58 protein-coding genes and 1 pseudogene (2 of these 59 cut by a window edge) are annotated in these 57331 nt (G+C 44.7%); 23 read left to right on the top strand and 36 right to left on the bottom strand.

From position 1 onward, the window contains the following. The 5 genes from AC0OMA_RS04870 to fabL all read right to left on the bottom strand — a co-directional run. A protein-coding gene (locus AC0OMA_RS04870) for an ABC transporter ATP-binding protein (protein WP_047182319.1) crosses the window boundary here: on the bottom strand, positions 1-1611 show its 5' portion. It extends 132 nt beyond the left edge of the window; only the first 1611 of its 1743 coding nucleotides appear in the window; its start codon is at positions 1609-1611; its stop codon lies beyond the left edge, outside the window. A gap of 86 nt (positions 1612-1697) precedes the next feature. Further along, positions 1698-2228: a nucleoside tri-diphosphate phosphatase gene (gene ntdP, locus AC0OMA_RS04865; RefSeq protein ID WP_003223272.1), complete on the bottom strand. Its 531-nt coding sequence runs from the start codon at positions 2226-2228 to the stop codon at positions 1698-1700. A 143-nt stretch (positions 2229-2371) separates the two neighbouring features. Continuing rightward, on the bottom strand, positions 2372-2632 hold the full coding sequence (locus AC0OMA_RS04860) for a YgaB family protein (RefSeq protein WP_175950717.1): 261 nt from the start codon (positions 2630-2632) through the stop codon (positions 2372-2374). Between the two features lie 172 nt (positions 2633-2804). Next, positions 2805-3059: a gamma type acid-soluble spore protein SspE gene (sspE, locus tag AC0OMA_RS04855; RefSeq protein WP_014476214.1), complete on the bottom strand. Its 255-nt coding sequence runs from the start codon at positions 3057-3059 to the stop codon at positions 2805-2807. A 68-nt stretch (positions 3060-3127) separates the two neighbouring features. Then, positions 3128-3880 (bottom strand): enoyl-[acyl-carrier-protein] reductase FabL, encoded by a 753-nt coding sequence (fabL, locus tag AC0OMA_RS04850; RefSeq protein WP_003223262.1) that lies wholly within the window; start codon positions 3878-3880, stop codon positions 3128-3130. 81 nt (positions 3881-3961) lie between these two features. Between fabL and AC0OMA_RS04845 the strand changes: the two genes are divergently transcribed. Further along, positions 3962-4186, top strand: a complete 225-nt coding sequence (locus AC0OMA_RS04845) for a hypothetical protein (RefSeq protein ID WP_003233542.1) — start codon at positions 3962-3964, stop codon at positions 4184-4186. A gap of 7 nt (positions 4187-4193) precedes the next feature. Here AC0OMA_RS04845 and mutY read toward each other — a convergent pair whose 3' ends face one another. Further along, entirely contained in the window at positions 4194-5303 is a 1110-nt protein-coding gene (gene mutY / locus AC0OMA_RS04840) for an A/G-specific adenine glycosylase (protein ID WP_015482977.1), read from the bottom strand. Between the two features lie 215 nt (positions 5304-5518). On the opposite strand from mutY, the gene AC0OMA_RS04835 reads away from it, so the two are divergent. Next, the gene (locus AC0OMA_RS04835) at positions 5519-6502 is read left to right on the top strand and encodes a metal-dependent hydrolase (RefSeq protein WP_014476212.1); all 984 of its coding nucleotides are present in this window, start codon (positions 5519-5521) and stop codon (positions 6500-6502) included. Here the strand turns inward: AC0OMA_RS04835 and AC0OMA_RS04830 are convergent. The 6 genes from AC0OMA_RS04830 to AC0OMA_RS04805 all read right to left on the bottom strand — a co-directional run bounded on the left by AC0OMA_RS04830 (position 6495) and on the right by AC0OMA_RS04805 (position 12569). Continuing rightward, positions 6495-9080, bottom strand: a complete 2586-nt coding sequence (locus AC0OMA_RS04830; protein WP_309529767.1) for a YfhO family protein — start codon at positions 9078-9080, stop codon at positions 6495-6497. The genes AC0OMA_RS04835 and AC0OMA_RS04830 overlap by 8 nt on opposite strands. Before the next feature lie 71 nt (positions 9081-9151). Then, entirely contained in the window at positions 9152-10141 is a 990-nt protein-coding gene (locus AC0OMA_RS04825) for a glycosyltransferase family 2 protein (protein ID WP_003244113.1), read from the bottom strand. Between the two features lie 231 nt (positions 10142-10372). After that, a complete protein-coding gene (gene ephM, locus AC0OMA_RS04820; RefSeq protein WP_181218624.1) occupies positions 10373-11233 on the bottom strand; it encodes an epoxide hydrolase EphM in 861 nt (286 codons plus the stop codon). Continuing rightward, the gene (spdL, locus tag AC0OMA_RS04815) at positions 11220-11552 is read right to left on the bottom strand and encodes an SdpC immunity protein SpdL (RefSeq protein WP_003242803.1); all 333 of its coding nucleotides are present in this window, start codon (positions 11550-11552) and stop codon (positions 11220-11222) included. The genes ephM and spdL overlap by 14 nt, the downstream gene beginning before the upstream one ends. 84 nt (positions 11553-11636) lie before the next feature. Further along, positions 11637-12155 (bottom strand): SH3 domain-containing protein, encoded by a 519-nt coding sequence (locus AC0OMA_RS04810; protein ID WP_100506812.1) that lies wholly within the window; start codon positions 12153-12155, stop codon positions 11637-11639. A gap of 144 nt (positions 12156-12299) precedes the next feature. Beyond that, entirely contained in the window at positions 12300-12569 is a 270-nt protein-coding gene (locus AC0OMA_RS04805) for a YfhJ family protein (protein WP_003243789.1), read from the bottom strand. Positions 12570-12693: 124 nt separating this feature from the next. Here AC0OMA_RS04805 and AC0OMA_RS04800 point away from each other — a divergent pair, with 124 nt between their 5' ends. Continuing rightward, on the top strand, positions 12694-12846 hold the full coding sequence (locus AC0OMA_RS04800) for a small, acid-soluble spore protein K (protein WP_003223241.1): 153 nt from the start codon (positions 12694-12696) through the stop codon (positions 12844-12846). A gap of 31 nt (positions 12847-12877) precedes the next feature. Here the strand turns inward: AC0OMA_RS04800 and AC0OMA_RS04795 are convergent, their stop codons facing one another. From AC0OMA_RS04795 to recX, 3 genes are all read right to left on the bottom strand, one after another. Then, on the bottom strand, positions 12878-14071 hold the full coding sequence (locus AC0OMA_RS04795; RefSeq protein WP_003243500.1) for an MFS transporter: 1194 nt from the start codon (positions 14069-14071) through the stop codon (positions 12878-12880). A gap of 143 nt (positions 14072-14214) precedes the next feature. Next, positions 14215-14529, bottom strand: coding sequence for a YfhH family protein (locus tag AC0OMA_RS04790; protein WP_047182314.1), 315 nt, complete (start codon positions 14527-14529; stop codon positions 14215-14217). 1 nt (position 14530) lies between these two features. Beyond that, the gene (recX, locus tag AC0OMA_RS04785) at positions 14531-15325 is read right to left on the bottom strand and encodes a recombination regulator RecX (RefSeq protein ID WP_047182313.1); all 795 of its coding nucleotides are present in this window, start codon (positions 15323-15325) and stop codon (positions 14531-14533) included. 88 nt (positions 15326-15413) lie between these two features. Between recX and AC0OMA_RS04780 the strand changes: the two genes are divergently transcribed. From AC0OMA_RS04780 to AC0OMA_RS04770, 3 genes are all read left to right on the top strand, one after another. Further along, on the top strand, positions 15414-16325 hold the full coding sequence (locus AC0OMA_RS04780; protein ID WP_474221948.1) for a TIGR01777 family oxidoreductase: 912 nt from the start codon (positions 15414-15416) through the stop codon (positions 16323-16325). Between the two features lie 54 nt (positions 16326-16379). Then, the gene (locus AC0OMA_RS04775) at positions 16380-16490 is read left to right on the top strand and encodes a YfhE family protein (RefSeq protein WP_003223230.1); all 111 of its coding nucleotides are present in this window, start codon (positions 16380-16382) and stop codon (positions 16488-16490) included. A gap of 66 nt (positions 16491-16556) precedes the next feature. Beyond that, positions 16557-16748: a YfhD family protein gene (locus AC0OMA_RS04770; RefSeq protein ID WP_003233561.1), complete on the top strand. Its 192-nt coding sequence runs from the start codon at positions 16557-16559 to the stop codon at positions 16746-16748. Between the two features lie 39 nt (positions 16749-16787). On the opposite strand, the gene AC0OMA_RS04765 is transcribed toward AC0OMA_RS04770, so the two are convergent. The 4 genes from AC0OMA_RS04765 to AC0OMA_RS04750 form a co-directional block, all read right to left on the bottom strand. Beyond that, on the bottom strand, positions 16788-17372 hold the full coding sequence (locus tag AC0OMA_RS04765; RefSeq protein ID WP_129092338.1) for a nitroreductase family protein: 585 nt from the start codon (positions 17370-17372) through the stop codon (positions 16788-16790). 87 nt (positions 17373-17459) lie between these two features. Next, positions 17460-18341 carry a PhzF family phenazine biosynthesis isomerase gene (locus AC0OMA_RS04760; protein ID WP_015383143.1) on the bottom strand — a complete coding sequence of 294 codons (882 nt, stop codon included), beginning with the start codon at positions 18339-18341 and terminating at the stop codon, positions 17460-17462. Between the two features lie 114 nt (positions 18342-18455). Next, the gene (locus AC0OMA_RS04755) at positions 18456-19487 is read right to left on the bottom strand and encodes a FecCD family ABC transporter permease (RefSeq protein ID WP_003243057.1); all 1032 of its coding nucleotides are present in this window, start codon (positions 19485-19487) and stop codon (positions 18456-18458) included. After that, on the bottom strand, positions 19484-20485 hold the full coding sequence (locus AC0OMA_RS04750; protein WP_003233570.1) for a FecCD family ABC transporter permease: 1002 nt from the start codon (positions 20483-20485) through the stop codon (positions 19484-19486). Before AC0OMA_RS04750 ends, AC0OMA_RS04755 begins: the two co-directional genes overlap by 4 nt. Before the next feature lie 130 nt (positions 20486-20615). On the opposite strand from AC0OMA_RS04750, the gene AC0OMA_RS04745 reads away from it, so the two are divergent. After that, entirely contained in the window at positions 20616-21593 is a 978-nt protein-coding gene (locus AC0OMA_RS04745) for an ABC transporter substrate-binding protein (protein WP_014476203.1), read from the top strand. An 18-nt stretch (positions 21594-21611) separates the two neighbouring features. Here AC0OMA_RS04745 and mprF read toward each other — a convergent pair whose 3' ends face one another. Then, positions 21612-24182, bottom strand: coding sequence for a bifunctional lysylphosphatidylglycerol flippase/synthetase MprF (gene mprF, locus AC0OMA_RS04740; RefSeq protein ID WP_015482972.1), 2571 nt, complete (start codon positions 24180-24182; stop codon positions 21612-21614). A gap of 171 nt (positions 24183-24353) precedes the next feature. Between mprF and AC0OMA_RS04735 the strand changes: the two genes are divergently transcribed. Continuing rightward, positions 24354-24836 carry a MarR family transcriptional regulator gene (locus AC0OMA_RS04735; RefSeq protein ID WP_014663255.1) on the top strand — a complete coding sequence of 161 codons (483 nt, stop codon included), beginning with the start codon at positions 24354-24356 and terminating at the stop codon, positions 24834-24836. Between the two features lie 111 nt (positions 24837-24947). Next, on the top strand, positions 24948-26504 hold the full coding sequence (locus AC0OMA_RS04730) for an MFS transporter (protein WP_015383140.1): 1557 nt from the start codon (positions 24948-24950) through the stop codon (positions 26502-26504). Here the strand turns inward: AC0OMA_RS04730 and bstA are convergent. Beyond that, on the bottom strand, positions 26501-27037 hold the full coding sequence (gene bstA / locus AC0OMA_RS04725) for a bacillithiol transferase BstA (RefSeq protein ID WP_015383139.1): 537 nt from the start codon (positions 27035-27037) through the stop codon (positions 26501-26503). The genes AC0OMA_RS04730 and bstA overlap by 4 nt on opposite strands. A gap of 122 nt (positions 27038-27159) precedes the next feature. Here bstA and AC0OMA_RS04720 point away from each other — a divergent pair, with 122 nt between their 5' ends. Next, positions 27160-28413 carry an MFS transporter gene (locus AC0OMA_RS04720; protein ID WP_474221947.1) on the top strand — a complete coding sequence of 418 codons (1254 nt, stop codon included), beginning with the start codon at positions 27160-27162 and terminating at the stop codon, positions 28411-28413. Next, positions 28379-28996, top strand: coding sequence for a TetR/AcrR family transcriptional regulator (locus tag AC0OMA_RS04715; protein ID WP_015482971.1), 618 nt, complete (start codon positions 28379-28381; stop codon positions 28994-28996). The genes AC0OMA_RS04720 and AC0OMA_RS04715 overlap by 35 nt, the downstream gene beginning before the upstream one ends. 37 nt (positions 28997-29033) lie before the next feature. Here the strand turns inward: AC0OMA_RS04715 and AC0OMA_RS04710 are convergent, their stop codons facing one another. Then, the gene (locus tag AC0OMA_RS04710; RefSeq protein WP_474221946.1) at positions 29034-30122 is read right to left on the bottom strand and encodes an acyltransferase family protein; all 1089 of its coding nucleotides are present in this window, start codon (positions 30120-30122) and stop codon (positions 29034-29036) included. Positions 30123-30725: 603 nt separating this feature from the next. Between AC0OMA_RS04710 and AC0OMA_RS04705 the strand changes: the two genes are divergently transcribed. From AC0OMA_RS04705 to AC0OMA_RS04690, 4 genes are all read left to right on the top strand, one after another. Continuing rightward, the gene (locus AC0OMA_RS04705) at positions 30726-31445 is read left to right on the top strand and encodes an ABC transporter ATP-binding protein (protein ID WP_015383136.1); all 720 of its coding nucleotides are present in this window, start codon (positions 30726-30728) and stop codon (positions 31443-31445) included. Then, positions 31442-32449: an ABC transporter permease gene (locus tag AC0OMA_RS04700; RefSeq protein WP_015383135.1), complete on the top strand. Its 1008-nt coding sequence runs from the start codon at positions 31442-31444 to the stop codon at positions 32447-32449. Before AC0OMA_RS04705 ends, AC0OMA_RS04700 begins: the two co-directional genes overlap by 4 nt. 16 nt (positions 32450-32465) lie before the next feature. Then, the gene (locus AC0OMA_RS04695) at positions 32466-33104 is read left to right on the top strand and encodes an NAD(P)H-binding protein (protein WP_181218610.1); all 639 of its coding nucleotides are present in this window, start codon (positions 32466-32468) and stop codon (positions 33102-33104) included. A 74-nt stretch (positions 33105-33178) separates the two neighbouring features. After that, positions 33179-33832: a TetR/AcrR family transcriptional regulator gene (locus AC0OMA_RS04690; RefSeq protein ID WP_015482970.1), complete on the top strand. Its 654-nt coding sequence runs from the start codon at positions 33179-33181 to the stop codon at positions 33830-33832. Between the two features lie 198 nt (positions 33833-34030). On the opposite strand, the gene estB is transcribed toward AC0OMA_RS04690, so the two are convergent. After that, a complete protein-coding gene (gene estB / locus AC0OMA_RS04685; protein WP_181218608.1) occupies positions 34031-34663 on the bottom strand; it encodes an esterase EstB in 633 nt (210 codons plus the stop codon). Between the two features lie 276 nt (positions 34664-34939). Here estB and padR point away from each other — a divergent pair, with 276 nt between their 5' ends. Together padR and AC0OMA_RS04675 are read left to right on the top strand one after the other, a co-directional pair. After that, complete coding sequence (gene padR, locus AC0OMA_RS04680; protein WP_003233588.1) at positions 34940-35488, top strand: transcriptional regulator PadR; 549 nt, start codon at positions 34940-34942, stop codon at positions 35486-35488. A 49-nt stretch (positions 35489-35537) separates the two neighbouring features. After that, complete coding sequence (locus tag AC0OMA_RS04675) at positions 35538-36140, top strand: GNAT family N-acetyltransferase (RefSeq protein ID WP_015482968.1); 603 nt, start codon at positions 35538-35540, stop codon at positions 36138-36140. A 38-nt stretch (positions 36141-36178) separates the two neighbouring features. Here AC0OMA_RS04675 and lnrN read toward each other — a convergent pair whose 3' ends face one another. The 13 genes and pseudogenes from lnrN to glvA form a co-directional block, all read right to left on the bottom strand. Next, on the bottom strand, positions 36179-37336 hold the full coding sequence (gene lnrN, locus AC0OMA_RS04670; RefSeq protein WP_181218606.1) for a linearmycin resistance permease LnrN: 1158 nt from the start codon (positions 37334-37336) through the stop codon (positions 36179-36181). A 14-nt stretch (positions 37337-37350) separates the two neighbouring features. After that, positions 37351-38541: a linearmycin resistance permease LnrM gene (lnrM, locus tag AC0OMA_RS04665; protein WP_047182304.1), complete on the bottom strand. Its 1191-nt coding sequence runs from the start codon at positions 38539-38541 to the stop codon at positions 37351-37353. A gap of 11 nt (positions 38542-38552) precedes the next feature. Then, on the bottom strand, positions 38553-39488 hold the full coding sequence (gene lnrL, locus AC0OMA_RS04660) for a linearmycin resistance ATP-binding protein LnrL (RefSeq protein WP_047182303.1): 936 nt from the start codon (positions 39486-39488) through the stop codon (positions 38553-38555). A 143-nt stretch (positions 39489-39631) separates the two neighbouring features. Further along, positions 39632-40294 carry a two-component system response regulator LnrK gene (gene lnrK / locus AC0OMA_RS04655; protein WP_015383129.1) on the bottom strand — a complete coding sequence of 221 codons (663 nt, stop codon included), beginning with the start codon at positions 40292-40294 and terminating at the stop codon, positions 39632-39634. Next, a complete protein-coding gene (locus tag AC0OMA_RS04650) occupies positions 40291-41493 on the bottom strand; it encodes a sensor histidine kinase (RefSeq protein WP_181218602.1) in 1203 nt (400 codons plus the stop codon). The genes lnrK and AC0OMA_RS04650 overlap by 4 nt, the downstream gene beginning before the upstream one ends. 117 nt (positions 41494-41610) lie before the next feature. Beyond that, entirely contained in the window at positions 41611-42468 is an 858-nt protein-coding gene (catE, locus tag AC0OMA_RS04645) for a catechol 2,3-dioxygenase (RefSeq protein ID WP_015383127.1), read from the bottom strand. Positions 42469-42485: 17 nt separating this feature from the next. Then, positions 42486-42890, bottom strand: a complete 405-nt coding sequence (catD, locus tag AC0OMA_RS04640; protein ID WP_015252533.1) for a DoxX family oxidoreductase CatD — start codon at positions 42888-42890, stop codon at positions 42486-42488. Between the two features lie 153 nt (positions 42891-43043). Then, a complete protein-coding gene (locus AC0OMA_RS04635; protein ID WP_322840055.1) occupies positions 43044-44858 on the bottom strand; it encodes an ABC transporter ATP-binding protein in 1815 nt (604 codons plus the stop codon). Further along, positions 44852-46573 carry an ABC transporter ATP-binding protein gene (locus AC0OMA_RS04630; protein WP_015383125.1) on the bottom strand — a complete coding sequence of 574 codons (1722 nt, stop codon included), beginning with the start codon at positions 46571-46573 and terminating at the stop codon, positions 44852-44854. Before AC0OMA_RS04630 ends, AC0OMA_RS04635 begins: the two co-directional genes overlap by 7 nt. Before the next feature lie 413 nt (positions 46574-46986). After that, positions 46987-49319: pseudogene (locus AC0OMA_RS04625) on the bottom strand (peptidase G2 autoproteolytic cleavage domain-containing protein). Positions 49320-49442: 123 nt separating this feature from the next. Beyond that, positions 49443-51026 (bottom strand): PTS maltose transporter subunit IIBC, encoded by a 1584-nt coding sequence (malP, locus tag AC0OMA_RS04620; RefSeq protein WP_063335701.1) that lies wholly within the window; start codon positions 51024-51026, stop codon positions 49443-49445. Between the two features lie 14 nt (positions 51027-51040). Continuing rightward, positions 51041-51805 carry a MurR/RpiR family transcriptional regulator GlvR gene (gene glvR / locus AC0OMA_RS04615; RefSeq protein ID WP_100506796.1) on the bottom strand — a complete coding sequence of 255 codons (765 nt, stop codon included), beginning with the start codon at positions 51803-51805 and terminating at the stop codon, positions 51041-51043. A gap of 64 nt (positions 51806-51869) precedes the next feature. Next, positions 51870-53219 (bottom strand): maltose-6'-phosphate glucosidase, encoded by a 1350-nt coding sequence (glvA, locus tag AC0OMA_RS04610; protein WP_181218598.1) that lies wholly within the window; start codon positions 53217-53219, stop codon positions 51870-51872. 335 nt (positions 53220-53554) lie between these two features. Here glvA and AC0OMA_RS04605 point away from each other — a divergent pair, with 335 nt between their 5' ends. The 6 genes in view from AC0OMA_RS04605 to AC0OMA_RS04580 are tightly spaced (at most 49 nt apart) and all read left to right on the top strand, a layout consistent with a single transcriptional unit that may run on beyond the window. Then, positions 53555-53869 carry a WXG100 family type VII secretion target gene (locus AC0OMA_RS04605; protein ID WP_003243177.1) on the top strand — a complete coding sequence of 105 codons (315 nt, stop codon included), beginning with the start codon at positions 53555-53557 and terminating at the stop codon, positions 53867-53869. Positions 53870-53874: 5 nt separating this feature from the next. Further along, positions 53875-55098: a hypothetical protein gene (locus tag AC0OMA_RS04600; RefSeq protein WP_181218597.1), complete on the top strand. Its 1224-nt coding sequence runs from the start codon at positions 53875-53877 to the stop codon at positions 55096-55098. Positions 55099-55109: 11 nt separating this feature from the next. Then, positions 55110-55877, top strand: coding sequence for a hypothetical protein (locus AC0OMA_RS04595; protein WP_003243767.1), 768 nt, complete (start codon positions 55110-55112; stop codon positions 55875-55877). 31 nt (positions 55878-55908) lie between these two features. Beyond that, positions 55909-56466: a YfjD family protein gene (locus AC0OMA_RS04590; RefSeq protein ID WP_003244496.1), complete on the top strand. Its 558-nt coding sequence runs from the start codon at positions 55909-55911 to the stop codon at positions 56464-56466. 9 nt (positions 56467-56475) lie between these two features. Next, positions 56476-57018, top strand: coding sequence for a YfjD family protein (locus tag AC0OMA_RS04585; protein ID WP_181218595.1), 543 nt, complete (start codon positions 56476-56478; stop codon positions 57016-57018). Between the two features lie 49 nt (positions 57019-57067). After that, positions 57068-57331, top strand: partial view of a YnfA family protein gene (locus tag AC0OMA_RS04580; RefSeq protein WP_015383120.1) — the 5' portion only. It continues 66 nt past the right edge of the window; only the first 264 of its 330 coding nucleotides appear in the window; it begins with the start codon at positions 57068-57070; its stop codon lies beyond the right edge, outside the window.

Genomic DNA, 57331 nt, shown 5'->3' with positions numbered 1-57331 from the left:
TAAACGGTGGGCGACAACAAAAGTTGTTCTATCCTTCGCCAGTTTGTCCATCGCTTCTTGAATGTAATGCTCACTTTCCAAATCCAGAGCTGATGTAGCTTCATCTAAAATGAGGAGCGGCGGATTTTTCAGGAATACCCGCGCAATTGAGATCCGCTGCTTTTGTCCGCCTGAAAGCTTAACGCCTCGTTCTCCCACCCGGGTCTCATATCCTTCTGGAAAACTCATGATAAATTCATGGGCATTTGCAGCTTTGGCGGCTTCGATTATCTCTTCAAGTGTGGCATCAGGCTTGCCGATCGCGATATTTTCCCGAATCGTTTCACTAAATAAAAAGGTATCCTGAAGCACCATACCAACCTGGTTGCGAAGGCTTCTTGCTTCATAATCGCGAATATCCGTCCCATCAATCAGCAGTCTGCCGCTTGTTACATCATAAAATCTTGGGATCAGGCTGACGAGCGTTGATTTTCCTCCTCCGCTCATGCCGACGAGAGCTACAGTTTCTCCTCTATTTACTTTTAAGGATACATCATGAAGAATATTTTCTTTGTCCTTCTCATATTGAAACGAAACGTTTTGAAACTCCACTCCTCCGCGAATCTGATCGGCCTTTATCGCATTTGGTTTGTCAGTGAGTTCATAGGGCTCGTCAATAAATTCAAACACCCTGTCCATTGATGCGATTGACTGTGTCAAAGTTGTAGAGGAATTGATCAGCCTTCTAACAGGGTTGTACATTCTGTCAATATATCCGACAAACGCGACCATTGTTCCGACTGTCAGCGGTCCATTAATGACAAAATACCCGGCGCACGCTATGACGATGAGCGGCGCCAAATCTGTAATGGTATTAACGACCGCAAAGGTTTTGGCGTTCCAATTCGTGTGGCGGATGGCTTTATCTAAGAAATGGCTGTTTTTCTCATTAAATTGAGCCTGTTCATGATCTTCTATCGCAAAGCTTCTGATGACAGGCATGCCTTGAATGCGTTCGTGCAAATGCCCCTGCACTTGAGCAAGAGCCTGTGAGCGCTCCCTTGTCAGCTTTCGTAAACGGCCGTAAAAATACTTCACTGAGATTCCGTATAATGGGAATAATACGATAGAGATCAGCGTTAATTTAACGTCCAGTGTGAGCATGATAGAGATTACAATCAAAATCGTCAGCATATCGAGCCATATATTCATCAGCCCTGTGATGACGAAATCCTTTGTTTGTTCTACATCATTAATCACTCGGGAAATGACTTCCCCTGTTCTTGTATTCGCGTAAAAACGAAGGCTCAGTTTTTGTATATGGTCAAACAGCTTAGCTCTTATATCATAAAGCACCTTGCTGGCAGTCCACTGGGCAAAATATTGCCGATAATATTCAACAGGCGGGCGCAAAATTAAAAATAAGGCGAACATGATCGCCATAATCGTGAACAATGACGTGGTTTTGTCACTGGCCGTGCCGCCTCCTTGAATAATGTCGTCAACTACGTACTTCAGAAGCAATGGGAGAGCAAGCGGAATGGAAAATTTTACGATCCCGATTAACACTGTAACGAAAATTTGCTTCTTATAAGGTTTGACGAATTGCATGTAGCGTTTCATAACCCCCACGTTGATTCCCCCTCTCTCTTTATCATGATGTGTGTGAGCCCATGTGAAAAACCTGTTGTACCCCGCAACAGGTTTTTACGTAACCATTATTTTGTATAGCGCAAATACCGTTCATACCACATATCGACAAACTCGGGCGCAAACGGTCCCTGACGCTGGTGAATCCAATGGAGCAGCGTATTTAAGTAGTCTCTTAAAATACTGTCGATTTCTTTTGGATAATTCATGGCTTTCCGATGATCATCATATTCGTCTTCATCGAGAATATTGTAGGTCATGTCAGGAAAAACCTTAACATCTAAGTCATAATCAATATATTTAATTGCTTCGCCATCATAGGCAAACGGAGAACTGATGTTGCAATAATAATGAACCCCGTCTTCCCTCAGCATCCCGATGACATTAAACCATTGTCTTGCGTGAAAATAACAGATTGCGGGCTCTCTGGTTATCCATGTCCGGCCGTCTGATTCGGTTACCATCGTCCGGTCATTGGCTCCGATGACACACATTTCTGTACTTTTTAAGATTGTTGTCTCATTCCAAATTCTATGAATCAGCCCGTTGTGCTTATAGCTGTGAATTTGAATGGTTTCTCCTTCCTTGGGATAGCCCATATTTCTCCCCTACTTTCTATAAAGCCCTACAGTTAGTATGTCCAAATTTGCTTACCGACAACGTCTTTTACCTATTATAACGTTACAAATTGAAAAATGAAAATAAAAGAGCCATTCCGGCCGGGGAATGGCACATTCCTGCACTACACAAAGGAAGACGGCTTTTCTGAGCTGCGATATGAACGAATGACCTGCTCTGTCTGCTTTTGAAACATATCCTGTATATCGGCAAGGTGTTTCCGTTTTACCGCAATTTCAGCCTGTATCCCACACAGCCTTGCATCCCTTTCCAAATGCCGGAGTTCCGCCTCAATTTGTTTGCAGCGGTCGAGCTCTGATTGGAGATCGAGAAGCTTATCCATCGTTTTCATCTGTTCACTTACCAGCTTTTCAAATTCCGTCATCGGTTCCTCCTTCAGCCTGATGAAAGTATAAACATTTCCTCCTTTAATCATTTCGATCTCCATAAAGCAAACCCTTTGACTCATTCTGTAGACCTTCCACAAGTTTTGTCGTTTTTCAAACAGAAAAAAGCACTTCCACCCGAAGATGAAGTGCTTTTTTCTGTTTCAGTGATTAGCTGTTTTGTTGTTTGTTTTGTTCAGCAGATTGGTTTTGCTGTCTTACCTGCTGTACGTCAGTTTCACTAGCGAATTCAGTGCCGAATTGACCTTGTTGTCCAGCTGATTGCTGGTTTTGTTTTCTGACTTGCTGAGCGTTTGTTTCGCTAGCAAATTCAGTGCCAAATTGACCTTGACCAGCAGCTGATTGTTGGTTTTGTTTTCTAACTTGTTGAGCGTTTGTTTTGCTGAAGTTATTTGAGTTAGCCATTGTTATCACCTCCACGGTCATTAGAATGTGCAGGTGATCGTATAGCTATTCCTCTTTTTTAAAAATTTTTAAACCAGCAGTGAGCGTCCGCCGTCAACGATAATTGTCTGTCCGCGGATCATGTCAGCCTTGGAAGACACTAGAAACTCAACAGTATCAACCATGTCTTTAATTTCGACCATGCGTCCCGCCGGCGTGTTTTGGCGCGCATCCTCAAGCAGATCTTCTCTATTCGGGAAGTGTTTCAGCGCATCTGTGTCGATCGCTCCGCCTGAAACAGCATTGACGATAATTTGTTTTGGTGAAAGCTCAACCGCAAGATAACGGGTTAAAGCCTCTAACGCTGCTTTTGATACACCGACCGTGGTGTAGTTTTCAAGATAGCGGATAGAGCCTAATGAACTGATGCTGACAATATGCCCGCCTCCGTTCTTCTCCATTAGCTTTGCAGCTTCCTGAGCGCAGAAAAGCAATGCTTTCGCATTAATGTTCATCGTCCAGTCCCAGTGTGTTTCTTCTAATTCCATGACAGGTCTTAGTACTCCTGAAGCGGCATTATTGACAAAAACATCAAGTCTGCCGAACGTTTCATCAATTTGCTGAAACATTTCTTTGATTTTTGCAGGCTGTCCTACGTTTGCTTTTACGACAAGCACTTTAACGCCAAGTTTTTCGATTTCTTCCGCTGTTTCTAATGCTGCTTTTTTGCTGCGTGCATAGTTAATGACGATGTTATAGCCGTTCTCAGCAAGTCTGATCGCGGCCGCTTTTCCGACACCGCGGCTGCTTCCTGTTACGAGTGCACATTTATTTTGTTCCATTTTTCCTCATCTCCTTGTAGCGTATAGTTCTTTTATTTCCACAAACAATAATGGCAAGAACTTTAAAGGGGGTCTTCTGTTATGTATGTCGGACGTGATATGAGCGAATTGAACATGGTTTCCAAAAAAGATTGGAAGAACAGTGAACTCGCTTATTTTCATCATGCCTTTCAGCAAATTATGCCTTATTTGAACGAAGAAGGCCAATCAAAATACCGGGAATTAACGCAAGAAATTGAAGCGCGCGGCGGAATGAAGCGCAATGAAGCGGACTACAGCCACGGCACGCGCGTCTCTTACGATTAAGAATGGTTTACGGAGCAGCCGAGATAGCGGCTGCTTCTACTGCCATCTTCCAGATTTTTTGATGTGACACCGGGAACGCAAATTGTTCGAGCTCTTCTTTCGTTACTATTTTCAGCTCGCTGGTATCCGACACTTGTTTTACTTTACCGAAAAACACTGAAATATTCCATACCAGGTGGGTGAAAACATGCTCGACTACACCTTGCAGATCACTGATATCAGCTTGTATTCCATATTCGTTTTCTAAGAAAGCAATGAGCTGTTCACGCTCAGTTTTGATCCCTTTTTGTGTTTCAAGATTAGGGAATTCCCACAGGTTGGCGAGCAAACCTTTAGACGGCCGTTTGTGGATATACACTTGTCCGTCTTCATCAGTCAGTACGATCGCAGCCATGGTTTTGATCCCGGGCTTTTTCTTTTTGCTTTTTACCGGAAGCTCCCGTTCAGTGCCTTCTTCAAATGCTGAGCAATGCTGTTGAACCGGGCAAAGCAGGCATGAGGGTGATTTTGGCGTACAGATCAAGGCTCCAAGCTCCATCAAGCCCTGATTAAATTCAGATGGTTTTTCTTTGGAAATAAAAGCCCGTATGGCGTCTTCAAAGATCGTTCTTGTTTTTGGTTTGGCAATATCATCCCAAATAGAAAGAATTCTGGACATGACACGCATCACATTTCCGTCAACCGCGGGAATGGGTTTATTGTAGGCAATGCTGAGCACCGCTCCCTTTGTATAAGGGCCGACGCCTTTTAACCCGCCAAAATCTTTCTCGTCTGGAGGGACAATGCCGCCGTATTCCTGTTTCACTTCTTTTACCGCGCTTTGCAGGTTTCTGACTCGCGAATAATAGCCGAGCCCTTCCCATGCTTTCAGCACCTTTTCTTCATCAGCATCAGCGAGCGCTTCCACTGTCGGGAATTGTTCCACAAACCGGAGAAAGTAAGGAATCACTGTCTCTACTCTCGTTTGCTGCAGCATCACTTCAGATACCCACACCTTATAAGGATCTTGGTCCTCTCTCCACGGCAAAACGCGCTGCTCTCGTTCAAACCATGAGATTAAATCATCGCGAAATTGCTGTATGTCTTTTTGTTTTAATTTGTCTTCAAGTACGTTCATATGTGTTTCTCCCCAGTCTTTCGCGCCCCGCTTTTCTTTAGACTGTTTTTTGTTGTACACTAAGGGCACAGTACGATAATATGTTACATTAAATAGTAATAAAGAAAAAGCGGAAACATATGAGAACGATTGAATCAGTTTAAAAATTGGGTATATGAAAATGGGGAATTTCTTACAAAGTGAATGTGCAGGATCATCCTGCAAGGAGGTCACCTATGGATACGGGCACACATGTCGTTATGGGCATCGCACTGGGCGGTATTGCGACGCTTGATCCTGTTGTCGGATCAGATCCGGCAATGGCTCACGCTGTTATGATCGCAACGCTTGCGGGCTCTCAGGCTCCGGATATTGATACTGTGTTAAAGCTTAAAAACAATGCTGTTTATATAAGGAATCACAGAGGATTTACCCATTCAATTCCCGCCGTTTTGTTTTGGTCTGTCATCATCCCGGCGATTCTGTATTTATTTTATCCTCAGGCCGATTTTCTGCACCTGTGGCTGTGGACACTGCTGGCAGTCGTTCTGCATGTCTTTGTTGATATATTCAACGCCTATGGAACACAAGCCATTCGTCCGTTTTCGAAAAAATGGGTTGCGCTCGGGCTGATTAATACGTTTGATCCGTTTATTTTTATCAGCCATCTGGCAGCTATTGCGATTTGGTATGCAGGCGGGAGTCCCGGCATCACGTTTCTCAGCTTATATATCATATTGGCAGGCTACTACTTGGTGCGCCTGATCATGCAGCTGAGAATTAAACGGAAGCTTCATGAGATGATTCATGATGAGATCGAAAGCATTATTATTTCTCCAACGATGAAATTCAGGCAATGGCGAATCGCAGTGACGACAGCACATGCTTTCTATGTAGGAAGAAGCATGGAAGGACATGTCGTGATTCTGGATACATTTAATCGGGTGCCTGTTCCTGAAACCGATGTAATGCATGCGGCAAAGCAGGATGATAACATCGCGGCGTTTCTGTCCTTTTCTCCGGTTTACCGGTGGGAAGTGGATACGTTTAAAGATCATTATGAGGTGAGATTTATCGACCTGCGCTATCGGAGCAAAGGCCATTATCCGTTTGTCGCAATTGTTCACATCGGCCATGATCTCACGATTCGTTCGTCCTATACGGGATGGATATTCAGCGAAGAAAAACTTCAGAAAAAATTAAAGCTCGGCTCTATATAGAGCCGGGCTTTTTACGTCTTATATAGAAAACAGCAAGCAGCAGACTGACAAGAGATATGAGCGCCGATATTTTGAAGTATGGCGGATAGTAAGTCAGCTCAATGTGATTGTCTCCCTTTTGCGCCTTGAAGCCTATAAAAGCATAATCCGCTTTTTCGATCTTCTGTGTTTTTCCGTTGATCTTCAGCTCCCAGCCTTTTTCATATGGGATCGGAAGCATGATGTACTGGTCTTTTGACAGATGATATGCAAAGGTCAGTCGATTTTTGTTCCAATTCAGTTTGTCTGCTTTCTCTGTTTTATTTTTCATTACAGCGTTTTTCAGCGTTTGGTAATTTTCTTCATAGAGCGCTATGTTTCTCAGCTCATAGGTTCCTTTCGGAAGATGGATTGAGATATGTCCTGATTTAGGCACTCTTACCGTTATATTATTTACTCCGGTTTTATATATCGATTTGTTCGATTTCCTTGTTGTGACATAATCATTTACCTTTAACGTAAATCCTTTGTCTTTTGCTTTGCTTTTCAAATAAAAGCTGACATAGTAGTCTCCCGGAGCGGATGATGGCTGTTTCGGGGTGATGATCAGCTCTCCTCCGTTTTCTCCAGTTACGGTTAGCAGCCCGTTTTGATACTGGGCTTGTTTTGCGGTAATGTCCGACTTGGTTATCAAATTGGACGGTTTTGGTGTCTGCTCCGTTTTTCCTGATGGATCTTTTAATATGATTCCTTTCAGCATCGCCTGTTCTTTCGCAAGAGCGGGCAATCGGTCCAGCTCACTTTCGCTGTATATGGCATCGGCTGTTTTGACGAATGGAAGCATGTACTGATTCTCATAAACTGCATAATGCTCTGTTTCTAAATGCTTTTTGAAGCCGTACGGGACGCAGGCTTCGTTTGTTTTTTCGGTCATATAATATTTGCCGTAAAGCAGGCTGTATAAATTCGCCCTGTCTCCCAATGACGCGTAACGGCTGACGCTTTCCCTGCCCATATCGATGCTTAAATCATTCCAATAGAAGGCCAGCAGATCTTTGTTTAAAATGCTGGAATACGCGCTGAAGCCATTAAACCCGTAAATGATTGGCGTATTATTGCGGACCCCGTTCATCCAGTCGATTCTCATGAGCGGATCATCGTCTTCCTTCTGTAAACGTCTAATGAGCTCAGATGATTCCCGCCCTCTGTATTCCTCACTTGTAAGATATTCTTTTGTCACACTGTCCAAATCGCCGCCCTCTGAGAGTGCGTATTTTTGATAGGAGTTGGCGACAAACAGTGAAGAAAGAATGATTATACCGTACACAGCCATTTTTGCCCGTTTTTTCGCAAAAGCTGCAGCAAACAAGGCTGCGATTGTCATGAGTAAGAGCAATAGAATACTTTCATTCGCAGGCTTCCATATATCGAGCTTATACCTTTGAATATGATACAAGTAAAGAAGCAGGACGACAGCTGCGGCCGGGAGCAGTTCTTTCCGTTTCAAATCAGACAGCTGTGACAAACCAGCCGCAGCTGCTCCCGCAATGGTAAAGGCCAGAACATATTCAAACCGGTTTTGCGGGGCGGAAAAGCCGTTAAAGACGCTTGCCGCATACGGACTGAAATGAAAAAGAATAAACAGCAGGCTCAATCCGGCAAAGAGACGAAACACACGGTTTTTGTAAAAAGAAATAATAAACAAAAACAGCAGAAAAGCGGCCGGCACAATGATAATCCGGCTGGAAAATAAGATATTATCATCGAAATTGAGCCACTCTATTTTCTGGCTGTATGGAGGGCGCAGGTTGTTTAAAAAACCGTATACCACCGGCACAAACGCCGCCGCACTGATGCCAAAAGAAATGAAGCCTGAAACCAGAAATAATCTGCTTTGAATCCATTTTTTCTCTTCATGTGGTTCCAGTCGGATCAGCCATCTGAACAGCACATAGATTCCGATGAATATAAGGTTTATGTATGCAAAGTAAAAATTGTTGATTAACGTCAGCGAACACGCAACGATAAACCACGCCGGGCGCCGCTCTCTAATAATTTTTTCTGCGCCAAGCACAAGCAGCGGAAGCCAAACCATTGTATCGGTAAAAAATTCCCAATATGCTTCGTGACGGAAATAAATAATTGAGACGCCGTATAACACAGCTCCCGTGAACGATGCCGCCCTGTGCTTGAGAAGATAATGAAAAACAGAAGCGGACGTAAAGATGATCAAACTCAATTTGAAAATACTGATAAAAACAGCTGACTCAGCCCAAAAAAGCGTATCCGCTTCTCCGATCAGCTGGACGGCTTGAAGCATCCAAACAGCGGCGGATACAGCAAGAAAAAGAAAAGACGCAGAAAAATAATAGCCGAGCTGACTGAATGTGCCGCCGCCAAGTCCGAATGAATAATTGTAGAAAAGATTCCCGTTTGTATATTGGTCAAATAATAATTTTTTAAATACGATCATTTGCGCAAGCCCGTCACCCGGACCTGTCATATACCTGCCTTCCGCCCATTCTTTCACAAAAAAAGCGTGTGCCAGAACGGACACCAGCAGACTGGCCGCGTAGATCATGATATGTTTTCTTTTCATATAAATTCTCCAGTCTTGCTTTTAAGATAATAGACACGCAAAAAAAGCACTGCCAATGGCGCTTGGTATTTTCAGTGCATTTTTGTCAGACGCCGCATGCTTTTTAATTCGTTCGTTTCAGGCAGGTCTTTGTTCGGGATATTCGCTTCTTTGATCAAATAATGCGGGCGTTTTTTTGTTTCATAATAGATTCGGCCGATATATTCGCCTATAATTCCGAGGCTTAACAGCTGTACTCCGCCAAGAAATAACACTGCTGAGATAATGGTAAAATACCCAGGCACAGAAATACCGTTAGTCAGAATTTTAACGAATGTGGCAATGATATAAATGATGGAAAGCAGCAAGATGAAAATGCCTGTATAAAAACATAATCTCAGCGGCTTATGATTAAATGAAACGACGCCGTCCATTCCGTAGTTAAACAGACTGCTGAACGACCATTTGGAGGTGCCGTTTTTTCGTTCGACATTTTCATAAAATACAATTTTCTGATCAAAGCCAATCCAGCAAAAAAGCCCTTTTGAAAAGCGGTTTCCTTCGCTCAGCTTCAAAAGTGCATTCACAGCTTGGCGGCTTAACAATCTGAAGTCACCGACACCGTCACGCAAATCGACTTCCACCGCTTTATTAATGAACTTGTAATACATAGATGATAAGAGTGAGCGGACAAAGCTGTCCCCTTTTCTGTTCCTTTGGGCAATGACTTGGTCATACCCTTCTTCGTAGCCTTTGATAAATTCCTTCAGCAAATATGTCGGATGCTGCAGATCGGCATCCATGACAATAACCGCCTCGCCCTGAACATGCTCAAAGCCCGCCAAAATTGCGGCTTCTTTTCCAAAGTTTCGAGAAAAAGATATATATTTTACCCGGCTGCACGTCGCTGCCAAGTCTTTGATCTGCTGAAGCGTGTCATCAACACTTCCGTCGTTTATGAAGAATATTTCATAGTCATAATGAATGTTTTTAAATTCCTTTTTTAAAGATTCATGAATGAGTTTGACATTATACCCTTCATTGTAAGACGGGATAATAATCGAGATTAATCCTTGCTTCATTAAGGCACCTTCTTTTTATTATTCTTTTTAAGTATTGCCTTAGGGGAGTTTTACACAAATCTTCAGTAAGGCTATTCCTTTTTTTAAAGTCGTTTAAACCTGTTTTTTGTTACAATTTTATGGTGACATTCATGATTTTTAATGTTATTTTGTCATGTTTAAAACAGACTATGAAAAAAACGCACAGAAAAAGTCTGCCATTATGACAGACGGATGGAGAGAAATTTTGGCTTATTGGTTCTTAAGATATTCCAAAATCAGCTGATTGACGATGGCTGGCTTTTCGTGGTTAATCCAATGGGAAGCTTCATCAACAAAGATGAGATGTCCATTCGGGCAATGCCTTTCCGTCTCTTTCGCAAGCTTTCTGCTCAAAAAGCGGTCTTCCATTCCCCAGATCATTCGGTAAGGTACTGTTTCGTAAGAGGGTTTCTCTGCCAAGCTTCCTTTTCTGATGGCTCTGTACCAGTTCAGCATAGCTGTCAGCGCGCCCGGCTGTTTCCACGCTTCTTTGTACCTGCTGACATCCTCGGATGTAAAAAGCGCGGGACGGTCGGATAATCCAATCGCTTTATCTAATGTTTCATAATCATTTTCCCTTAGTGATGCCTCCGGTATATCGGGGAGCTGGAAGTATGCGATATACGAGCTTTTCAGCCATTGCGGCGGATAAAGCGGCGTTACGGTTTTCATGACGTGCGGGTGCGGAATATTGATCGCGATCAGTTTTTCAAGATATTCCGGGCGTGTGGAAGCCAAATGCCATGCAACAGCCCCTCCCCAGTCATGCCCGATGACAATTGCTTTTTCATCAGTGAATTGCGTAATAAGCCCGATGATATCATCACTTAATGTATCAATCCGATACGAATCAATTCCTTCCGGTTTGTCACTGAGATTGTAGCCCCGCTGATCAGGAGCAATGACCCGGTAACCCGCATCAACAAGCGGTTTGATTTGATTTTTCCAGCCGTACCAAAACTCAGGAAATCCATGGAGCAGGACAATTAACGGGCCGTTTTCCGGTCCTGCGGCTGCAACGTGGAGCGTTATTCCGTTCGTATTGACAAACTGGCATTTAACTCCGTCCACTTCTATCTCCTCCTTGACTGTGCGTCATGATTTTCAGCCTTTTCTCCGTCAGCATAAATGTTATGACACAGGCGGCAATCAGCAGGATAAGCTGAAGAATAAACAAGTTTGATCCCAGCAGCAAACCCATTCCCGCAATCACCAAGCCTGACAGGATCATTAATGATGCACTGTAACGGTTCGCTTCATTCCATAATCTTTGATCTGACATTGAGCGTCTCGTTCTGTATCCGTACACACTGTTGATCGATTTGGGAGGAAACAGTTTGATCAGTATGCCCGCAATGATCATAAGCCCTCCGCCGACTAAACCCGTCATATCATCATCTCCTTTCTCATTGTTACGTGCAGAAAGAAGAAATGTTTCATGCATAGGCAAAAAGACAAGCCTCGGCCTGCCTTTTTATCGCATTTGTAAATCCTTTGTGTGAATATAGCCTTTAACTCCGCCATAATCCACGAACGCCCAAGTGAAGTCAAATCCGCCGTTTTCACTGAATCCCCACCCAAGTATTGTCACCTCTGTTCCAGATGAGAGCTGTTTAGCTTTTCCATTTTCGGGCGTCGGTGCATAGAAGGCTGTCTGTTTCATTGTTTTCGCTTGGCTTGCGGTTTTCATTAAAAAGTGGGTTGAAATATACGCTTTTTTTCCTTTGAAATGAATTTGAGCCCAATCGGCATTTACAAATCCATAGACTTTTACTTTTTGTTCTGATGATACAGTGCCGAGAATGTCACCTTTATGATTTGGCTCAGTCCGGACATTCAGCTTTCCTGTTTTTATGATGTAAGAATCGGATGATGGCATGCTGACAGATATATCATGAAGGGGCGCAGCTTTTGCTGCGGGAGCGGAATGAAGTGCTGTCAAACCCAGTCCTGCGGCAGCTGTTAAAGCGAACATTACTTGTTTCTTTTTCATATAAAGCTCCTCCTCGCATTTTGACAAGATATAAGTGGTATTCCCTGATTGACAGGCTGGTGAAACATGTTTTGTTTATGATTTCTTCCTGTTAAGGTAATTTTAAGAAAATGAAAAAACCTGCCGGTCGTTAACGGCAGGTTTTTAATGCAAAAGGCCTCTGCTTTGATTTAAGTAATCATTCACGTCGTTACGGGAGCTTTGAAAAAGGTGGAGCTGGCCGCCATAGTTTTCAATCCATTGTGTGACGATTTTTTCAGTCATTTTTTCACCTTGATAGGCGTGTCCGGCTTTTGCATAGGTTGCTTCGAAATCGCTCCATAACAATTCCACCCACGTTTTTGCCTGTATATAGCTGATCATCTCGTTCTTTTCCAGAAGCAGATTAGTCAGTTTCTCAATGTACATATTCATGTGTGCAGTCTCCTTTCTTCAGGAAAAAAATAACGCTTTATTACGCGGTGTTCTCCATATACTAACCTTACGTCTTCATCTGGAAAGACGCAACTTTTTGATCTCGAATCTAGGGGGATATGACATGGTCCGAAATAAAGAAAAAGGATTTCCTTACGAAAACGAAAACAAATTTCAGGGTGAACCGAGAGCAAAGGACGACTATGCTTCAAAGCGTGCTGACGGATCTATCAATCAGCATCCTCAAGAAAGAATGAGAGCCTCAGGCAAACGGTAAAGAAGAACAGCTGCATACACTGCAGCTGTTTTTACCCTTTATTGACTTGATATTCGTAGACGCTCTTCTTTTCTGATAAGTGTGCGAAGGTAGAAAGCACAAGTCCGCATGCAGTCATAAGCGCACCTCCTGCAAACAGCCAGGAATAAGAGCCTGTTCCGTTTAAAATCATTCCCCCGATCCATGCACCAAGGGCATTGGCAAGGTTAAATGCTGATACGCTGACAGCTGCGGCAATGGTTGTGCCGCCCTCAGATGAGGAAATGACCTTTGTTTGCAGAAGAGGCGGCGTGCCGAATGCGCATGCCCCGAATAGGAACGTTGCCACAATGGCTGCAGCCGGGTAAATGGCGATGTAAGGAAATACAGCCAGAACACCGATTAAACCGATCATTACGCCGATCATCGTCCGAGTCAGCAAAGGCAGCGGTACTTTTCCCGCAAAGAAATTCCCGGCAACGCCTCCTAATCCATACGCAAAGAGAGCACCTGTAATGCCAACCGTGCTGAATCCGGCTGAATGCCTCAAAATGGGTTCGATAAAGGTGTAGGCGATAAAGACACCGGAATAGCCTAAAATGGTAATCGCGAAGGAAAACAGCACTTGTTTGTGTTTAAAAACCCCCCACTCATTCATAAGCATTGGGATCACCTTTGGTTTTCTGTTCGGCACTGCAGCCATAAGGCCTAAAAATCCGATGACACCAAGTGCCGTAATGATGGAAAACACCGCTCTCCAATTCAGGACATCTCCAAGATAAGAGCCGAATGGAACACCAAGCATTAGAGCCACTGTCAGTCCGCCGTTCATTGAAGCAGCAGCTGCAGCACGCTTTTCCGGCGGAACCATTTCACTTGCGAATACCATGGCAATCGCGAAGAAAGCGCCGTGTATGGACGCAGATAAAATTCTTGAAATGGCCAATACAGCAAAATTCGGCGCCAGTGCGCTCATCAGGTTTGAAAGGATAAATATCGCCATCAGCCCAAGAAGCACAGGCTTTCTCGGAAGCTTGACGGAAATGATGGTGACGAGCGGTCCTGTCAAACAAACGCTTGCCGCATAAGCCGTGACAAGAAGCCCTGCGGATGAAACCTGTATATGAAAGTCATTGGCAATCGACGTCAAAATACCCATCACCGCGTATTCTGTATAGCCGATTGAAAATGTACAAATCATAAGAACAAATATAATAAATTTTACAGATGGGTTTTTGATACTCAACGTCATCGCCTCCTTTGATTTTAAAAAACAACGAGTTTCATCTTAAAAGATTTTTGAAGTGAATTCAATGATTTTTTCTTTAAGAATTCGTGTAAATGTGCTGCAAACAAAAAGAGGCTGATCATCAGCCTCCCCGTTACGCTTTATTCTTTTTCTTTCAATACTGAGATTGGCAGCGCTTCCTCTTGCTGAGGGGAAGAGGTTCTGTATCCCCATGCGAAAACGCCATTTAAATAACTGATGGTAAACTCGTCCTCAGTATCTCCCACACGATATGTTTCTCCCGGTGAGTAATCTTCCGGGTTCAGTAAATATGCTTTTGCCATCGTAATTTTCCGTTCGAGCACTGCCAGTTCGTTTATGATTCCATGCTGTTCGGCTTTTCTTGCTTTTTCAGAAAGTAATGCGATTTCGGTATTGAGTTCGTGAGGTGTCATTTGACTGTATCGTTTCTCCATTTCAGTACTCCTCTTCCTGCAGTAATTGCTCGATTAAATCGAGTGAGAATCCTTTACGGAATAAAAATTGTTTGACCTTCATGGCGCTTTCATATGAGCCGTCATAGCGGTATTTTCTAAACGCTTTTTCCGCGTGAAGGCGCAGCGCTTCTTTCTCTGTGTCTTCATCATTTTCATATTCAATCTGATCCATCGCCGCGCTGATAACATCAAATGAGAAGCCCTTGCGCTGAAGCTGCAGCTGGGCGCGCTGTTTGAGTTCTTTCGTCGAAAGCTTTTTATCTTTTTTGAGAAGCTTTTCAACATGCTTGACCGCTTCTCTTGTCTGATCTTCAAAGGAAAAGGAACTTAGCGCCTCCTTAATTGTATCGTCATCAATTCCCTTCGTTCTTAGCTCTCTGAACAAAACATCAGGGCCTTTTCCGTTTGTTTTTTTGTGAGTGCTGACATAGGCTGCGGCAAATTCCTGGTCGTTTAAGTACTTGTAATCGTTAAGCCTATGGATGACTTCCGCAATGACGGGGGGCGAGGTTTCTTTTTTCTTTAAGTGGTCCTCGACCTCTTTCGTCGACCGCATTCGATAGGATAAAAAGTCAAGCGCACGGTTGAAGCCTTTCTTCACTTCATCGCCGTATTGAATCTCAATGATGTCAAGATCATCGAGTTCTTTTCCCTTCTTGAGCTCAAATTTCACGAGCACATCCGCGTCCACGCTGAAGGCGTATTTATCATCCAGAAAAATATTGAAGCGTTCCGTATTCTTTTTTTGCGTTGATATTTTTGTAATAAACGGCATCTTAATCTCCCTTCTCAGGCCTGAAACACGTTTTCTTTTATTACAATGAGGTAAAGTATATTTATTAGAACGATGAGGAGAGATGTTCATGAATATCGCAATGACGGGCGGAACCGGTTTTCTCGGCCAGCATCTGACAGGCGTTCTTACCCGCCAGGGACACCATGTTTATATTTTATCAAGAAACGCAAGGGAAACTGAACAAAAAAATATGACATATGTCCAATGGCTGACGGAACGAGCCTCCCCGGAGCAGGAACTTCCTCATATTGATGTCTGGATAAACCTTGCGGGAAAATCGATTTTTGGCCGCTGGACAAATAAAACAAAGCAGCACATTCTCTCCAGCCGTATCAATGCGACGCGTGAAGTGCAGCGGCTTATTCAGAAACAGAAGGAGAAGCCGAAGACATTGATCCAAGCCAGTGCCGTGGGTATTTACGGCACAAGCCTTGAGAAAACTTTCACAGAGGATTCTGCAACGTCAGATGAGGATTTTCTCAGCCATACTGCACGCCTGTGGGAAAAGGAAGGACAGCATATTGAGGCGATGGGCATCCGGATGGTTTATGCGAGATTTGGCGTGATGCTTGGAGAAAAAGGCGCTCTCCCGCTTATGGTTCTCCCCTATAAGTTTCTGGCCGGCGGAACGATCGGAACGGGAAGGCAGTGGCTGTCATGGATTCATGTCGAGGATGCGGCCCAGATGATTCGATATGCGGTGGAAAACGCCGGCATCTCAGGCCCAATGAATGTCACCGCGCCCAATCCTGTGGACATGAAGCAATTCGGAAAAACGATTGCACGGGTGAAGCACCGCCCGCACTGGCTCCCCGTCCCGGAATTCTTTTTATCAAAAGCATTGGGTGAAATGAGTCTTTTGATTGTGAAAGGACAGCGCGCTCTTCCTAAAAAAGCGATAACCTCTGGATTTCGTTTTACATATTCAGATCTTGAATTTGCACTCTCACAGCTGATAGCGGACCGAAAGACTGTATAAAAACAGCAGGAAGCGTCAACCTTAAGAATAACATGGTTGAAGGAGGTCCTTTTTATGGAAAAAAAGAGGGAGAAGCACCAGCAAGGCGCCAACCTGAAAAAAATGCAGGAAGTTCTTTATTCAGGCGAATTTAAAAAAGCGGAAAAAGCTGCTAAGCGGAAGTAGGAATACATAGCCCCTTAAAACCAAATACTATATTTGTTTGATATCACTTTTTAGGGGGAATTTGATATGGGCAGAAATCATATCCACAAAAACCGTGATAAAAACAAACAAAAGCTTCCACAAGTTCCTGATGCATTAAAAAGGGAAACTGACGGCGTTTACGAAGAATATTCAACCGAGCTTGCTGATGCAGATGACCGCGAAGCGCAAGAGCGTGCAAAAGCAGCCGACAACAGAGCGAAAAAGAAATCTCGTTAATGAAAAACCCCTTGTCTCCGTTTGAGACAAGGGGTTTTTTTACATTTCAGTGAACCGGTCGCGGATCGGTGTGCGTTTTTTCACTTCCGGCGCCTCGTCAGGATAACCTGTTTGTATGATGGCGGCGAAACGCTCATTATCCTGCAAACCAAAGGCCTGATGGACTTCTTTGTCGTATAGGATTTTTCCGCTTTTCCAAACCATGCCGATTCCTTTTTCCCAAGCAAGAAGCTGAAGGTTTTGAATCAACGAGCTTGTTGCCGCAAAATCGTCGTCCCGCGCTCTTTCGTTTTCATCTTCCTGAAACACGACGAGGAGAAATCCCGGTACGCGCCCAAGTGTGTTTTTGAAATTTTGAAGCTTTTCCTCTGTCATATCCGGCTTGGATTTCTTAGAGAACGCTGCAAATGTATTGATGAGGTTCGCTTTACCTGTCTCACTGGAAACGTAAATAAATCTCCATGGCTCTGTCACTCTGTGATTTGGCGCATATTTTGCCGTTTCAAGCATGTCAAGAATGACTGCTGAAGGTACTGGCTCTTGTTTAAACTTTCGAATCGATCTTCTGCTGCGTATGATGTCCCGCAGTGCTGAATGCTGATGTATTTGTTCGGTTTGAGGCATACCGTCTCACCTTCCTATGCAATTGAAAATGATTATCATTTCATAATGATAACGGAAAGTGCATCTTTTTGTAAACCATCATCCGTATTAGATTTTAAGAATACGGGTTTCTGAGTAAACAGCTGTTCCTGTCATGTTCACTTTCACATGGCCGCCGGCTTCGTTCATTTTGATCTCCACTTTTCCGTCTTTTCCAATTTCCTGCCCTTGTTCAATGATAAATTTATACTGCTTGGCATTGCCATATTGTTTCATATAAGCCCCCATCACGCCGGATGCTGTGCCAGTCACGGGGTCTTCAATCGTTCCCGAATACGGGGATGAAAAGTGGCGTCCGTGCAGGTCGCTGTCGGGATGGACGGTTTCAAAGGTAAACGGATGGACTGAAGCTTTTGGCAGATCAACTAACACTTCCGGAAATTGTTTGTTATCTGGCACCATTTTTTTGGAAGCCTCCAATGATTTAAGCGGAACGATGGCTGTCCATATGCCAGTGCTGCCAAACACAATCGGAAGGTCTTCATGAAAATCCTCTTCGGTGATACCCAGTGCGTCCGCAAGTTTTTTCCGATCGCCTGTAAATGGTTTGAATTGCGGAGAGGCCTGTTCAAGCGTGATATGAATACGGCCATCTTTTTCAGAAATCTTCACAGGCAGGATACCCGCTTTCGTTTGGATGCTGTACGTTTTACCGCTCTCCAGCATTCCTTTCTCACATAATGCGTAAAGAGAAGCAACTGTCGCATGACCGCACAAATTCATTTCGTGTCCAGGTGTAAAGTAACGGAGTTCAAGATCGGCCGACTCGCTTTTTCGGATAAAGGAAGTTTCTGAATACCCGGCACGCTCAGCTATGATCTGCATCTCGTCTTCCGTATAATCGTCTCCCTGCAAAACGACGCCTGCAGGGTTTCCTTTGCCGGGACTGCTTGTAAATGCTTCATATTTTAATACCTCTGCTTCTTTCATTCATCTGCCGCCCTTTCTTTATCAATGTCTCTGTCAGTATAGCAAAAATAATTACGAATCTTCAGTCATTATCAAAAAAACCCATTTTCTTTTTTAAGAAAATGGGTGTAACGATCAAGAATTTCTTGTTTTATAGAGCAAATAAATAAAATAAGGTGCGCCGATAGCCGCTGTAAAGACGCCGGCCGGCACTTCCACCGGGGCAAATAAGGTTCTGCCGACGATATCAGCTGTTAAAACGAGCAGAGCTCCAATAAGTGCCGACGCTGGGAGCAGGGCGCCATAAGATGAGCCGACAAGCCGTCTTGCAATATGGGGCGCCATCAGCCCGACAAAACCGATTGTGCCGGCAACTGAAACTGCACAACCAGTAAGAGCCGTACTCAAAAGGAGCAAGAAAAAACGATTTCGCTGCACAGCGCTTCCTGCACCCGCCGCAATATCTTCACCCAGCACCTGTATATTCATATTTTTTAGCGCGACAAAACAAATGAATAAGAGAATGACAGATAAGATAATAGCTATTTTTACATGCTGCCAGTTTGAGCCATAAACTGACCCAGTGATATATACATTGGCTTGTGATGCCCGGTAAATCGGACCTTTGATCATCAGCAGGGTAGTCATCGCCTGCGCCGACATTGAAAATCCGATTCCGATAAGCACCAGCCGAAATGTGGAGGCGCCATTTTTGTATGCCAGTAAATAGACGATGAGCCCGACAGCCGATGCGCCGATAAATGCTGCTGCTGGAAGCCATGACAGACTGATCGTAAGTGAACTGCTGCGGTCTGAGAAGAACATCATTAAAAGCACGACCGCTACTGCCGCTCCTCCTGTTATTCCGATAATATCCGGAGATGCGAGAGGGTTTCTGACGAGCCCCTGCAATATCGCGCCTGCCGCTGCCAAGCAGACACCGGCGCATAAAGCCGTCAAAATTCTTGGCATGCGGAACGACATGATCATCAGTTCATCCAGCTTGGAACCTGCACCAAAGAATGTTTTTGCTACATCCCAGGGAGGAATAAACCTTTGTCCGAGACCAGCGCTTATGATGAGTACAGCAGCTGTTAACCCCAGTAAAACCAAAAAGACGATCCATGCTTTCTTTTCAGCCGCAGTAACGCCAAAACGAAGTTTCATAGCTTCGCCCCCCTTCTTGCTATGTACACAAACACAGGCATTCCGATGATGGCGGTCATGACCCCGACAGGAACTTCCTGAGGCATAATGATATATCGCGCACCGATATCCGCGCAAACAAGCAAAATGGCACCCAAAACAGCGGAAAATGGCAGAACCCAGCGATAATCATTACCAACGACAAAGCGGGCAAAATGCGGAATAATGATGCCGATAAAAGAAATCGGCCCGGCAATGGCGACAGCGGACCCTGCAAGCATGACAACACAAAGCGCCATCACAAATTTTAACAGGCCTGTTTTTTGGCCGAGTCCTTTTGCCACATCTTCTCCCATAACGAGGAGATTAATTTTTTGGCCGAGAAAGAAGCAGATTACCAGCGCTGCCGCTGCATATGGAAACATCGTCATCAACAGATCCAGACTCCGGCCCTGCACAGAGCCAGTCAGCCAAAAAAGCACCTGGGCAAGCTCGAGTTCGTTGACAGACAGCAAGCCCTGTGTCAGAGAAGAAAACATGGCTGCCATGGCAGCTCCCGCCAGCGTCAGTTTGATTGGCGTCAGCCCTTCCCTCCCAAGCGAGCCTGCTGCATAGACGATCGCGGCGGTAAATGCTGCCCCCAGAAACGAGCTCCATACTAATGCCTGAGGTGACTGAATATGCAGAAAAAACGATCCGGCAACAATAAAAAAACCTGCACCGGCGTTAATCCCGAAAATCCCCGGTGACGCAAGCGGATTTTTTGTGAGCGCCTGCATGAGAGCGCCTGCGGCTGCAAGCGAGGCGCCGACGACTGTCGCAACCAAAGCGCGCGGAAGCCTGACATCCTTGATGATGACATGCTCATTTGTTCCGTTGAAGGAAGTAAACGCCTGATAGACCTGTCTCCATGACGTACCTGTATAGCCATACACGACGCTTGCGCAGACAGCCGCCAGTAAAATGAAAATCAGACATACTAACACAATCCATTTTGAAGATGCCTTTTTGCAGATCATGATCTAATTCTCCTAGTTATTCACTATGTAATGTTTGTTTTTGAGAATAATCCTCAATTAGGGATTGACACTCTTAACACTGCTTATTATGATCTAAATGATAATGAATTTCAATATTGGGAGGAAAAAGATGAAAAAGCATATCAGCATGCTATTCGTATTTTTAATGGCCGTTATGGTACTTTCTGCCTGTAATAGTTCAGAAAGTTCAAGCAACAGCGAGGGGTCAAGCAGCAAAACAAGAACGGTCAAACATGCAATGGGGACATCAGACAACATCCCCGCCAATCCAAAACGGATTGTTGTTTTAACTAATGAAGGAACAGAGGCGCTCTTAGCGCTTGGCATTAAGCCGGTCGGAGCCGTAAAGTCATGGAAGGGCGACCCGTGGTATGACTATCTGAAAGATGACATGAAAGGTGTTAAAAACGTCGGTCTTGAAACGGAACCGAATGTGGAAGCCATCGCAGAATTAAAGCCTGATTTGATTATTGGAAACAAAGTGCGCCAGGAAAAAATTTATGATCAGTTAAATGCGATTGCGCCGACTGTTTTCGCTGAATCTTTGGCCGGGAACTGGAAGGATAACCTGACTCTATACGCCAACGCGGTGAATAAGGCGGATAAAGGCAAGGAAGTCATTGCCGATTTTGATAAACGCGTTTCTGATTTAAAAAACAAGCTGGGCGACCAGACTAACAAAACAGTTTCAGTCGTACGCTTTTTATCCGGTGAATCAAGAATCTATTATACCGATTCATTCTCAGGGATTATTTTAGACCAGCTTGGCTTCAAACGCCCTGAAAAACAAGTAGAACTGTTCAAGAAACAAAAGGACCAATTTACGTTCTCAACCGACAGTAAAGAATCTATTCCTGATATGGATGCTGATGTGCTGTTTTATTTCACTTATAAAGCCGATAATGCAAAGGAAAATGAAAAATGGGCCAATCAGTGGACAAGCAGTTCACTATGGAAAAACCTAAAGGCCGTGAAATCAGGTAATGCACATGAAGTCGATGACGTCGTGTGGACAACCGCAGGCGGAATTAAAGCCGCAAACTACCTGCTTGATGATATTGAAACCTACTTCTTAAAAACGAAATAAAAAAAAGACTCCGTCTTATTAGACGGAGTCTTTTTTGCTTTTGCCAATCAGACGTGTAACGAGGAACATGGTGACAGAAAGAGATCTGTTTTTCCGATACGCCAAGTATTTCCCTCGCCACTCCGGTTTGTATTTTTCTTTAAAGGCTCTTAGGCCGCTGAAGCTGTACATGTATCTGACATTATTAAAAATGACAGCAGCAAACCTTTCGGACCAGAAGGATGTAAAGGCAGTGCCGACATTGGCCAAGGGTGCCATCCCCATATTAAATGACGTGCAGCCCTCTTCCTTTGCCCATAAAAACATACGGATAAACAATGCGTCCATAATGCCATTTGGAGCGTCGCCGCGATAGCGCATCAGATCAACCGATATCTCTCCTTCCTGGTACATCGGCATGACATTTGCGAATGCAACGATCTCTCCTTCTGCATTTTTCATATAGGCGATCGGCGCTTTCTGTAAATAGGAAGGATCAAAAAATCCGAGCGAGAATCCCTTCTCTTTTTTCGAGCCGAGCCATTCGTCTGAGATTTGCTTCAGCTCCTCCAAAAACGCATCAGAAAATGGGGGATGATCCACATGGAAAGTATACTCCTCCCGCTCAAAGCGGTTATTGATTGCCCGAAGGCCGGCTTTTTTCTTCCCAGTCAAGGTAAATGTATTTAAATCTACATATGCTTCCTCGCCAAGTTTAAAGAAGTTGTAGCCAAAATCGTGATACAGCGCCATGTCCTCTCGTTCAATTTGATAGAACAAAACACTGAATCCCTTCTGATGCGCTTCGTTCAGAAATTCTTCCAGCACGAGCGGGAATGATTCTCTTTGGCCAGACGGATCGCCGAGCACGACCAGCCTTCTGGCGATTTTCCCAAACAGAAGCAGTGCATTCCCATCACTAGAAAAATAAAACCGCTTATCTCCAAGAAAACCAAGATGGCTCAGCGCGTTGCCGCCTTTTTCATTGAGAAACGCAGTAAGACGCTCAGGGTCAGCTTTCTCTCCGATCGGTTTCGTTCTCTTATGATAGACCACTGTAAATATCAAGAAGAACAGCGGCACAATAATGATCGCCATGATGGTTGCATGTGTAATATGCGAGGTGCTGTGGACGAAATATTCGTGACGCAGCACCTTCTTCATCCGGTCCCAAATAAAGCCCGCGATCAGATTGTAGTTAAAGAGCGCCACAGTAAACAGCGCCACAGCGAATATCAATTGTCCCAGTGTATAGGATGCCTGTTCGCGGACAAATTGTTTTTTCAATAGCACAAGCAATACGATAATCATCGGCAGTACGAATATCGCGCTGATGTTAAGCCCTTTTAAAAAGCTGAACACAAAGCCGCCGACAAGCGCTGTAATGGCCATCGTATAGGAACGTTTTGTCCGTTTATAAAGCTCGATCGGCAAAATCAGCAGAATGAGCGCTGAGCTTAAGGACAGACCGTTGAACAGCAAAAGCGCCGGGCGCGGAATGTGCGGTATAACCGTCAGCCTGTCAATCGGCAAGGAAACTGAGGCCAGGACAATCAGACCTGCTACGAACACAATAAGGGAAAGCGAGCCTTGCAAAATTCTCACTAATACCGCACGCTGAACAACAAGCAGAACGTTTGTCGTCTCAATTGCCGGTGCGATGCGCGGGTTCGTTTCGAGCCGCTTCATTGTATTTTCCGTCAGGTCGCCTGCGGCAAAGAACAGTCCTAAGATAAATGGGATAAATGAATAGGCGAGCCTGTACAACACAATAGAAGTAACGATGGCCTCCTGATGATAGCCAAGCTGCTCCATCCCCAGCAAAAATAAAAGGTCAAACGAGCCGAAGCCGCCCGGCACGAGGCTGATCATTCCTCCGATCGCCGCAATGACGAACACCCCGAACACATACCTGATATCTGCATGAATGCCCATAGCGAACAAAGCAAAATAGATGACGGTCCCGGCCATGAGCCATTCAACAACTGAAGCTCCAATATATGCGAAAATCGGATTTTTCACTTTATCCGCATTCTCTTCGTCCCCAGCTTTGCGGTCTTTTATTTTGGACACCGCCAAAGACAGCGGCAATATCAGCGCAAAACCGATAACGACCGCCCATAGCCAAGGCTTTTCATGAATCACTTCATCCACTGGCAGCACTCTCGCAGCGACGAAAATGCTGAAAACAGATAATCCGAGCAGCATAGATGATGTGAGCCAAGCGATTCCTTTCACGAGTGCCTTATGGTCTTTCGTATGCTCCTTATAGAACATCATTCTTAACCCGACTCCGGCTAAACCGCCGAATCCCAGCACATTATTAAATGAGTTGGCGATCCAGGAAACCCTGAATACTTTTCCATTTGTGATCGATAGGCGCAGTGAGTATTTCAGGACGTAATCATACAGCGACATGGCCGCAACAGCCAGCAAGCCAATCAACACAAGCATGAATAAGTCCGTTCGTTCCAGTCCGTTGATGACCATGAGCGTACGTTTGAATGACAGATTTGTCAGTTCTTTTTTCGATTGATAAATAACAAATAGCAAAACAGCAATAGGAAAAACGATTTTTAATATTGATATAGCATTCTTTTTAATCAGCAATGGTCTCTCCAATCATATTCTAGTTCGATCCTCTCCCCCAATAATCTCCAACTCATTATACACTACCGTTATTTTTCGAACAAAGTCCCGCATGCGGTTTCTGCTCACTTTCTTTCAGGAGTGAAAATCGAGTAATATGGTAAGAGGAGTGAATGATGAGGAAGTGATGAAATGGAATATAATTTACACGATACAACAGTATTAAACGAAAACATTCTTTCATCGGAGGAACGGGAAATATGGGTGCTCTATATGAAAGTCTTAACTTCCGCCGGGCTCGGTGATGTGTCCGAGTGGATGAAGCTGGATATGAGCATGCCGCAAATGAAGGTGCTGATGCTATTAAACAACCATGGAACATTAAAAGTGAGCGACATTGCTGAAAAAATGGGGGCTTCCCTGTCCAATACAACTGGGCTGCTTGACCGGCTTGAAAAATCAGGATTTGTCAAACGCTCACATTCTGAAGAGGACCGCCGCTCTGTAGTTGTTCAGTTGACAGAGAATGCGAAAAATATTTTCCGGGGTTTGTATGAAAAAGGCCACCTGAAATTGAAGCGTTCATTAGAGCTGCTGTCCCCTGAAGAAAAACAGGCTGTTTCCGAAGGGCTGTCTATCCTTTCAAGAGCATTAGAGAAAGCAAAAAAAGAATAAATCTGTAAGTCTGTCATCCGCAAACTGCGGGAGCAGGCTTTTTTTATTTGACATTTAGTTCATTTAAAATGAATAATATACTTTGAGTGAACAAAAAGGGGGTTGATAAATATGTCTGAAGCATTAACAGAGCAGAAAAGCCAAAAGTGGGCGATCAGCCTGTTTACGATTGGTGTGTTTATGGCTGCGCTGGATAACGGAATTATTTCAGCTGCTTTAACAACGATAAACGAGTCGTTTGCCGTTTCACCTTCCTGGGGATCATGGGGCATTACCCTTTATACGCTAGGTCTTAGCGTCAGTGTGCCAATCGTCGGAAAGCTTTCCGACCGCTACGGCAGAAAAAAACTCTTTCTCATTGAGGTTTGCCTGTTCGGATTTGGTTCTTTGCTTGTTGCTTTGAGCCAAAGCTTCCCGCTCTTTCTGATATCGCGGCTGATTCAGGCGCTTGGAGGCGGCGGGATTTTCATCATCGGCAGCTCTCACATTCTCGCGACCCTCCCAAAGGAAAAACAGGGGAAGGCCCTTGGGCTGCTTGGCGCAATGAACGGGATGGCCGCTGTGCTCGGGCCAAATATCGGAAGCTTTCTGCTTGATTGGACCGGGTCTTGGCATTGGCTATTTTTGATTAATTTGCCGATTGCCGTGCTATTGGTTGTACTCGGCGCATATTTTATCGCGGAAACAAAAGCACCTGAAGCTAAGCGCCTCGATGCGGCCGGAATCTTCCTTCTATCACTGTCGATTTTAGCCGTGATGTACGGCATGACGAACCTTGATGGGGCAAATCTCTTACACAGCTTGGGGAATCCGGAGGTTTATGGATGTATTATTTTTGGCATACTTTGTTTTGCAGCGCTTATCTCGTATGAAAAGAGAGTTGAAATGCGAGGAGGCGATCCGATTTTGGCGTATTCTCTGCTGCGAAACCATATGTTTCAGCGCACGCTTATCATCGGTTTGTTATCCGGGGGGCTCTTGGCGGCAGTCATTTTTATCCCGTCATATGTCGAACAGTATTTGGGTGTCCCTGCCGCAAAAGCAGGCTATTGGATGACACCGCTTGCGTTGGCTTCCGGAATCGGCGCTTGGCTTGGCGGAGCGCTTACCGACAAAAAAGGTCCTGTAAAAACCGTTATTCTTTCGGGAATCATCTCATGTGCGGGGTTTGCTTTATTTCCGCTCTGGGTGACGGAAAAATGGGAGTTTGTGATCGCAAGTGTGGCAGCTGGGATCGGTTTTGGCTTTCTGTTAGGCGCTCCGCTGAACGTCCTTGTATCAGAAGCGGCAAAAACAAATAAGGGTACAGCTCTTGGCACGCTTTCATTAGTAAGGCAAATTGGACTGACCTTGGCGCCTACTCTTTATGCAGGTTTTATCACAGCCGGGTTTGACCAAATAGGTGATGAGATCAGCAGCCGCTTATCGGACAGCGGATATTCAGAAAAGGCGATGCAGATGATTCCGGAGATCGACAGTTCTGATGTTTCTTCTTTACAAGAACAAATCGAACGCATTCCCGTTCCTGAAGTCAAAACCGCGATAAGCGACGCCATTCATGCGAGTGTCGCCAGCGGCTATGATCATTTATATGCAGCGGCTGCTGTGATCTCACTTCTGGTGATTGCTGCTATCAGTATTCCGGCTTTCCGCCGGCAAAAGCGTTAAGACCACCCCATCCGTCTGGAAAGCTCCGTAATATGAGCGATATGGTGATGTGAGTGCCAGACATACAGGCCGAGCGCGTTCTCCAGGGTAATGATTTCCTTTGTATCAGGGTGATAAAACCCGCGCTTAAATTGCTGATCCGTCAGAGTGCGGAGCAGAGCCGTCCATCTTCCGTGAAGCTCCTGCAAAAGCGCGAGTGAGCCGCTCGGATCTGCCGTTTTCGAGTCTTTTAGCTCCGACCATGCTTTTTCATCATACGGACGGATAGCCGGTGTCTCTTCCGTCAAGCTCAATTTAAAACGAATATAGCTGTTCATATGACTGTCAGCCAGATGATGAATAACTTGCCGAACGGTCCATCCACCGTCCCGGTACGGTGTGTCAAGCTGGCTGTCCGTCATGCCCTCTACAGCTTGCTTCAATTTTGCCGGCACTTCTTCAAGCACTTGAATCCATTTATCTTTTTGCTCCTTCGATACCGATTCCCTCGGCTGGTATTCTCCTATTGGATAGCTTAGATTGGCTGTTGTCATGTATGTTCTCCCTTCTGTTCAATCTTCTCCTTTATTTTACAAGAAAAAGATTGTATATTGTGTCTTTTTCCCATACAATAAAAACGACACAAGTGTCATTTTAATGATCAGGAGGATGAATCATGGAAAAACCGTTGTTTCGCAATCAAAAAGGACTGATGACACTGTTAGCCTCACAAACCATTTCTTCACTTGGAGACTGGCTTCACATTTTGGCCGTGCTAACATTAGCCGCTTTTCAGCTTCATGCTTCACCATTAGATATGTCGCTTTTAATGATGTCGTTTGCTTTGCCTGTCATTGTACTCGGACCTGTATCGGGTCTGCTTGCCGACCGTTTTGACAGAAAAACGATCATGTTTCTGTCTGAAATCGGCCGTGCCCTCACTGTTATCAGCTGCGTTTATGTCAGTGAGCTTTGGCAGCTTTATGTATTGCTATGCCTTCAGAGCTGTTTTTCTTCACTTTTTTCACCTGCTAAAAACGGAAAGCTTAAGGAATTGGCTCCGGAAGCACACATTCAGCAGGCCGTTTCCGTCAGCAGCATCATTGATAACAGCGCAAAAATCTTCGGCCCTGCCCTTGGCGGCATGCTGATCGCTGCTGTCTCTATACATTCTGTTTTCTATATCAACGCCGGCGCCTTTCTTCTTTCCGCTGTCATTTTGTTTTTCCTCCCCAAAGATGCTTTTTTACAAAAAGCAAATACACCTCAAGAAAAAACATCAGCACTTGCTTCTATCAAAGAAGGCCTTCAGTATTTGAAACGGATGCCGCTTCTTTTAACAGGCTTACTCACAGCTTGCGTCGTTCTCTTTGTTTTGCAGATTGGTGATTCCCAGGCTATCATTCTTATCCGTTCTTTTTCAGGCGCTCCGCCTGAGCTTGCAGGCTGGTGCATGGCCGTAAGCGGAGCCGGCATGCTCCTTACGGCGTCAATTGCCGGCAGACGGCGAATCACATCTTATTTTCTTTATTTCTCATCTGGGACCTTTCTGCTTGGACTAGCAACTGGAGGTATGCCATTTCTGAGCGGAATGGGAATAGCCGGCATTGCTCTTTTTATTTTCGCTTTTTTCATCATGGGAGCGGCTTTCGGTCTCGTCCATATTCCATTTCAAATTCTCGTGCAAACAACAGTGCCTGTCGATTACAGCGGCAGGGTGTTTGGCGCCATTCAGAGCGCGACAACCCTCGCCTCCATCCTCGGCATGGCGGGCGGGGGCGTGCTGGCGGAATGGATCGGTGTATCACTTGCTTTTCTTGTCTGTGGCTGCTTGCTGATCATGGTCGGGTTGATTACACTTGTAGGTAAGAAAGTTGCAGAAAGCAGGCGATATCTTGTCACCGAAAGTAACAAAGGAGCACAAGGATAAACGGCAGGCAGAGATTTTAGAGGCTGCCAAAACGGTTTTTAAACGAAAAGGATTCGAATTAACGACAATGAAGGACGTTGTGGAAGAGTCAGGTTTCAGCCGAGGCGGTGTCTATCTTTATTTTTCAAGCACCGAGGAGATGTTTCGGCGAATCATTGAAGCAGGGCTAGATGAAGGGCTCCGAAAGCTTGATGACTCAGCTGAACACCGAAGTGTTTGGGCCGCCATCTCCAGCTATTTGGATGAACTGGCTGAAGGCCTGCGTGATGCAGCGGATACACTGGCGCCGGTGCAGTTTGAATATTTAGTGACGGCTTGGCGCAATGAAGAACGGCGGAAGTATTTGGAAAAGCGGTATGATCTTTTTGTGGCAAGGTTTTCAAAGCTATTGCAAAAAGGAATCGATCAGGGGGAATTTCAGCCTCTGCAGCCTTTGGCGACGATCGCGAAATTTTTCCTCAATATGAATGACGGCATCATCCAGAACGCGCTATATTTCGATGAAGAAAAGGCTGATGTATCTGGACTTGCTGAAGCTGCAAAACTGTATTTAAAAACGGTACTGCAAGTAGATGAGAAATAAAGAAATGCGGCAGGAACCTCTCTCCTGCCGCTTGTTTTCACCCTGCGTGATCACGCACTTCTAATGTGGCTTTCTTCTGTTTTGGCTGATAAATCTTCCCCACAAATAAATAACCGTATTTGAATTTATTCAGTGCCCATGAGGTCAGAATCGGGCCGGCTGTGCACACGGCAAACAACAGGAGAACAGCCGGTACGGCAGGAATCCCGGGCATATTTAAAAGCAAAACGTAGCCTATGATCATAAAATAAGCATGAAGCAGATAAATCGAAAAGGAATAGTTGCTGATAAACATCATGATTTTCGGCACATGCTTCATTTTAGAAAACAAGTGAAAGCACAGGAAAATCATGCTTGTCGAATACAGCATGATATCAGGCCGTTTCGAGCTGATCATGCCGATTTCACCGACATAAGAAACAGTGACAACCAGCGCAGCAGAAGCTAGCGCGGCGCCGTATATCACTAAGCGGTATTGGTTCAGCAAGGCTAAAAAGCGCTTATACTCCTTTCCGCAATAGTAGGCAAGACAAAAGTAGAAAAGCCAGCCTGCGAACGGAACCCAGAAGAACGGAAACCCACCGCCCTCTTCTGAAGCGGGAGCCGGGCTGACTGCTGAAAAATAGCTTAAATAGGCGGCTGTCACCACAAATGAGATGGACAGCACCCATTTCGGCGATGCTTTTTTCAAATACTCATGAAACATCATATGCAGCATGTAAAATTGAAAGATGACGAGAATGAAGTATCCGATAAAGTTTCCTAACAATACGTTCGCCAAATACTTTTGCACGATCGCGAGAAAGGTGATCTCTCCCCCCATCGCACTGGTCATCAGCAGTGCATCGATGGCCGCGATAAATAAAAAAGGAACGAAAATCACTTTTCCCCGCTTCTTTAAAAAACCGTTTGGCACCCCGTCAGGATAAGAACGGGCCAGCAAAAATTCAGAGATGAAAATGAAGGCAGGCGTGCTGAACATCAGGAGTGTGCGGAAAGAATCTACGGTGTGAGAAATATCTGCGAGAGCTTCTGCCTGAAGCATCAGGACCATTGAAATGATATGGAGCAAGACGACACTTAAGCACGAAATGCAGCGGATCATAAAAATTTCTTTAATTTGCATAACAGCGCTCCTTTTATTTAAATTTTTAGAAATCGATGGTTGTACCTTAACACACACGATTCATTTTAAAAAAGAGACTGATGTCTTATCTTTCTCTATGCATGAAAGACTAGCAGCCATTCATATCCATGATTTTTTTAATAGACATTCTCCAGCCATTTGTCCCGAACATTCAGAGTGCGATGTTTAACACGTGAAAACAAAGTCCTATTCATATATTTGATCCCGCAAAAATTGCAAAATGCCTTTCTTGATCATAATCCAATCAGCATCACGTTTCACCCGTTTCATGTACCAGGCGGGCGCATCAGCCGTATAAAACACGTGAGCCGATTTTGCTTTTCATAACCCTTTAGGAAGCAGCCCTCGGTTTCTCGTTCATGTTTGATATCAGACCTCCTGATCTCACCGCCATACCTCAGAGTCCACCAGTGTATATGACTGACTGGCTTTCGAAATTTGGTGAACTTCCCCTTTTAAGCTTTTTCAAATACGATATTCTTCATTTCGATATGAGTGATTACTCACTTTACAACCTTCCCTGTTCGTGGTAATTTATTGATGAGTGATTACTCACTTTAATAAATAAGGAGGCAGATCAATATGGACGTAATAGAAATGCGAGATGTCAGCAAACGATTCAGCAGCAAAACTGTTTTAGAACCGTTTACCTTTTCTGTGAATCAGGGAGAAATCTTTGGATTGCTGGGCCCCTCCGGATCAGGAAAAACAACACTGATTAAAATGATGATCGGGATGCTGAAGCCATCCACCGGCACAGTTGCTGTGTGCGGAACACCGATGCCAAATTTGAACATGTTTCATCGGATCGGTTATATGGGCCAGTCTGACGCGCTTTATGAAGACTTGACCGCAAAGGAAAATCTTTCATTTTTTGCCGGGCTGTTTGGAATGAAAGGAAAACGAAAGCGTGAACGGATGGATCAAGTTCTTCACTTGGTTGACTTGACTGAACATGCCGAGAAGAAAGTAAGTGCTTTTTCCGGAGGGATGAAAAGAAGGCTGTCCCTTGCGATAACACTCGTTCACGAGCCGGACGTTTTTGCTCTTGATGAGCCCACTGTCGGAATTGATCCCGTTTTGCGCCGGTCGATCTGGGGTGAACTCGGCCGTCTGAAAGAAAACGGAGCCGCCATTCTTGTGACGACACATGTTATGGATGAGGCTGAAAAATGCGACCGCCTTGGACTGATCAGGGATGGCCGAATGATTGACAGCGGTTCGCCTAAAGAACTGATGAATAAATACAAAGCAGCATCTATTGAAGATGTCTTTCTTCTTTCTGGAGGGAGTGCAACATGAGAGTGACTGTACTTGCCGTAAAAATCATTCTGCAATTTTACCGGGATAAACGAACGCTGCTTTTGATGCTGCTGGCTCCGCTTTTGGTCTTGACTTTGGTTCACCTCATCCTTGATCATAAGGAGGACTCATTTCATGTCGGAGGGTATCATCTGCCGGACGAAATGACGCAGCAACTGGAGAAAAAAGATATCAAAGTGACAGAATTTTCGAATACCCATGCAAAACAGCATATAGATGATGAACAGCTAGACGCATTTATTTCATTCACAAATCAGCATATGAAAGTGACACTTGATGGCAGCCAGTCTAAGAACAAACAATTGCTTCAGATCATTACAACTGGAGGCAGTCAGCAAAAACAGCCAGCAGAGGTCTCTTATGCCTACGGCAAAGAGGATTTGAGCACGTTTGATTATACCGGTCCGACACTAATCGGCTTATTTATTTTCTTCTTTGTTTTTTTAATCGCAGGGATTTCTTTTTTAAGAGAACGGACGAACGGCACGCTTGACCGGATCCTCTCAACACCTCTGCGCCGCTGGGAAATTGTCGCCGGATACGGATTAGGCTTTGGCTTGTTTACAACCCTCCAATCTGTGTTGATCACTTGGTATGCTGTTCAAATTCTTGGATTGTATCAGGGCGGATCGTTCTGGCTTGTGTTAATCGTAACGGTAATGCTTTCTTTGACGGCTTTAACGCTTGGCACATTTTTATCAGCGTTTGCCAATAACGAGCTTCAGCTGATTCAATTTGTCCCTCTCGTCATTGTGCCGCAGGTGTTTTTCTCAGGTCTTTTTCCGATGGATAGTCTGGCCGGCTGGCTTCAGTCACTGCAGCAGATCATGCCTCTGTACTACGGAGCAGACGCCTTGAAGCTGATTATGATGAAAGGCCAAGGCATGTCAGAGATCGCAAATGATCTTCTTATCTTGGCGGGCTTCACCATTTTATTCGCATTCTTAAACATTCTCATTCTGAAAAAATATCGAAGACTGTAAAAGAGGTGTTTTATGATTGACAAATCATAGTAAAAAAATCGCCATTATCGGAGGGACGGGTAAAGCAGGCCGTTTTATAGCCAGCCAGGCTCTTGCAAAAGGCTATCAAGTCCGTATGCTCGTCAGGCAGCCGGAGCGGCCCCCTCACATTGACGAGAGAATTGATGTCATTCGCGGAGATGCCCAGCACCCGCAAAGCATCCGCACGCTGCTGGAAGGATGCAGCGCCGTCGTCAATACGTTCGGACAGCCTGAAAGAGCCGTCCCGTTATACAGTACAGTGACAGAACTCATCGTTACTGTCATGAAAGAATACAACATAGACAGATATATCGGAGTGACTGGCGCTTCGTTAGATATTGAAGGTGACAGAAAATCATTGGTTTATAGAATAGGCGCGCTTCTCTTTCGCCTCCTCTATCCGCAAATGATTGCCGATAAAAAGAAAGAGCTTCATATATTATCACGCAGCGGATTGGATTGGACGCTTGTCCGACTTCCTTTTGTAACAGATGCTCAGACTCAGGACGCTGTAAAAGTTGATTTCTTCAATTCGCCGGGAATGAGAATCACCAATTTAGATATTGCAGCATTTTTAGTTCAGCATATTGAGGGTCATTCCTTTTCACAAAAAACACCCTTTATCTCAAATTAACAGCGGGATTGGTTGTGTTCCCTGTCCGCCTTTTCTATAATAAAGGGAACAGGCTTTCAGAAGGAGTACGAACAATGGATGCGAAATCTCTTGAAGAATTATTGCATATAGAAGGCGAACAAATAAAAATGAGCGAAAAACAGCGGCACATTCTGAGTGCGGCTATTGAAATGTTTGCTGAAAAAGGATTTGCCTCGACATCCACAAGCGAAATAGCCAAAAAAGCCGGCGTTGCTGAAGGGACGATTTTCAGGCATTATAAGACGAAAAAGGATTTGCTGCTGTCAATTGTGATGCCAACGGTGACAAAGGTTGTTGCCCCTGCTTTCGCCAAAAATTTCAGCAAAGAAGTGTTTGAGCAGGATTATCCGTCATATGAGGTCTTCATTCGGGAAATGCTGAACAACCGCTTTGAATTTGTTAAAAAGCACTTCCCCGTTTTGAAGATCTTTATTCAGGAAGCCTTCTACCAGGAAGAATTCAGAAAAGTGTACAAGCAGGTCTTCAATGAACATGTGTACGATAAGTTCAAGCACATTATCGAGCATTTCCAAAGCACCGGCGAACTGCGGGACCTTCCGGCGGATACCATCATCCGCACGACGATCTCTTCTATCATCGGACTTATCATTACCCGGTTTTTGCTGATGGGAGAGGAAATGGATGAAGAGCTTGAAAAAGAGCGGACGATTCAATTTATTTTGTACGGGGTCACACAAAAAAGATGAGCACTGGCTCATCTTTTTTTGAGAATTACGATATACAATTAGGATAGTATTAGAAGGTATTTACCTCATATAAGAGCCTGCAAAAAATCAACTCAGTTTTCGTTCTATCTTCCTCCTCATTTCAATCGATCAGAAAACAATAAAAACCTGCTGTATTAACTAACAGCAGGTTTCAAATCACCCGTAGATTTTCAAGCATTAGTTTGTATTTAGTCCCCCGCCATTCAATCCTTCTTTGATATAGCCGTTAACTTGGCTATTAGAAAGCAAGCCAATATGGCCGATGCCATAAAGCTGGATGTTTCTCGCCCCTTGTAACCGAGACAAGCTATTGATTACAATTTGATCGTTTAGGCTGTAAATAGATGTATAGAGTATCTTTTGATTAGGGTCTGTACCTGGGAGCGCAACAGATGACACTAAACCATTAGCCCCTCCAAGTGTTACGACATTTTGAATCTTATTGCCCCCGCCTAAATATTTAATATAGTACAGCGTGTTAGCGCCTCCCATACTATGAGCCACAATATCTACTTTTTTGGCTCCCGTTTCTTTTAAAACGCGATCAACATATGAAGCGAGCTGCGGGCCGTTATTTAGGTTGTTCCCTGTTTTATCATAAAAATCAATAGCATACAGTTTGTTGCTTTGCCAGCCTTGAGAAATTAAGTAGTTTTTAATAGCGAAAAAGTTGTATGAAGCACCACTTATTCCATGAACAAGAACGACAGGATTATGTACTGATTCAGCTTTTGCGCCAGACGGCGGAGTGGCTAAAACAGATAGAATCAGCGATAAACAAATAATGAATGCCATAAGTACTTTTTTCACGTTTATTCCCCCTTAAAATGTTAATACCACCAATTTCCTATTATACATAAAAAATCAATATCGTTACTATTTTTTCTGAAAATTAAATTTAAATCTCTTTTATATCATTGACGGAGATAAATCGGATACCTTCTGACAAACCTTTTATTTTCATTTCCAAAGTGGCCCGGTTGTGTTCCCTTCCTCCCTTTTCTATAATAAGGGGAATAGGCAGTTAGAATCACAGTTGAGCACCGGCTCATCTGTTTTACGAAACAGCCAGACACGGAGGATAGCATGAGAGTATTAAAATACGCCATATTAGGGCTTTTGCGAAAAGGCGAATTGAGTGGATACGATATTACGAGTTATTTTAAAGAGGAGCTCGGCCAGTTTTGGAGCGCCAAGCACAGCCAGATTTACCCTGAGCTCAAAAAGCTGACAGATGAAGGATTTATCACGTTTCGGACAACGATTCAGGGCACAAAGCTGGAGAAAAAGATGTACACCCTGACAGACAGCGGAAAGCAGGAGCTGCATGACTGGCTGATCCGCCACCAGCCGATACCCGAGACGGTAAAAGATGAATTTATGCTGAAGGCTTATTTCATTTCTTGTCTATCGCGCCAGGAGGCTTCTGATTTGTTCAAAGACCAGCTGCAAAAACGCCAGGCCAAGCTTTCTGACTTACAGGGAAGCTATGAAAAGCTTATGGCTTCAGCAGAGCCGATGTCATTTTCTTCACCGGACTTCGGCCACTATCTTGTGCTGACGAAAGCGCTGGAGCGGGAGAAAAATTACGTTTCATGGCTGGAATCAATTTTAGCTATGATAGATAAGGATTAACCGGGAGCGGCCTTCAGGCTGCTCCAATACGTAATGCGGGGGGAGAACGATGAATGTGACATTGCACGAATTAACAGGGGAACTGATTCGAGTGGTGCCGATGGACAAAAGCCATATTCAAGGTTTATATGAAGCGGCAAATGATGAAAACATCTGGACCCATTTACCGAAAACGATCACAACACTGCGTGGTACGGAGGCTTTTGTTGAGGAGGCGCTGCAAACGAAAGAAACAGGAACAGAATGTCCATTCGTGATTATTCATCGTAAGACTGGAAAAATGGTCGGCACGACACGTTTTCTGTATATGTCATCCGCTTCAAGGAGCCTTGAGATCGGCTGGACGTGGTTTCACCCTTCAGTGTGGGGCACCTCAGTCAACACTGAATGCAAATATTTGCTGTTACAATATTGCTTTGAACAGCTGAAGACGATTCGGGTGCAATTCAAAACGGATGAGCGGAACATCAGATCACAAAAGGCCATTGAACGGCTGGGGGCAATTAAAGAAGGCATATTGCGAAACCAAATGATCAGAAAAGACGGAACATTCCGCAATTCGGTATTTTATAGCATCATCGACAGTGAGTGGCCATCCGTGAAACAGCATTTGGAACGGAGGCTGCATCTGTCAGAAAAAGAAACAAAATAATTGCAAAAATCATCTGTCCGAGGGACAGATGATTTTTTTTAGGCTCGGAGCGCCTTAAGCCCCGCTGCGAAAGTGATTGCTGCAAAAGCAAGCAAGATGCCGCAGATTCCGAGAATATCTGTGACGCTGGCACCGTTAGCGATAATCTCCGTCAGCCCGCTCATCGCCCACTTTTGCGGAAGAAATTCAGCGATGGATTGCATAAATTTCGGTTCAATGTCGATCGGCCAATACATCCCGCTAACCATACATGTTGCGATGACGAACAAGTTGCCGAACGCAAGCTGCTGTTCTGGCGTTCTGACGTTGGCCGCAATCATCAATCCAATGCCGACAACGGTCAATAGAAAAAGTGACACTAATACAATAACCGCAGCCGGATTCCCCCAGTTGATGCCAAACAGCCAATGGGTTGAAAGAAGCAATATGCCAAATTGAATCCAGCCAATGACAAAGAAGGAAAGCACATACCCAGCACCGATTTCAGCTCGGCTGACAGAGGCTGTAAGCAATCTGGACCAGACGCCGTTTTTTCTTGCTTCTAAAATGGTTCCAGCCGCTCCCATCATGGTCAGCATGACAAACAGGATGGAAAAACCTGCTGCTCTGGAGGCTGTGTCACTTGCTTCCGCACCCTCTTTTTTATCACTGAGCGTCTGTCGTTTTACTGCCGGAACTGTATCTTCATGTTTTTTGGCGAAAACCGTTTTATACGCCGCCTTCCAGTTCTCTCCCGCTGTCTGAGATGCTGTTTTCGCCGCGGTCACCTGAATATTGAGCGTTGCCAATGTGCTTTCTGCATATTGTTTGACCATCGGCGCTTCAGACAGCTCAGGGCCGTGACGGAAAATCAGTTCAGGATTTTTGTCTTTTTCCAGCTGTGTCTGGAACGAGCGGGAAATGACGATGATCCCGGCAATTTTCTTTTGTTTCAGCTTTTCTGCCGCTTTGCTTTCAGGCACGTTTTCGAATGTATACATATCATCGTGTGCCTTCAGCTGCCGAATATAATGCTGTGAGAGAATCGTATCGTCCTGATCAACGATTGCAAGCCGCACCTTATCATCATTGTCGCCGAGCATACTCCCAAATACAAAGGTAAGCAAAAGCGGGGCAGCAAACATGATCAAATAGTTCTGCGGCTTCTTAAAAATGAGAGAAAGCTCAATGCCGCAAATGGCTATGATTTTTTTCACCCTAGTGTACCTCCTTATCTTGTATGAAGCCGTCTGATACCAATTACAAGTGAACAAAGGCCAATCGCCGCAAAAAGAAGCACAGGCTTTTGAAGGTCAGCCCAGCCTCCCCCTTCCATTAAAGAAAGAAAGCCGTCAAGCGCCCAGCGATTTGGCACCGCTTTGGATATAGACTGCAAGACGTCCGGAAATTGGTACAGCGGCAGCATGGACCCGCCGAGAACCGCAAGCAACTGAATGCCGAAGCCGCCTATCGCATCTGCAGATTTCATATCGCTGATGCACGACGCAAGCAGCATTGAAATGCCGGATACAGCTGCGGCGTAAGAAAGCCCGAGTACACTCACAAACAGCAAATTGCCGCCCCAGTCCACACCAAAAACATTGATTGTAACGATCAGAAATATGAAAAATTGCATGATGGCAAACAGATACGTCCCAAGCCATTTTCCGAAGAGAATGACGGATTTTTGCGCAGGCGTCATCAGCATTCTGGCAAGCGTCTCCGTATCCTTTTCCTGTAAAAACGATTTCGCCCCGACTGTCATATGAAACAGCATAAACATGCAAAGCATTGCCGCCGAATAGTATTGAAAACTGGTAACGGCCTTGCTGCCGACAGATTTTTCTGCAATAGTCAGCTTGTCACCTGTTTCTTTTTCAAGCGTCTTTGCCAGCTTTTCTGCAAACTGTGCAGGGTCAAGTTTTCCTTGTTTTACAGCTTCCGTTTTGCTGATGTAGTCCATCGAGGCTGACGCGGCTTCCTTTACCGCTTTATATTGCTCTATAAAAGAGCTTGCAGCTGTTTCGATGATGGAACTTTTCAATGTTTGATCAGGAGCGGCATAAACAACAGCTGAGGTTTTGCCGGCTTCCCAATAGTTCGGGATGACGATACCTACATCAACTTTCTTTTCATCAAGCAGTTTTTTCATCTTGTCTTCGCTGCCGGCTTTTGTGACCTTTATTGACTTTATTTTTTTAAGCACATCTTTCGTAAACATGTTCGCTGCATCTGACTGGTCTGGTTGAACGTAGCCGACTTTGATGTCATCAATCCCGCTGCCTCCGTCAACAACTGATCCGAGCGCCGCGCCTAAAATACAGGTTAGGATCAGCGGCATTAGGATAAGCATCATAAACCCTTTTCTGTCCGTGATTCTGATTTTGACATCTTTCCATGCGATCCATATGCTTTTTTTCATGGCCGTCCCTCCTAATCCCGCAACGTGCGGCCGGTCAGATTCAGAAACAGGCGCTCTAGATTCGGTTCCTGCACCTGAAGAGACAGCAGGTTTGTATGATGGGCAGCGGCTTCCGCAAGCAAACTGGTGACGACTTTCTCATGATGAGCCGCAGAAATGTCAATTTTGAGCTCTGACTCCTGGACTGTTACATCATTGACATGAGCCAGGGAACGGATCGCCAAAAGAAACGTTTCATCAATCTCGCTGACCGTGAGCTGAATGATGGTATCGCCCCCAAGACGGCTGCACAAATCAGTTTTTGTACCGATTGCAATCATTTCCCCCTGATCAATAATTCCGATCCGATCGCATAAAAACTCAACCTCTTCCATGTAATGACTCGTATAGATCACCGTCATGCCCGTTTCGTTGAGCTGTTTGACCGTTTCTAAAATGTGATTTCTCGATTGAGGGTCAATACCGACAGTCGGTTCATCCATAATCAGCAGCTCGGGCTTATGCATTAAAGCCGCACCGATGTTGATTCTTCGTTTCATCCCCCCGGAGAACGTTTCAATCTTATCTTTAGCCCGCTCAGCCAGACCGACATATTCAAGGACCTCAGCTGATCTTTTTTTGGCCTCACCCTGCGTAAGTCCGTACATTTTCCCCCAAAACATAAGATTCTCATGAGCCGTCAGCGTCGGATATAATGCAATTTCCTGCGGAACAATGCCGATTTTTTGTTTCGCTTTGGCCGTTTCTTTTCCGATGACATAGCCGCCCACCGTGATGTTCCCGCTGTCATGCGGCACAAGGCCGGAAATCATCGAGATGGTTGTGGACTTCCCCGCACCGTTTGGCCCGAGCAGACCGAACGACTCCCCCTTTTTGAGGGAAAAAGAAATGCCTTTCACGATTGTTTTTTTTCCGTATGCCTTTTTGATGTTTTCTGCTTGCAGCACGTCGTCTCACTCCTTTTTTTGATCCATTGCCATTGTAGAAGAAAGCAAGGCGTGCGGCATGTAGCGGCAGATAGAACATAGGGCATGAAAAAAAGGCCTGTAAAAGGCCTTTTCAGAGAAGCGTATATGCAAAACGTCATATGTCAAAAGACAGATACACCATATCTGACCGAGTAAATGGCTGCTTGGGTTCTGTCCCTGACAGCCAGCTTGCTGATGATATTTGAAACATGATTTTTGACTGTGCCTTCTGTAATGTAAAGCTTTTCGGCAATTTCTTTGTTATTCAGCCCGTACCCCAGCTCAGCCAGAACTTCGAATTCGCGCTCGGTCAAGTCGAGCAGCTCCTTAGGTTTTTCTATCTCATTTATTCCTTTCAGCTGTTTTTCACGTTTCCATTCGTTCAGCATTTGGGCAGTCAATTCCGGAGGAAGCACCATTCCGCCAGAATGAACAGTCATCACCGCTTTTACAATCGTATCTGCCGACATATCCTTCAATAGGTACCCGCTTGCTCCTTCTTCAAGCGCTTCAGCAATCAGCTCTGAGTCCTTGAAGGTTGTCAGCATCAAAACCTTTACGCCGGGCAAAGAGCTTGTAATCAATTTTGTTCCTTCGACACCATTGGAGACCGGCATGCGGATGTCCATTAACACGATATCCGGCTCCAGCTCTTTCGCCTTTTCGAAGGCTTCCTGTCCGTTTCGCGCCGTTGCGATCACATCGAGCTCTTCTCGGAGCTGAAGCAAGGATGCCAGCCCTTCTCTGACGATATCCTGATCGTCGGTAATGATGATCTTAATCATGATAAACTCTCCTTTTGCTGCACGGGTCTGAAGCTCCATTTTTTATTGGCAAGTGAAAATTCGGCGATTACAGTAAATCCTTGATCCCGTTCGCTTTCAAAGCGGATCATACCGCCATGTGCCGCTGCCCGCTTTTTCATATTCAAGAGACCAAATCCAAGTGCTGCCTCGGGATTGCCTTTTCCGTCATCCTTAATGACAAGGCTGATGCTGTCCGTTGTGCAGGCAAGCTGTATCGAACAACCTGCGGCGCCGCCGTGCCGTTTGGCATTGGTCAGTGCTTCCTGCACCGTTCTGATCAGGGTCGGATGGAGAGACAGCGGGATAATTGCAGGATCACCGCTGACCGCAAATTCTGTTGTGACTCCTGCATTTTTGCAAAAGTCCTCTGTCAGCTGTTTCAGCGATTCGATTAGCGAAGGATCGTTTTCAGTTTGCAGAGTGCGTACTGATAAGCGGACATCATCAAGCGCTTCACGGGCAAGTGTTTCACAGACACCTACTGTCTCATCCGCTTTTTGGCTGTCTCTTTTTTGCCATTCACGCAAAAGCTGCAGCTGGACGAGAAGGGCCGTCATTTTATGCCCCACTGTATCATGGATTTCCCTTGCCATTCTGTTCCGCTCGTAAATGGCGGTCAGCTCTTCAACCTGCTTCGCATATAAATGCAGCTCCTGATGTGCGGAAGACAGCGCCAAGTGGGATTCTGTCAGTTCCCGGTACTGCTGTTTTGCCGTTTCCTGCGCATCCGTCAGCTTGCGGATTAATTTGCCCACGACACCGCAGAAGACAACGAATGTCATGCTGATGCAATGATCCATCACATATTCATCACCAAGCATATGATATGTGCGTAATAGAACAATCAGCCACATCATAAAACAAAAACACAGGACAGACCATACAGTTTTCCGGTCAAATCCCTTCAGAAAAAAGGTAACTGCAACCGGGCTGAGCAATGTAATATATAAACCTGTACCCGGAAACATGAAACCGAACGAAAAGCCAACTGCAATATCAATTAGACAAAAAATAATTGCATATTTCTGTATCCTTAATAAGAGATGATTTGCTAAGAATACACTTGCACCGCCAGCGATGAACAAATACTCAAACCAGCTGTCATCCTCTACAAGAAAAAAATAAACCGAACAGCTTACCATTAAGGTGAAAATCCTAGTAAAAAAAAGAGCCTTCACGCTCATCACTCCCGATACCCAATTCCCTTTTTATCATACCTGCCTGAGGGCATTTTTGACAGGAGTTTCTGGAAAATAAAAAATCCCCCTGCCGTTTTTTCGGCAAGGGGATTGCAGTTAAATCACAAATGTAATATAGGCGCCGGAAACAGGGTCTTTCACACGAAAGCTGTTTTCCTTCTCTTCAATCGAATACCCGGCATGTTTGACTCGGTTTGCCACTAAGTCCAGCTCCTCTTGGTGAGGCAGGACAACAGTGTAATAGTCTAGTCCGCTGGCATTTGTCGGTTTAGGCGGCGCATTTCTTCCCGCCCAAATGTTTAAGCCGATATGATGGTGGTACCCCCCGGCTGAAACGAAGAGGGCGGACATGCCCGCATAGTTTCCGACAATGTCAAAGCCCAGTACATCTGTATAAAACGCCTTTGCTTCTTTCAAATCACTGACATGCAGATGAATGTGTCCGATGATTGTATCGTTCGGAAGCGATGTTTTCCGCTCATCTCCTGCCTCTTCCAGAAGGCCCTCAATGTCAACAGCGGTTGTCGTCATGACGTAGTTTCCTTCCAGATCACGCTGCCACGTGCTGCGGGGGCGGTCAGCGTACATTTCAATGCCGTTTCCGTCAGGATCAGACAGGTAGAGCGCTTCGCTGACAGCATGGTCTCCATGTCCGATAGCAATGCCGTGTTCAATCAGGCGGGCGAGTGCGATCCCAAGTTCTTTCCTGTCCGGAAGAAGAATCGCAAAATGATAAAGGCCTGTCACAGACCGTTCAGGCAAGACGACAGCGCTCGGATTTTCTTCAAGAATAAGCAGGACGCGTTTTCCGTCAGCCGTCAATTCAGCTTGGCGATCCGTCTTTTTTAAGACTTGAAAACCGATGACGTTACAGTAGAACTGAAGGGAACGCTCCAGACTGCGAATTGTGAGTTTGGCGTAGCCAATGTGTGTATCCTCATGAATGCTGGTCATGCTGTATGCCTCTTTTCTTATGCTGAAACGTTTTCGTTCTTTTTTCCTTTAAACACAAATGGGTCCAGCGCCAGGAATCGACTTCCAGTAAGCGCCAGGTGAATGGATGTCAAAAGCAGAAGGTAATCAAATTCTGCATTGCCCATGAATGGCGCTTTCAGCTTAACAGTGATGATGGCGCCGATCAGTGTAAGAGCGAACAGGACACCGACAATACGTGTAGCCAATCCGAAGAAGACAAGCACTCCGCCAATGAGTTCAATCGCTGCGATGACATACGCCATAAAGCTTGGAAGGCCTATGCTGCCGAAAAATTGGATGGTGCCCTCCATCCCCTGAAACTTTGATAAACCGTGAACAAAAAAGATAATACCTGTAATAACTCTTAAAAGTAATGTGCCAATTTCAAATGATTTATTCATTTTATCCTCCTTGATAAATGTTATCACTTACTTAATGTAAGCTAGTATATATACATAACTTGTTTACGTCAAGTAATTTTGTTACATTTCACGAAAATGAAATAAAAGTACTATAAAACTGTAACAAAAAAGACCTCTGTGCAGGACAAAGGTCTATTTCTCAAATTGGCTTTCATATAAGTCACTGTAAAATCCTTTTTGCCGAATCAGCTCGTCATGGCTGCCTTTTTCAATCATTTCACCGTCTTTAAGCACCACAATCTGGTCCGCTCTTTGAATGGTGTTCAGCCTGTGGGCAATGATGACGCTTGTTCTTCCTTCCATTAAACGGGCGAGCGCTTCTTGAATGTTGACTTCTGTAACGGTATCAATGTTGCTTGTCGCTTCATCCAAAATGAGAAGAACCGGATCGGCAAGCACCGCCCTCGCTATAGAAATCAACTGCTTCTGTCCTTGACTGATGCCCGAACCGTTTTGCGTCAGCACGGTGTCATACCCTTTTGGCAGCCTTTCAATAAAACTATGGGCATTCGCTGTTTTTGCAGCGGCTTCGACTTCCTGATCAGAAGCATCAAGCCTGCCGTAGCGAATGTTTTCTCTGATCGTTCCCTGAAATAAGAAAGAATCCTGAAGAACAAACCCCATGTTTTTTCTCAGGCTCGCTCTAGTAAGGGTTTTAATATCTGTACCGTCGATTAAAATTTTTCCTTCGTTAGGCTCGTAAAAACGGGCGAGCAGGTTGGTGACGGTTGTCTTCCCCGCCCCCGTCGGTCCGACAAACGCAATGGACTGCCCCGCAGGCACGGTAAACTGTAAATGCTTCAGTGTCTGCTGCCCTTTATCGTAACCGAAGGACACATCCCGGAATTCAATGCTGCCTGTTTGGATGGGCTGATGCACGGCGTTCTTTTCATCCTCGCGCTCTTCTTTTTCATCAAGCACGTCAAACACCCGTTCAGCGCCGGCGATTGCGGACAGCATCGTATTAAACTGGTTGGCCAGATCGTTTAAAGGGCGTGTAAATTGCCTTGAATACTCGGCAAAGACGACGATGGAGCCGATCGAGATCCAGCCTTTCAGCGCAAACAAACCGCCGATTGCCGCTATCATTGTAAAACTTAAGTTATTCAAAGAGTTCATGACCTTCGGGATAAACCCGGAAATCGTCTGCGCCCAAAAGCCCGACGTCTTGAGTGCAGCGTTTTTTTCGAGAAATTCAGCAGTAATCTGCTTCTCACGTGAATATGCTTTGATGACCTTTGCGCCTGAAACAGATTCCTCAATATACCCATTCAGATCACCAAGGTTTTTCTGCTGTTCTTTAAACAGCTTTCCCGTTCGGTTGGTGATCCATTTCAGGCTCGCTGCCATCACCGGAATAATGGTCAGCGTAATCAATGTAAGGAGCGGGCTCATGTACAGCATCACCGCAATCGTCCCGACAAAGGTGATCACGCTTGACAAAATTTGAATGACTGACGTGTTTAAGGTAGAACTGACATTTTCGATGTCATTCGTCACCCGGCTCATCAGCTCGCCGTGCCGCTGTTTATCAAAAAATGGAATCGGCAGCTCATGCAGATGGGTGAACAATTCGCTTCTCATTCTGAAAACCGTGCCCTGCGAGATCGTAATCATCCAATAGTTTTGAAACCAAAGCGACAGGGACTGAATGATATAGATAGCAAGCAGAAGAAGCAAAACGGGAATCAAGCCGCTGACCGTTTTCCCGACGATAAAATGGTCGATGGCCTTTCCGATCACAAAGGGGCCAAGGAGCCCGAATATGGCGCTGATGACAACCATCAGCATGACAAGGATGAGCAGTCCTTTTCTTTCAGCCAAGTAAGACCAGATTCGTCTCAGTGTGCCCTTTGTATCCTTTGCTTTCGCCCGCTTTTTCGCGCTTTCTTTTTTGTCAATTGGCAGTTTGGGATATTGGAAAGGCTTGCGGATGTCTTTTAGCATGACTCGCTCCCCTCCCTTCCGAATTGTGACTCGTAAATGCGCTTGTATAACTGAGATTCAGAAAGCAGCTCACTGTGAGTGCCTTTTTCAATCAGTTCGCCGTCCTCAAGCAGCAAAATCTGATTAGCTTTCATCGCCGTGGTTATTTTTTGTGTAATGATCAAAGTTGTGCAATGGTATGTGCTGATTGCTTCAAGCAGCTTCGCCTCCGTTTGCAGGTCAAGCGCGCTTGTGCTGTCATCTAATAGAAGGATAGCCGGTTTTCGAATCAGTGCCCGCGCAATGGAAATTCGCTGTTTCTGGCCGCCGGACAGGTTGACGCCTCTTTGCCCCAAAACAGTGTCATATCCATTTGGGAGCTTCAAAATCGTTTCATGAATTTGCGCATGTTTGGCCGCATCCATTATTTCATCTAGTGAAGCATTTTCTTTGCCCCAAGCGATGTTTTCTTTGATTGTGCCGGAAAACAAGAGGACTTCCTGCGGTACATATCCAATTTGCCTGCGCAGCCCTTCAGCCGGAAAATCTTGAACCGGCTTTTCATCTATGTAAATGCGGCCTGAATCCGGCTGATAAAGCCGCGGAATGAGCTGAAAAAGCGTGGACTTGCCCGAGCCCGTCGCACCGAGAATCGCGATCGTTTCTCTTGGCTTTGCGGAAAATGAGACATTCCTGAGCGCTTCTCTGTCCATTTCAGGATAGCGAAAGGATACATGCTGAAACTCAATCCGTCCTGACAAACGATCAGATATGATGCCTTCCTCCCGCTCGTCGCCTTCTGTTTCAAGCACCTCACCGATTCTATCCCCTGAAGCCTTCGCCCGGGTGAAAATCATAATCAAAAACGGAAACATCGAAAGCGCGCCCGTAATTCGTGTTGCGTAGTTAATAATCGCAACAACATCGCCGACCTGAGTGCTTCCGCTCGTAATACTGTAGGACCCCGCCCACAAAATCAAAAGGATGCAGAGATTCATTAGCAGCATCAGTACAGGCATCGTGAATTCCACAAGCTGAAAGGCCGAAACCGTTTTTTCCATCAGCCTTGTGTTGGCTTTGATAAATCGTTTGACTTCGTGGCTGCCGCGAAGCAGCGCTTTGATCAGCTTGATTGCGATTAAATTTTCCTGCATGATGGTGTTCACTTGATCCAGCCTTTTCTGCACTGAGCGGAACAGTGCTCCGCCTTTCCTTAATACCCATAGCAAAAACAAGATCAGGATCGGAATGGTCACAAGCAGAAAAAAGCCGAGTTTCACATTAACGGCAAGCGACAGCACAATGCCGCCTGCAATCATTAAGGGAGCCCGCAGCATAAACCGCAAACTCATAAAAATCATATTTTGAACCTGTGTGACGTCGTTTGTCAGCCTTGTAATATAAGAAGAGGACGAAAACTGTCCAAATGTGGGATAGGAGAAGGACTGGATTTTTTGAAAAAGCCCTTTTCTCGTATCATAGGAAAAGCTTTGGCTGACATGGGCGGCATAAAAGGAATTCAGCATCCCCGCCGCAAAGGATAACACGGTCAGCCCGATCATGACCGCGCCCCATATCCATACATGCCGCAGATCTTGCTTCAATATCCCATCGTCGATGATTTTTGCAATCAATAAAGGCTGCATCAGTTCAACTGCAAGCTCCGTCAACATAAGAATCAGAGCGATTCCCGCCAGCAATGAATATGGTTTTAAAAACGACAAAGCCTTTTGCATGTAAAAGCCTCCAAACCCCTTTTAGCAATATGTACTTTTTATTTTAATTGTTTATAGGGCTTGATGAAAGAATTTTACTGTCATGAAGTGTTATGAAAACATAGAAAAGCACTGAATTTATCGATAACCAAAATCACTTTATCTTTTATTCGAGAGCTATTCACTGCTGATCTGCGTTCATTAAAAAACATCAAAGATTTTACTCTACTAAAGTTGAGGTGCTGGATAGACTTAGATAAATTAGGAAGATTGCTGGAACCGTAGGAATAATGAAAAATATAAATTTTAAAACGAAGACTTTTTGCGAGGAATATAATCTCATAAAAATGCGGTGAAAAATTTCTAAAATCTAATTAAAACTCTAAATAGAGTGCATTGTTAAACACTCTATTTAGAATCTGTACATTTTACTGTTACCGAATAAAAACTAAAACCACTCCATATCCCTTACTTTTGTCGAACTCTTTGATGACTCTCATGACCTGCCACCTTTGTTTAGGAGATACCGTTTTTGTAGCAATTCCGTTGTTATGCGCTTGAATAAAGTCTCCGGCTTCTACTGTGCTGTCGCATCTTACATAAACCTGTCCTACAAGGCCCACAACATTCCATTCGTCCCTCTCTTCCCTAGAGGCATAGTTCTTATCTGGCTTATAATCAGGGTTTTCCATAGGCGCCATGACGATTTGGCCATTGGCACCTTTCTTTTTTCATAAATATACCCGCCAAAATCATTCTTCAGGTATCTTCCAGACCAATGGAAGCTTGACTCACCAAGTATCACACCAGCTGTTTCAGAAATAACTCCAAGCATAAAGTCACCTTTTTTTGCAGGTCTAATTTTATCACCCTCCAAAGTAACTAGGGTTCCTGCCGGAATTTTTTCACCGCTTAGGCTCTCAAAATATTCAGCGTAATCCGAGAACGTTTGGGAACTTTTTATGCTTCCTGAAGCCTTAATCGTTCCATCTTTTGCATGAAATTCTATCTTTCTGTTTGATGAGGATGGTGTGCTCCCACTTGCCCATCCTAGAGCAACTGAGTCTGAGTTCGGATTGATCGTATTATATGAGGCTATCACAGAAGATTGAGCAGCCCCAGTTGCTCTGCTTCGAACAGATCCAGCTACAAAATTATTATTTCCAGTAGCGTGGGAATCACGAGAGCCAATAATCCCGCTTCCTTTATGTTTAAACAAAAAGTACGGCGTCACGACGCCGCCAATCTTAAAATCTGTTTCGTAGCCTGAAAAGTCACAATTAGAAACATTAAGATCAGGGTCAACAGAAAAAATCCCAACTGTACCACTGTTATTTTTAGGCGATCTTTGCCCCCATACATTACTAACTACAGACTCGTACATACCGCTCCCAAAAACAACACCCTTTTCGGCTGAATCGATCAATGTCACACCATCAATCATTACCTTGCCGACAGAATTGTCGCCACCTACAATATAAAGATCATTATCAGCAGTTTTAAATCCTCGAATCGTTATATTCTTTAAATTGATTAGACGCCCTTTATAATACACGCTTACGACTGAATTTCCCTTATAGTTAATGGAGGAATCATCGCATATAGCATGAAAATTAACCACATTGACGCCATCGTAACCTGAAATTTGCAATGCATTCGGCCCTGCCCCTTTGTACAGATCACTCGGCTTAGGGTTATATGCGATACAGTTAGCCAGCTGAACGTCATGAGCTGATGCTGATTGAGGATCACTTGCTGTGTGGTGTCCTATATGCCGAATGCAAAAACTAATTGCATTTTCATAGGCACGGCAGTTCACAAGTTGAACTCTTTTTGCAGCCGGAGCATAATCATGAGCTTTAATTTCAAATCCTCGAACTCCTCCAATTGCGATGCAGCTATCAACCATTACATCCTGAGAGCCATCATCGATTTCAAAACAGTTTGTATTTGAAGACCCATCATTTAACCCCATCGGATGGTAAGAAAGACAATGACTGAAAGTCGTATGCTTTCCAAAGTGACATGTGAAATTATCATCGCCAGAGCCTGTTGCTTCGCAATATGAGAAGGTTACAAAGTTGCAGCCACCAGGCTGATAAAAGGTAGGATCACCATTTTCTCCGTGTCTGTTATAATTAGGGCTTGTAGCATCAAACCCGTGAAGGCCGGCATTCTTTGCAAAAACATGCTCTACAAAAGAGTAATCCACATTTGCAAAAAGCAAGCAGCTTGAAGTGGGCCCCTTAGGGATCTTCCATCCAGCAGGACGCGTATCTTTATTCCAGTCCAGTGTCAAATGTCCAATGTAGATATTTTCATTACCATTTGTATGATCACTATTGGTGAGTACAGAGTGACCAACTGGCGTATCGTCTAATAACTTGATGATGGTCCTTTTTTTACCCGCTCCAACCAGCATTGTATTCGAAGGAACGAGCAAGCCAGATACCCTAAATACGCCTGCAGGGACTTTTATGAGATAACCGCCTTCGGCCATCGCATCATGAAATGCTTGCGTATCATCTGTGACTCCGTCTCCTTTAGCTCCATAATCCATTACGTTTCGTTCATCAAGGTACTCAAATCTGTTCTCATACATTTTGAGTCTTTCATTTAAGTTTTCAAAAGTTGTTATTCCATTACTTAATGCAATCCCAATTTTACTATCAATCGTTTCGAAATTCTCGGCAAGCTTGGAATCAATTTCAATACTTTCAGTGCTTTCAGGTTTGTAAAGACCTAAAAACGTTGTATAATTTTCCATTTTTACTCCCCCTATTGGTTTCAGTTTTTAAGAAACATAACATCCCTTGCACTTATAAGTGGCAAACGTATGACAAACAAAAAAAGCGCTGTCTTTAAACAGCGCAAGATAAAATAATTTTCACTATTCATTTAGTAATTTTTCCACACGCTCCCGCATCTGCGGTACGCTTAATCCGATAATTACCTGAAACGCCTTCCCGTTCCTGACAACGCCGTGTGCGCCAAGCGCGCGGAATACGCTGTCGGGCTCAACCTTTGTTTCATCCTTGACACTGACTCTGAGGCGGGTGGCGCAGTTTGTGACTTCAGTGATGTTGTCTTTTCCGCCCAGCGCTTCAATATACAGAAAAGCGGTGTCATCAGCCGTTTCAGCAGCGGAGGCCGTTTCCTCCTTGTTTTTTCGTTCTCTGTATTCCTTTTTCGAATATAGCTTTGTTTCCTGCTGTTCATCCTTTTCCCGTCCTGGTGTAGCGATATTGAATTTGAGGATTAAAAATCTGAAGACGAAAAAATAAATTGCTGTAAACGAGAGCCCGATCAAAATTTGATACACATATGTCATACCGTGGCTGCCAAAGAGCGGAATCCAGTTCAAGGTTACCGCCTCAATCAGCCCGCCTCCCATATTTCCGACGACGCCGGCCATATACATAACTGTCGACATTGTGGCGGCAAGCACGGCGTGAACCGCAAATAAGAAAGGTGAAATGAATAAGAACGTAAACTCAATCGGCTCTGTAATCCCGGCGACAATCGCTGTCAGTGTGACAGGAATCAGCAGCCCTGCGACGAGTTTTTTCTTTTCCTTTTTGGCTGTCACATAAAAAGCCAGGGCGATACCCGGAATACCGAAGATTTTCGAGTTGCCGTGAAGCGCGAATCCGCCTTGCGGGAAGAGCTCCTTTAGCGGTTTGGCGCTTTGCGAATATTCGCCAAGATGCTGTGCCCAATACGTGACGATCCCGCCTTCCGCTACAGCCGGGCCATAAATAAACGGCGTGTAAATAAAGTGATGAAGGCCAGTTGGAATTAAAATCCGTTCCAAAAACGTGTATATCCAAACGCCCACCGCCCCAGAAGCAACCAGGAAGCTTTGAAGCGAGCCGATTCCCGATTGAACCATCGGCCAAATATAAGACACAGCCAAGGCAATCGGAATCATAATAAAGAAGGAAATCATCACGATATATGTTGAGCCTTGAAAGATGCCGAGAAAATCGGGCAGTTTTTTATCAAAATAGCGATTATGCAAAAAGACGACAATCGAAGAAATAAAGATGGCCCCGATAATGTTGGTGTCGAGCGTTTTAATGCCCGCAATCATCGTTAACCCGCTCGTTCCGCCGACCTCTTGATTCATGTCGACGCCAAATGCTCCTCCCCATACCGTCAATATCGCGCTGACAAAATAGTTGAATGTCAGGTAAACAGTAAGCGCTTCCAAACAAGCGCGTGCCTGAGCTTTCTTCGCCAAAGCAACCGGGATGCCAATGGCGAATAAGAGCGGCATTTGGTTAAAGACAGTCCAGCCGCCCTGCTCAATGATATACCAGCACTGATACCAAAAACCGTCAGGATCGGCGAGCGGGCCCATGAGGGTTTTATTTTTAAAGAGCGTGCTGATACCGACGATAATGCCGGCGAACGCGAATAATAAAACAGGCACAAACATCGCGCTTCCAAAGCGCTGAATTTTTTGCATCATACCAGAACCCCCTGCTACTCATTGTCATTTTTTTCTGCCTCTTTGTAATCAACATATGCGCGGAACAATGCTTCGCCAACGAGAAAAAACGGTGCAAAAGCGACAATTTCCGTTTTATCGCTTAATGTCACAGGTTTGCTTGTCGCATAAAGATTATGCGGAGTCAGCTGGGCGAGGACATTGTTTTTTAAATTCGTAATGGAAATAAAGGGAATACCCTTTGCAGAAAGCATTCTTGCCTGAGGAATCAGCTCCGGTGTTTCTCCGGAAAGAGAAATGACGATAAACAGATCGTTTACTTTAAAATCATCGCGCATCAAATTAAATTCATTTGTGTCTTCAATTAAAATAAGATAGCGATGGCGCGGAATAAACATTCTTTGCAGGTCGCGGGCGCATATCTTTTGCGCATTTCCTGAACCGTAGACGAAAATGCGATCCGCTGCATCAATCAGCTGGCACATGTCCGTCATGTCCTTTGTCCGTAAGAACTTCAAATTTGCTTCAATATCATCAAGCAGCTTTTGAAAACTCATACTCTCGCCTTCTTCCGGCTGATCTTCCCACTTTAAAAAGACGCGAAATTCACTGTAACCGCTGAAACCGAGCTTTTGGGCAAGCCGTAAAATTGAGGAACGCGATACACTGCAAGCTTTGGCCAGCGCGTCGATTCCAAGGTGATAGCATGTGTGCTTATGATTCAATATATATTTTAAAATATGAAAATCGTTGTCATTCAATTTGCTGTAGTGCTGATTGATCAGTTCTTCGAGCTGCATATCAGATCCCCCCATTTTCTTTCTATTATATACAATTACAGATTCGAAAATGGGGGAATTTCAGTTATGATATGCGGGTCGGACTTTGATCAAGCTCAGGCCAGAAGTCTTTGTTGGCCTCCATTAAATCCTCGAGAATGAGTCTTGCCACACGCGCGTTCGGCACTGTTTTTGACAAAATTAGCGCCTGCCACAGCTTTTGGAACGATTTCTCCGCCCATGCTTCAACAGTCAGCTTCTCAACGGATACCTGCTGCTCCATAAGCCCTTTTTGGAATTGCGGAATGGTGCCGACGGTAATCGGTTCAGGCCCATTTGAGCCGACAATGCATGGCACCTCGACCATCGCAGTCGGGTCAAAGTTCGCAATTGCGCCGTTATTTTCAACAATCAACAGCATTCTTTCACCTGTGTTGTAGGCAATCGCCCGGGCAAGATCAACGATATATGATGCGTGGTCATCGATTTTGATTTCGCTGTTTTCCGTGGACTGCTCACGTGTAATCATGTCACATTGGCTGAAAATAAAAGCTTCGCGCCCTTCCATCACTTCATTTGCCCGCGTATGATTCGGATTTGATTTTTTCACCATATCATCCGGGAACAAATAATATTGCAAATACGTATTCGGCAGTGTGTCAGGATCTGTGGCCTGCACGTCACGCGCTTTGGCGAATGTGTCATTCCAGCTCGCCTCCACCGCTTCAGCCTCTGTTTTCGGAATATAGCCGTATTGAGATACATGCTCCTTCAGCTTCGGCATTAAATCGTTGCCCTCTTGATCCTGAATTGATGTCCACCAGCCGAAGTGATTTAATCCGTAATAGCGGACCTTCATTTCTTTTCTTGAGGATAAGCCAAGAATTTGCGCCATCCGGTCTTCGATCCCAACCGGCATATCACAGATATTGAGAATTTTAGAATTCGGTCTAAGGCGTCTCGTAGCTTCAGCCACAATCGCCGCCGGATTGGAATAATTGAGCATCCACGCATCAGGCGAGTATTTTTCCATGTAATCTAATATTTCAAGCACACCGCCGATCGAACGCATACCGTATGCGATCCCGCCCGGCCCGCACGTCTCCTGGCCGACAACTCCATACTTCAACGGAATTTGCTCATCAAGCGCACGCATCGCGTATTTCCCTACTCTGATGTGCGCCATAACAAAATCGACATCTGTAAAAGCTTCTTCCGGGTCAGTCGTCGCTGCAAATTCAATATCCGGCGCTTTTTCTCTGATAAAAACGTCACAGGCACCTGCAATTCGATCCTGTCTCTCCTTATCATTATCATACAGCTTCAGCTTTCTGATCGGAAACTCCTCCAAATGGTCCAAGAGCATGAGTACGATCCCTGGAGTGAAAGTGCTCCCTCCGCCCGCTATTACGATTGAGAATGATTTTTTCTTCATATGACGACCTCCTTGATAACGTTTACAATTCCATTTATACCATGAGATAGCCCGTCCCGTAACACGTTTGGCGCACTTAGGTCATTTGATCAACTTTAGTGTTTTTTCCCATAGAGCGGGAAATTTCTCATTTGCCTTATGTCTGAGAGATTTGTTTTTTTTACCTTTTTTGTAATCTTAAAGTCTCACCAACTGTGAATTTTAAGTGAATATACGCCCTTCCAATTCTTATGAAAAGGTTCTTTTGTACGATTCGGATACATGCCGAATTATTTATAATCATTTATATAAAACATCCAATTGTGCGTGAATTTAGAAAAGGCAGGGGACAAAAGTTGGACTCATATAAAGTCATTGAGCTGGCAAACAAGTACAGTGCGGCCGCAGAAGAGGTCAGAAGCTCCAAAATGCTGCTTGAATCCCGGTTATCTGCATTGGGAGATGCTTGGCAGGGAAAAGCAAGAGATTCATTCGACCAGGATTTCGAGGAAACGAAAGCCGCCTACGATCAATTCGAACAGGAGCTGCTTGAAACAAGCCAAGAGCTGAAGGCTGCCGCTGTCAAAATAGAAGAACGAAAAGCTGAAATTGCCAGAATGGAAGAACTGGAGCGTAAAGCAAGAGAGGAAAGACATAAACTCGGGAGGTGAACGGTGTGTCAGGAAACATTGCAGTTGATCCGGATAAGCTCGAACAGCTTGCAAATGATGTAGTCACTGAATTAACTGATATGGAAAACAAATATAAGGACCTGCATGTGGAGCTGGGGCAGATGATTTTGCAATGCGATCCCCGCTACAGCAGCTGTTTTTCCGGAGTCGGCGATGCGTGGAGCTCAGGAAAAGCGCTCGTCACTAAGCTAAGTGACAATGAGATTTTCATCAGAAAAACGGGCGATAAATTTGTGGAACAAGATGATATTTTGCGAAAGCTCTACAATGCCTACGACAAATACGGTACGATGACAAGCTTAACCGCTCTTATGCTGACACAGGGAAAATATTACGGGTTAGGGCTTACAAAATTTGTGAAACAGCCAAGCGGCTTGCATACAGCCCAGCACTCAAAACTGCTCTTGGATATTTCCAGGGCCGTTGACAGCTCACGTTATCAAAAAGCGGCAAGAGTGCTTTTGAATCCTAAATATTTGTTGAAAAAGACAAACCGTCCATTTTCAGATTTGGTACATAAAAAGTTTACAAAATACTTCCCTCAGGACACGGTGGATTTTTCAAACAGCGTCAGAAGCTACACAAAAGGATTTCTTAATGAAGCCGGCGTACGCTCCACTTTGAAGGATGTGGGAAAAACGGGCTTGAAATTCGCGAAAGGAAATGCCATTACCGCCACACTGATTACCGGTGCGACCCAAACATTCGGAGCAGGCGTGAAAATTGCTGAAAATTATGCAAAATACCAGGACAAACCCGAAGTTCTCAAGCGTGAAAACGCCAAGGCTGTCGGGAATGCTGTGAATAATACGATTTTTGTTGCCGGCGGTGCCACAGCTGGTGCTGTCATCGGCGGTGCAATTGGAAGCTTTGCAGGACCTGTGGGTACTGTCCTTCTTGGGGCAGCAGGTTCATACATTGGCGGAGTCGTCGGAGAACAAATCGCCAAATATACAGCCGGTTTTGCCGAAAAAGCAGCCTTAAAGCTGAAAGAACCGATCCATGCTGTCGTTGATACAGCCAAAAAAGGGCTGGAATCAGCCGGCAAAGTCGTCAAATCAGTGAATGACGGCATCGATGCGGCGAATAAATCGATACATAAAGGGATAGACAGCGCGAAAAAAGGAATGGAAAAAGCAAAGAAAACAGCGGATTCGCTTATACACGGCGCAACCCATTTCCTTAAAGGGAAATTTTCATTTGGATAGGAGAATAAACAATGAAGCAGTTTACAATTAGCATAGAAGAACTCTTGTTTTGCTTTTACAGCGAAGGGTTTTTTGAACAGGGGATGGCCTTGAAGCAGGCCTATTTTCCGGAAATAGAAGATGAACAGCTCGGCGCTTTGTTCGAAGCAGCTTGCCGCTCACTCTTAGCTAAGGATGCAGCGGAATATCGGAACCATCAATATCGGTTAAAGGACGAGTACTGTCCGTTTATCCATGTATTAAACGACGCTGACTATACAGTGAAGCTTTCTAAATTTAACGGGCAAGGCGCCGAACAGAATGTGTCCTGCCATGTATCAAAATTCGGCACCTACTCTCACGAACTCCTTTTTGATGAACAAGTCCATCGCATTACAAAAATGGAATCAAGTGAAGGGTTACTTGCTAAGACAGATGAGTTTTTACATATAATAGATACAGAGGATAAAAGAGAATCGATTGTGACATTGACATCAAATGAATTTGAAAAACTCTTGGAGGGCGCTTCAGACAACCCTTCATATCTAAAAGAGTTCCTTGAAAAACATGACCACCAAGAGGACGTTACCCGATTTGCAAATGATCTGGCTTTGCGGAAAGGGAAAATGGATACACTTATGCGTCTGGCATATGGCAAAGATAACACTCCTGAAGTGGCTGACATGGCATTTGTCCTGCCGGGGGCCCACCATACTTGGCTTGTCACAGGCATCACCCAGAATGAATTTTCTATCCTCCCTGCTCATAAGGATGTTGTAAATCAAATCATTTCAAAATGATAAGAATTGAATTAACAAAAGGAGAAAAGCATTGAAAAACCAAGAAATCATTGAAGTCAAAAGCAAAATGTTCCTGAGAATATGGGCTTTTGTCGGATCTGCCGGTATGGGATTAGCATGTTTGTGGCTCTTTTATATGGGTATTACGTTTCAAACGAAATATTACCTATTAGCCATTCCTGCTGGCTTTCTGTTCACCTTGTTTTGTTTATATTTATTTATCATCTTCTTTCCGGCTTTCACCCCGCGGGGAAATACCATTTTCCGCATCAAGACAGGAAAAAATGGAGAAGTGTTCACTGACAAAGTGTCTGTTACGTTTACTGATATCAAGAAAATTGAGATGAGCCGCCATAAATTTAGTCTAAAAGGAATTTTCCAGGAAGATATATTGATCCAAACCGTTGATCAGAAGACCATTCGCATTCCCACTTGGAACATCATTCCGAATCCGTTGTTTTTCGAAGCGGTTGAACGCTATATCCTTCCCCATCTGAATGAAGAGGCGAAAAGCAATTGGATCGGACAGTTTACAGACATCCAACGCAGTGCGTATTTGAAGGAATTTGAGAATCACCCGAAGCTTTAGGGGCAGCACATGATTGAAGTAAAAAGCATGATGTTTCTAAGGGCTTGGCTGTTCCTCGCTACAGGGGGCGCCTTTATTGTGGGAGTCTGGCTGGTGTCTGAAGCTCTCACGTTTGCATCTAAATATGCCCTGCTTTATTTGGGCGGCGGATTACTGGCGATAATTTATGGATTGATCACATTCTTTATGGCTTTTCCTGCGTTCACAAGCCGTGGAAATGTCATTTTCAGCATAAAGACCGGACCTAGTGGCGAGATCTTTTCGAGAAAGCGCAGCGTGCTGTTTTCCGAGGTGAAGCGGCTTTATATGGGACGTCATCAAAATAGTTTGAAAGGGATCTTTTTTGAGGATATTATCATCGAGAAAACAGACGGCAAAATCGTTCGAATCCCGACCTGGAACATCATCGCGAATCCGCTGTTTTTCGAAGCGATTGAACGCTATATCCTTCCCCATTTGAATGAAGAGGCTCAAAACAATTGGATCAGCCAATTTACAGAGGTTCAGCGAAAAGCGTATTTGAAGGAATTTGAGAATCATCCGAAGCTTTAAAAGCTCTCCTCCTCTATAATGAAAGATAAATGCAAATTGAGGAGTGCTCATGATGCTGATTACCATTCTTTTATTTCTCGCGGCAGGGCTTGCCGAAATTGGCGGCGGATATCTGGTTTGGCTATGGCTGAGAGAGGCAAAGCCAGCCGGCTACGGAATCGCCGGGGCGCTGATCCTCATTGTATACGGCATTCTTCCTACGTTTCAGTCCTTCCCATCCTTTGGCCGTGTATACGCCGCTTATGGCGGAGTATTCATCGTGCTTGCGATCCTGTGGGGATGGCTTGTTGACCGGAAAACACCTGATCTGTAT

The organism is Bacillus sp. AMCV2 (genome assembly GCF_056033925.1).
This window is presented reverse-complemented; position numbering and strand designations above follow the sequence as displayed.

Excerpts from the sequence above, each read along its gene's own strand:
- AC0OMA_RS04755 (WP_003243057.1), bottom strand. The coding sequence starts at position 19,487 with ATGAAACTTCGTTTTGGCGTTACTGCGGCTGAAAAGAAAGCATGGATC.
- glvR (WP_100506796.1), bottom strand. The coding sequence starts at position 51,805 with ATGCAGCTCGAAGAACTGATCAATCAGCACTACAGCAAATTGAATGAC.
- malP (WP_063335701.1), bottom strand. The coding sequence starts at position 51,026 with ATGATGCAAAAAATTCAGCGCTTTGGAAGCGCGATGTTTGTGCCTGTT.
- AC0OMA_RS04830 (WP_309529767.1), bottom strand. The coding sequence starts at position 9,080 with ATGAAAAGAAAACATATCATGATCTACGCGGCCAGTCTGCTGGTGTCC.
- AC0OMA_RS04775 (WP_003223230.1), top strand. The coding sequence starts at position 16,380 with ATGGAAAAAAAGAGGGAGAAGCACCAGCAAGGCGCCAACCTGAAAAAA.
- AC0OMA_RS04825 (WP_003244113.1), bottom strand. The coding sequence starts at position 10,141 with ATGAAGCAAGGATTAATCTCGATTATTATCCCGTCTTACAATGAAGGG.
- AC0OMA_RS04750 (WP_003233570.1), bottom strand. The coding sequence starts at position 20,485 with ATGATCTGCAAAAAGGCATCTTCAAAATGGATTGTGTTAGTATGTCTG.
- AC0OMA_RS04800 (WP_003223241.1), top strand. The coding sequence starts at position 12,694 with ATGGTCCGAAATAAAGAAAAAGGATTTCCTTACGAAAACGAAAACAAA.
- AC0OMA_RS04710 (WP_474221946.1), bottom strand. The coding sequence starts at position 30,122 with ATGCAAATTAAAGAAATTTTTATGATCCGCTGCATTTCGTGCTTAAGT.
- AC0OMA_RS04780 (WP_474221948.1), top strand. The coding sequence starts at position 15,414 with ATGAATATCGCAATGACGGGCGGAACCGGTTTTCTCGGCCAGCATCTG.
- AC0OMA_RS04735 (WP_014663255.1), top strand. The coding sequence starts at position 24,354 with ATGGAATATAATTTACACGATACAACAGTATTAAACGAAAACATTCTT.
- AC0OMA_RS04730 (WP_015383140.1), top strand. The coding sequence starts at position 24,948 with ATGTCTGAAGCATTAACAGAGCAGAAAAGCCAAAAGTGGGCGATCAGC.
- AC0OMA_RS04790 (WP_047182314.1), bottom strand. The coding sequence starts at position 14,529 with ATGGAGAAACGATACAGTCAAATGACACCTCACGAACTCAATACCGAA.
- catD (WP_015252533.1), bottom strand. The coding sequence starts at position 42,890 with ATGAATAAATCATTTGAAATTGGCACATTACTTTTAAGAGTTATTACA.
- AC0OMA_RS04860 (WP_175950717.1), bottom strand. The coding sequence starts at position 2,632 with ATGACGGAATTTGAAAAGCTGGTAAGTGAACAGATGAAAACGATGGAT.
- AC0OMA_RS04745 (WP_014476203.1), top strand. The coding sequence starts at position 20,616 with ATGAAAAAGCATATCAGCATGCTATTCGTATTTTTAATGGCCGTTATG.
- AC0OMA_RS04585 (WP_181218595.1), top strand. The coding sequence starts at position 56,476 with ATGATTGAAGTAAAAAGCATGATGTTTCTAAGGGCTTGGCTGTTCCTC.
- fabL (WP_003223262.1), bottom strand. The coding sequence starts at position 3,880 with ATGGAACAAAATAAATGTGCACTCGTAACAGGAAGCAGCCGCGGTGTC.
- sspE (WP_014476214.1), bottom strand. The coding sequence starts at position 3,059 with ATGGCTAACTCAAATAACTTCAGCAAAACAAACGCTCAACAAGTTAGA.
- AC0OMA_RS04760 (WP_015383143.1), bottom strand. The coding sequence starts at position 18,341 with ATGAAAGAAGCAGAGGTATTAAAATATGAAGCATTTACAAGCAGTCCC.
- AC0OMA_RS04810 (WP_100506812.1), bottom strand. The coding sequence starts at position 12,155 with ATGAAAAAGAAACAAGTAATGTTCGCTTTAACAGCTGCCGCAGGACTG.
- mutY (WP_015482977.1), bottom strand. The coding sequence starts at position 5,303 with ATGAACGTACTTGAAGACAAATTAAAACAAAAAGACATACAGCAATTT.
- AC0OMA_RS04805 (WP_003243789.1), bottom strand. The coding sequence starts at position 12,569 with ATGAATATGTACATTGAGAAACTGACTAATCTGCTTCTGGAAAAGAAC.
- AC0OMA_RS04765 (WP_129092338.1), bottom strand. The coding sequence starts at position 17,372 with ATGCCTCAAACCGAACAAATACATCAGCATTCAGCACTGCGGGACATC.
- lnrM (WP_047182304.1), bottom strand. The coding sequence starts at position 38,541 with ATGAAAAAAAGCATATGGATCGCATGGAAAGATGTCAAAATCAGAATC.
- AC0OMA_RS04630 (WP_015383125.1), bottom strand. The coding sequence starts at position 46,573 with ATGCAAAAGGCTTTGTCGTTTTTAAAACCATATTCATTGCTGGCGGGA.
- AC0OMA_RS04705 (WP_015383136.1), top strand. The coding sequence starts at position 30,726 with ATGGACGTAATAGAAATGCGAGATGTCAGCAAACGATTCAGCAGCAAA.
- AC0OMA_RS04770 (WP_003233561.1), top strand. The coding sequence starts at position 16,557 with ATGGGCAGAAATCATATCCACAAAAACCGTGATAAAAACAAACAAAAG.
- spdL (WP_003242803.1), bottom strand. The coding sequence starts at position 11,552 with ATGACGGGTTTAGTCGGCGGAGGGCTTATGATCATTGCGGGCATACTG.
- recX (WP_047182313.1), bottom strand. The coding sequence starts at position 15,325 with ATGCCGTTTATTACAAAAATATCAACGCAAAAAAAGAATACGGAACGC.
- bstA (WP_015383139.1), bottom strand. The coding sequence starts at position 27,037 with ATGACAACAGCCAATCTAAGCTATCCAATAGGAGAATACCAGCCGAGG.
- ntdP (WP_003223272.1), bottom strand. The coding sequence starts at position 2,228 with ATGGGCTATCCCAAGGAAGGAGAAACCATTCAAATTCACAGCTATAAG.
- catE (WP_015383127.1), bottom strand. The coding sequence starts at position 42,468 with ATGACCAGCATTCATGAGGATACACACATTGGCTACGCCAAACTCACA.
- AC0OMA_RS04835 (WP_014476212.1), top strand. The coding sequence starts at position 5,519 with ATGGATACGGGCACACATGTCGTTATGGGCATCGCACTGGGCGGTATT.
- AC0OMA_RS04690 (WP_015482970.1), top strand. The coding sequence starts at position 33,179 with ATGGATGCGAAATCTCTTGAAGAATTATTGCATATAGAAGGCGAACAA.
- lnrK (WP_015383129.1), bottom strand. The coding sequence starts at position 40,294 with ATGATTAAGATCATCATTACCGACGATCAGGATATCGTCAGAGAAGGG.
- AC0OMA_RS04845 (WP_003233542.1), top strand. The coding sequence starts at position 3,962 with ATGTATGTCGGACGTGATATGAGCGAATTGAACATGGTTTCCAAAAAA.
- AC0OMA_RS04720 (WP_474221947.1), top strand. The coding sequence starts at position 27,160 with ATGGAAAAACCGTTGTTTCGCAATCAAAAAGGACTGATGACACTGTTA.
- AC0OMA_RS04595 (WP_003243767.1), top strand. The coding sequence starts at position 55,110 with ATGAAGCAGTTTACAATTAGCATAGAAGAACTCTTGTTTTGCTTTTAC.
- AC0OMA_RS04635 (WP_322840055.1), bottom strand. The coding sequence starts at position 44,858 with ATGCTAAAAGACATCCGCAAGCCTTTCCAATATCCCAAACTGCCAATT.
- AC0OMA_RS04675 (WP_015482968.1), top strand. The coding sequence starts at position 35,538 with ATGAATGTGACATTGCACGAATTAACAGGGGAACTGATTCGAGTGGTG.
- padR (WP_003233588.1), top strand. The coding sequence starts at position 34,940 with ATGAGAGTATTAAAATACGCCATATTAGGGCTTTTGCGAAAAGGCGAA.
- AC0OMA_RS04700 (WP_015383135.1), top strand. The coding sequence starts at position 31,442 with ATGAGAGTGACTGTACTTGCCGTAAAAATCATTCTGCAATTTTACCGG.
- glvA (WP_181218598.1), bottom strand. The coding sequence starts at position 53,219 with ATGAAGAAAAAATCATTCTCAATCGTAATAGCGGGCGGAGGGAGCACT.